This window comes from Mesorhizobium sp. DxT (genome assembly GCF_058448885.1).
In genome coordinates this window covers 279,268-321,972 of the sequence record NZ_JBZFLJ010000005.1, presented here as the reverse complement: position 1 = coordinate 321,972, position 42,705 = coordinate 279,268, and the positions used below count along the sequence as shown (strand labels likewise).

The 42,705-nt window shown below is 63.4% G+C and carries 55 protein-coding genes (1 of these 55 only partly in view); 44 read left to right on the top strand and 11 right to left on the bottom strand.

Annotated elements, in window-relative coordinates:
- The 35 genes from ACVJNE_RS12460 to ACVJNE_RS12290 form a co-directional block, all read left to right on the top strand.
- A partial coding sequence (locus ACVJNE_RS12460; RefSeq protein ID WP_499565968.1) for an EF-Tu C-terminal domain-related protein occupies positions 1 to 132 on the top strand: 132 nt, incomplete at its 5' end.
- A gap of 71 nt (positions 133 to 203) precedes the next feature.
- The gene (rpsJ, locus tag ACVJNE_RS12455) at positions 204 to 512 is read left to right on the top strand and encodes a 30S ribosomal protein S10 (RefSeq protein ID WP_007066362.1); all 309 of its coding nucleotides are present in this window, start codon (positions 204 to 206) and stop codon (positions 510 to 512) included.
- Between the two features lie 103 nt (positions 513 to 615).
- Positions 616 to 1,347: a 50S ribosomal protein L3 gene (gene rplC, locus ACVJNE_RS12450; RefSeq protein ID WP_173190974.1), complete on the top strand. Its 732-nt coding sequence runs from the start codon at positions 616 to 618 to the stop codon at positions 1,345 to 1,347.
- Complete coding sequence (gene rplD, locus ACVJNE_RS12445; RefSeq protein ID WP_173193493.1) at positions 1,347 to 1,967, top strand: 50S ribosomal protein L4; 621 nt, start codon at positions 1,347 to 1,349, stop codon at positions 1,965 to 1,967. Before rplC ends, rplD begins: the two co-directional genes overlap by 1 nt.
- Positions 1,964 to 2,257, top strand: a complete 294-nt coding sequence (locus ACVJNE_RS12440; protein WP_173190976.1) for a 50S ribosomal protein L23 — start codon at positions 1,964 to 1,966, stop codon at positions 2,255 to 2,257. The genes rplD and ACVJNE_RS12440 overlap by 4 nt, the downstream gene beginning before the upstream one ends.
- Positions 2,258 to 2,267: 10 nt before the next feature.
- On the top strand, positions 2,268 to 3,101 hold the full coding sequence (rplB, locus tag ACVJNE_RS12435) for a 50S ribosomal protein L2 (RefSeq protein WP_379015025.1): 834 nt from the start codon (positions 2,268 to 2,270) through the stop codon (positions 3,099 to 3,101).
- A 16-nt stretch (positions 3,102 to 3,117) separates the two neighbouring features.
- Positions 3,118 to 3,396 carry a 30S ribosomal protein S19 gene (rpsS, locus tag ACVJNE_RS12430; protein ID WP_173190978.1) on the top strand — a complete coding sequence of 93 codons (279 nt, stop codon included), beginning with the start codon at positions 3,118 to 3,120 and terminating at the stop codon, positions 3,394 to 3,396.
- Positions 3,397 to 3,398: 2 nt separating this feature from the next.
- Positions 3,399 to 3,788 (top strand): 50S ribosomal protein L22, encoded by a 390-nt coding sequence (rplV, locus tag ACVJNE_RS12425; protein WP_173190981.1) that lies wholly within the window; start codon positions 3,399 to 3,401, stop codon positions 3,786 to 3,788.
- On the top strand, positions 3,788 to 4,495 hold the full coding sequence (gene rpsC / locus ACVJNE_RS12420; RefSeq protein ID WP_173190983.1) for a 30S ribosomal protein S3: 708 nt from the start codon (positions 3,788 to 3,790) through the stop codon (positions 4,493 to 4,495). The genes rplV and rpsC overlap by 1 nt, the downstream gene beginning before the upstream one ends.
- Before the next feature lie 27 nt (positions 4,496 to 4,522).
- The gene (gene rplP, locus ACVJNE_RS12415) at positions 4,523 to 4,936 is read left to right on the top strand and encodes a 50S ribosomal protein L16 (protein ID WP_444725923.1); all 414 of its coding nucleotides are present in this window, start codon (positions 4,523 to 4,525) and stop codon (positions 4,934 to 4,936) included.
- Between the two features lie 13 nt (positions 4,937 to 4,949).
- On the top strand, positions 4,950 to 5,150 hold the full coding sequence (gene rpmC / locus ACVJNE_RS12410) for a 50S ribosomal protein L29 (protein ID WP_173190985.1): 201 nt from the start codon (positions 4,950 to 4,952) through the stop codon (positions 5,148 to 5,150).
- Positions 5,151 to 5,161: 11 nt separating this feature from the next.
- On the top strand, positions 5,162 to 5,422 hold the full coding sequence (gene rpsQ / locus ACVJNE_RS12405) for a 30S ribosomal protein S17 (protein ID WP_173190987.1): 261 nt from the start codon (positions 5,162 to 5,164) through the stop codon (positions 5,420 to 5,422).
- A 72-nt stretch (positions 5,423 to 5,494) separates the two neighbouring features.
- A complete protein-coding gene (gene rplN, locus ACVJNE_RS12400; protein ID WP_173190989.1) occupies positions 5,495 to 5,863 on the top strand; it encodes a 50S ribosomal protein L14 in 369 nt (122 codons plus the stop codon).
- A 13-nt stretch (positions 5,864 to 5,876) separates the two neighbouring features.
- The gene (gene rplX / locus ACVJNE_RS12395; protein WP_173190991.1) at positions 5,877 to 6,191 is read left to right on the top strand and encodes a 50S ribosomal protein L24; all 315 of its coding nucleotides are present in this window, start codon (positions 5,877 to 5,879) and stop codon (positions 6,189 to 6,191) included.
- Complete coding sequence (gene rplE, locus ACVJNE_RS12390; RefSeq protein ID WP_173190992.1) at positions 6,184 to 6,738, top strand: 50S ribosomal protein L5; 555 nt, start codon at positions 6,184 to 6,186, stop codon at positions 6,736 to 6,738. The genes rplX and rplE overlap by 8 nt, the downstream gene beginning before the upstream one ends.
- Before the next feature lie 24 nt (positions 6,739 to 6,762).
- Positions 6,763 to 7,068: a 30S ribosomal protein S14 gene (rpsN, locus tag ACVJNE_RS12385; protein WP_173191000.1), complete on the top strand. Its 306-nt coding sequence runs from the start codon at positions 6,763 to 6,765 to the stop codon at positions 7,066 to 7,068.
- A 12-nt stretch (positions 7,069 to 7,080) separates the two neighbouring features.
- Positions 7,081 to 7,479, top strand: coding sequence for a 30S ribosomal protein S8 (gene rpsH / locus ACVJNE_RS12380; protein ID WP_173191002.1), 399 nt, complete (start codon positions 7,081 to 7,083; stop codon positions 7,477 to 7,479).
- A gap of 43 nt (positions 7,480 to 7,522) precedes the next feature.
- Positions 7,523 to 8,056 (top strand): 50S ribosomal protein L6, encoded by a 534-nt coding sequence (gene rplF / locus ACVJNE_RS12375; RefSeq protein WP_173191004.1) that lies wholly within the window; start codon positions 7,523 to 7,525, stop codon positions 8,054 to 8,056.
- A gap of 86 nt (positions 8,057 to 8,142) precedes the next feature.
- The gene (gene rplR, locus ACVJNE_RS12370; RefSeq protein ID WP_173191006.1) at positions 8,143 to 8,502 is read left to right on the top strand and encodes a 50S ribosomal protein L18; all 360 of its coding nucleotides are present in this window, start codon (positions 8,143 to 8,145) and stop codon (positions 8,500 to 8,502) included.
- 79 nt (positions 8,503 to 8,581) lie between these two features.
- Positions 8,582 to 9,148: a 30S ribosomal protein S5 gene (gene rpsE / locus ACVJNE_RS12365; RefSeq protein WP_173191008.1), complete on the top strand. Its 567-nt coding sequence runs from the start codon at positions 8,582 to 8,584 to the stop codon at positions 9,146 to 9,148.
- A 17-nt stretch (positions 9,149 to 9,165) separates the two neighbouring features.
- On the top strand, positions 9,166 to 9,363 hold the full coding sequence (gene rpmD / locus ACVJNE_RS12360) for a 50S ribosomal protein L30 (RefSeq protein ID WP_499565930.1): 198 nt from the start codon (positions 9,166 to 9,168) through the stop codon (positions 9,361 to 9,363).
- A gap of 19 nt (positions 9,364 to 9,382) precedes the next feature.
- Complete coding sequence (rplO, locus tag ACVJNE_RS12355) at positions 9,383 to 9,856, top strand: 50S ribosomal protein L15 (RefSeq protein ID WP_499565928.1); 474 nt, start codon at positions 9,383 to 9,385, stop codon at positions 9,854 to 9,856.
- A gap of 178 nt (positions 9,857 to 10,034) precedes the next feature.
- On the top strand, positions 10,035 to 11,375 hold the full coding sequence (gene secY / locus ACVJNE_RS12350) for a preprotein translocase subunit SecY (protein ID WP_499565926.1): 1,341 nt from the start codon (positions 10,035 to 10,037) through the stop codon (positions 11,373 to 11,375).
- Entirely contained in the window at positions 11,372 to 11,971 is a 600-nt protein-coding gene (locus tag ACVJNE_RS12345) for an adenylate kinase (RefSeq protein ID WP_499565924.1), read from the top strand. Before secY ends, ACVJNE_RS12345 begins: the two co-directional genes overlap by 4 nt.
- Before the next feature lie 198 nt (positions 11,972 to 12,169).
- Complete coding sequence (rpsM, locus tag ACVJNE_RS12340; protein WP_173191018.1) at positions 12,170 to 12,538, top strand: 30S ribosomal protein S13; 369 nt, start codon at positions 12,170 to 12,172, stop codon at positions 12,536 to 12,538.
- A gap of 146 nt (positions 12,539 to 12,684) precedes the next feature.
- Positions 12,685 to 13,074: a 30S ribosomal protein S11 gene (gene rpsK, locus ACVJNE_RS12335; protein ID WP_173191020.1), complete on the top strand. Its 390-nt coding sequence runs from the start codon at positions 12,685 to 12,687 to the stop codon at positions 13,072 to 13,074.
- 105 nt (positions 13,075 to 13,179) lie between these two features.
- The gene (locus ACVJNE_RS12330; protein WP_173191022.1) at positions 13,180 to 14,190 is read left to right on the top strand and encodes a DNA-directed RNA polymerase subunit alpha; all 1,011 of its coding nucleotides are present in this window, start codon (positions 13,180 to 13,182) and stop codon (positions 14,188 to 14,190) included.
- A gap of 35 nt (positions 14,191 to 14,225) precedes the next feature.
- Positions 14,226 to 14,657 carry a 50S ribosomal protein L17 gene (gene rplQ / locus ACVJNE_RS12325; protein WP_173191024.1) on the top strand — a complete coding sequence of 144 codons (432 nt, stop codon included), beginning with the start codon at positions 14,226 to 14,228 and terminating at the stop codon, positions 14,655 to 14,657.
- A 167-nt stretch (positions 14,658 to 14,824) separates the two neighbouring features.
- Positions 14,825 to 15,397, top strand: a complete 573-nt coding sequence (locus ACVJNE_RS12320; protein WP_499565920.1) for an ankyrin repeat domain-containing protein — start codon at positions 14,825 to 14,827, stop codon at positions 15,395 to 15,397.
- Between the two features lie 76 nt (positions 15,398 to 15,473).
- A complete protein-coding gene (locus tag ACVJNE_RS12315) occupies positions 15,474 to 16,949 on the top strand; it encodes a DegQ family serine endoprotease (protein WP_368802869.1) in 1,476 nt (491 codons plus the stop codon).
- 6 nt (positions 16,950 to 16,955) lie between these two features.
- Positions 16,956 to 18,269 (top strand): replication-associated recombination protein A, encoded by a 1,314-nt coding sequence (locus ACVJNE_RS12310; protein WP_499565918.1) that lies wholly within the window; start codon positions 16,956 to 16,958, stop codon positions 18,267 to 18,269.
- A 14-nt stretch (positions 18,270 to 18,283) separates the two neighbouring features.
- Entirely contained in the window at positions 18,284 to 18,661 is a 378-nt protein-coding gene (gene crcB, locus ACVJNE_RS12305; protein ID WP_499565916.1) for a fluoride efflux transporter CrcB, read from the top strand.
- Positions 18,662 to 18,698: 37 nt separating this feature from the next.
- Positions 18,699 to 19,685: an RluA family pseudouridine synthase gene (locus tag ACVJNE_RS12300; protein ID WP_499565914.1), complete on the top strand. Its 987-nt coding sequence runs from the start codon at positions 18,699 to 18,701 to the stop codon at positions 19,683 to 19,685.
- Positions 19,686 to 19,744: 59 nt separating this feature from the next.
- Positions 19,745 to 20,602, top strand: coding sequence for a DMT family transporter (locus tag ACVJNE_RS12295; protein WP_499565966.1), 858 nt, complete (start codon positions 19,745 to 19,747; stop codon positions 20,600 to 20,602).
- A 28-nt stretch (positions 20,603 to 20,630) separates the two neighbouring features.
- Positions 20,631 to 21,422: an ATP12 family chaperone protein gene (locus ACVJNE_RS12290; RefSeq protein ID WP_499565912.1), complete on the top strand. Its 792-nt coding sequence runs from the start codon at positions 20,631 to 20,633 to the stop codon at positions 21,420 to 21,422.
- Positions 21,423 to 21,449: 27 nt separating this feature from the next.
- Here the strand turns inward: ACVJNE_RS12290 and ACVJNE_RS12285 are convergent, their stop codons facing one another.
- The 3 genes from ACVJNE_RS12285 to ACVJNE_RS12275 all read right to left on the bottom strand — a co-directional run bounded on the left by ACVJNE_RS12285 (position 21,450) and on the right by ACVJNE_RS12275 (position 23,959).
- Positions 21,450 to 21,809: a YggT family protein gene (locus tag ACVJNE_RS12285; protein WP_499565910.1), complete on the bottom strand. Its 360-nt coding sequence runs from the start codon at positions 21,807 to 21,809 to the stop codon at positions 21,450 to 21,452.
- A 62-nt stretch (positions 21,810 to 21,871) separates the two neighbouring features.
- On the bottom strand, positions 21,872 to 23,689 hold the full coding sequence (locus ACVJNE_RS12280) for a sodium:solute symporter family protein (protein WP_499565908.1): 1,818 nt from the start codon (positions 23,687 to 23,689) through the stop codon (positions 21,872 to 21,874).
- A 9-nt stretch (positions 23,690 to 23,698) separates the two neighbouring features.
- Positions 23,699 to 23,959: a DUF4212 domain-containing protein gene (locus ACVJNE_RS12275; RefSeq protein WP_499565906.1), complete on the bottom strand. Its 261-nt coding sequence runs from the start codon at positions 23,957 to 23,959 to the stop codon at positions 23,699 to 23,701.
- A 166-nt stretch (positions 23,960 to 24,125) separates the two neighbouring features.
- On the opposite strand from ACVJNE_RS12275, the gene ACVJNE_RS12270 reads away from it, so the two are divergent.
- On the top strand, positions 24,126 to 24,797 hold the full coding sequence (locus ACVJNE_RS12270) for a hypothetical protein (RefSeq protein WP_499565904.1): 672 nt from the start codon (positions 24,126 to 24,128) through the stop codon (positions 24,795 to 24,797).
- 90 nt (positions 24,798 to 24,887) lie between these two features.
- Here ACVJNE_RS12270 and glnA read toward each other — a convergent pair whose 3' ends face one another.
- On the bottom strand, positions 24,888 to 26,297 hold the full coding sequence (gene glnA / locus ACVJNE_RS12265) for a type I glutamate--ammonia ligase (RefSeq protein ID WP_173191047.1): 1,410 nt from the start codon (positions 26,295 to 26,297) through the stop codon (positions 24,888 to 24,890).
- Positions 26,298 to 26,346: 49 nt separating this feature from the next.
- Entirely contained in the window at positions 26,347 to 26,685 is a 339-nt protein-coding gene (locus tag ACVJNE_RS12260) for a P-II family nitrogen regulator (protein ID WP_499565902.1), read from the bottom strand.
- Positions 26,686 to 26,925: 240 nt separating this feature from the next.
- On the opposite strand from ACVJNE_RS12260, the gene ACVJNE_RS12255 reads away from it, so the two are divergent.
- Positions 26,926 to 28,413, top strand: a complete 1,488-nt coding sequence (locus ACVJNE_RS12255; RefSeq protein WP_499565900.1) for an NAD(P)H-hydrate dehydratase — start codon at positions 26,926 to 26,928, stop codon at positions 28,411 to 28,413.
- Here the strand turns inward: ACVJNE_RS12255 and ACVJNE_RS12250 are convergent.
- Positions 28,408 to 29,226: a DUF72 domain-containing protein gene (locus ACVJNE_RS12250; RefSeq protein ID WP_499565898.1), complete on the bottom strand. Its 819-nt coding sequence runs from the start codon at positions 29,224 to 29,226 to the stop codon at positions 28,408 to 28,410. The genes ACVJNE_RS12255 and ACVJNE_RS12250 overlap by 6 nt on opposite strands.
- A 231-nt stretch (positions 29,227 to 29,457) precedes the next feature.
- A complete protein-coding gene (locus tag ACVJNE_RS12245) occupies positions 29,458 to 30,408 on the bottom strand; it encodes a serine/threonine-protein kinase (protein ID WP_499565896.1) in 951 nt (316 codons plus the stop codon).
- A 394-nt stretch (positions 30,409 to 30,802) separates the two neighbouring features.
- Here ACVJNE_RS12245 and ACVJNE_RS12240 point away from each other — a divergent pair, with 394 nt between their 5' ends.
- The 3 genes from ACVJNE_RS12240 to ACVJNE_RS12230 all read left to right on the top strand — a co-directional run bounded on the left by ACVJNE_RS12240 (position 30,803) and on the right by ACVJNE_RS12230 (position 33,720).
- Complete coding sequence (locus ACVJNE_RS12240; RefSeq protein WP_499565895.1) at positions 30,803 to 31,096, top strand: type II toxin-antitoxin system Phd/YefM family antitoxin; 294 nt, start codon at positions 30,803 to 30,805, stop codon at positions 31,094 to 31,096.
- Positions 31,093 to 31,482, top strand: coding sequence for a type II toxin-antitoxin system VapC family toxin (locus ACVJNE_RS12235; protein WP_499565893.1), 390 nt, complete (start codon positions 31,093 to 31,095; stop codon positions 31,480 to 31,482). Before ACVJNE_RS12240 ends, ACVJNE_RS12235 begins: the two co-directional genes overlap by 4 nt.
- Positions 31,483 to 31,557: 75 nt before the next feature.
- Positions 31,558 to 33,720: a hypothetical protein gene (locus ACVJNE_RS12230; protein ID WP_499565891.1), complete on the top strand. Its 2,163-nt coding sequence runs from the start codon at positions 31,558 to 31,560 to the stop codon at positions 33,718 to 33,720.
- Positions 33,721 to 33,772: 52 nt separating this feature from the next.
- Here ACVJNE_RS12230 and uvrA read toward each other — a convergent pair whose 3' ends face one another.
- Complete coding sequence (uvrA, locus tag ACVJNE_RS12225; protein WP_499565889.1) at positions 33,773 to 36,697, bottom strand: excinuclease ABC subunit UvrA; 2,925 nt, start codon at positions 36,695 to 36,697, stop codon at positions 33,773 to 33,775.
- An 814-nt stretch (positions 36,698 to 37,511) separates the two neighbouring features.
- Here uvrA and ACVJNE_RS12220 point away from each other — a divergent pair.
- The 3 genes from ACVJNE_RS12220 to ACVJNE_RS12210 all read left to right on the top strand — a co-directional run bounded on the left by ACVJNE_RS12220 (position 37,512) and on the right by ACVJNE_RS12210 (position 39,321).
- Positions 37,512 to 38,024, top strand: a complete 513-nt coding sequence (locus tag ACVJNE_RS12220) for a single-stranded DNA-binding protein (protein ID WP_368802883.1) — start codon at positions 37,512 to 37,514, stop codon at positions 38,022 to 38,024.
- A gap of 9 nt (positions 38,025 to 38,033) precedes the next feature.
- Positions 38,034 to 38,534 carry a GyrI-like domain-containing protein gene (locus ACVJNE_RS12215; RefSeq protein ID WP_499565887.1) on the top strand — a complete coding sequence of 167 codons (501 nt, stop codon included), beginning with the start codon at positions 38,034 to 38,036 and terminating at the stop codon, positions 38,532 to 38,534.
- A 343-nt stretch (positions 38,535 to 38,877) separates the two neighbouring features.
- Positions 38,878 to 39,321, top strand: a complete 444-nt coding sequence (locus ACVJNE_RS12210) for a DUF4168 domain-containing protein (RefSeq protein ID WP_368802885.1) — start codon at positions 38,878 to 38,880, stop codon at positions 39,319 to 39,321.
- 75 nt (positions 39,322 to 39,396) lie between these two features.
- Here the strand turns inward: ACVJNE_RS12210 and ACVJNE_RS12205 are convergent, their stop codons facing one another.
- The 3 genes from ACVJNE_RS12205 to ACVJNE_RS12195 all read right to left on the bottom strand — a co-directional run bounded on the left by ACVJNE_RS12205 (position 39,397) and on the right by ACVJNE_RS12195 (position 41,688).
- A complete protein-coding gene (locus ACVJNE_RS12205) occupies positions 39,397 to 39,933 on the bottom strand; it encodes an AAA family ATPase (RefSeq protein WP_499565885.1) in 537 nt (178 codons plus the stop codon).
- Between the two features lie 113 nt (positions 39,934 to 40,046).
- A complete protein-coding gene (locus ACVJNE_RS12200; protein ID WP_421929831.1) occupies positions 40,047 to 40,676 on the bottom strand; it encodes a MarC family protein in 630 nt (209 codons plus the stop codon).
- Positions 40,677 to 40,737: 61 nt separating this feature from the next.
- Positions 40,738 to 41,688, bottom strand: a complete 951-nt coding sequence (locus ACVJNE_RS12195) for a CPBP family intramembrane glutamic endopeptidase (RefSeq protein ID WP_499565883.1) — start codon at positions 41,686 to 41,688, stop codon at positions 40,738 to 40,740.
- Between the two features lie 287 nt (positions 41,689 to 41,975).
- Between ACVJNE_RS12195 and gyrA the strand changes: the two genes are divergently transcribed.
- Positions 41,976 to 42,705, top strand: the 5' portion of a protein-coding gene (gene gyrA, locus ACVJNE_RS12190; RefSeq protein WP_499565881.1) for a DNA gyrase subunit A. 2,078 nt of this gene lie beyond the right edge of the window; 730 of the gene's 2,808 nt are visible here — the first part of the coding sequence; it begins with the start codon at positions 41,976 to 41,978; its stop codon lies beyond the right edge, outside the window.

Below are 42,705 nucleotides of genomic sequence, written 5' to 3'. Positions count from 1 at the left end.
ATGCCTGGCGACAACGTGACGGTCGACGTGACGCTGATCGTGCCGATCGCGATGGAAGAGAAGCTGCGCTTCGCCATCCGCGAAGGCGGCCGCACGGTTGGCGCCGGCATCGTCGCTGCGATCACGGAATAAGAAGATCAACAGGGTCTGTCGCGGGCGCGGTTGTTGCCCGCGCCCGCGGAAGACTTGAAGGAATTGACTAGATGAACGGGCAAAACATCCGCATCCGCCTCAAAGCGTTTGACCATCGCGTACTTGATGCGTCGACGCGTGAGATCGTATCGACGGCGAAACGCACCGGGGCCAACGTTCGCGGGCCCATCCCGCTGCCGACGCGGATCGAGAAATTCACGGTGAACCGCTCGCCGCACATCGACAAGAAGAGCCGCGAGCAGTTCGAGATGCGCACGCACAAGCGCCTCCTGGACATCGTAGACCCGACCCCGCAGACCGTCGACGCGCTGATGAAGCTCGACCTGGCCGCTGGCGTCGACGTCGAGATCAAGCTCTAGGGGCTTAAACATGAGCCGGCCGGGTTAGCCCGAAAGGCTCCTCTGAGAAACAAGAGGCTGGAGGGGCTGGTCCCCGACAGGGAACTCTGAAGGAAGACAACCGATGCGTTCAGGTGTTATCGCACAGAAAATCGGGATGACGCGCGTCTACAATGACGCTGGCGAGCATGTGCCGGTCACGGTTCTCCGCATGGAGAACTGCCAGGTCGTTGCTCAGCGTACCCAGGAAAAGAACGGCTATACGGCGCTGCAGCTCGGCGTCGGGCTTGCCAAGGTGAAGAACACGACGAAGGCGATGCGCGGCCATTTCGCGACTGCTTCCGTCGAGCCGAAGGCCAAGCTCGCGGAGTTCCGCGTGTCGCCGGATAACCTGATCGACGTTGGTTCGGAGATCACTGTCGAGCATTTCGTCGCCGGCCAGAAGGTCGACGTGACGGGCACCTCGATCGGTAAGGGTTTCCAGGGCGTCATGAAGCGCCACAACTTCGGTGGTGGCCGCGCGACCCACGGTAACTCGGTCTCGCACCGCTCGCACGGTTCGACCGGTCAGCGCCAGGACCCGGGCAAGGTGTTCAAAGGCAAGAAGATGGCCGGTCACATGGGTGCCACCCGCGTGACGACGCAGAACGTCGAGGTCGTTTCGACCGACGCCGATCGCGGCCTGATCCTGATCCGCGGCGCGGTTCCGGGTTCCAAGGGCGCCTGGATCATGGTTCGCGACGCCGTGAAGGCACCGCTTCCGGACAATGCTCCGAAGCCGGGCGCCGTCCGCGCCGCCAAGAAGGTAGATGCTCCGGCGGCGGAAGCTGCTCCGGCGGCTGAGGGAGCCGAATGATGGATATCAAGATCACCACTCTTTCCGGCAAGGCTGCCGGCGAGGTGAAGCTCTCCGACGAGATCTTCGGCCTCGATCCGCGTGAGGACATCCTCCAGCGCGTCATTCGCTGGCAGCTCGCCAAGAAGCAGCAGGGTACGCACAAGGCCAAGGGCCGCGCGGAAATCTCGCGCACCGGCGCCAAGATGTACAAGCAGAAGGGTACGGGCCGCGCCCGTCACCACTCCGCTCGTGCTCCGCAGTTCCGCGGCGGTGGCAAGGCGCACGGCCCGGTCGTTCGCAGCCACGAGCACGATCTGCCGAAGAAGGTCCGCGCACTTGGCCTGCGCCACGCGCTTTCGGCCAAGGCGAAGGCTTCGAACCTGATCGTCGTCGACGAGCTGGCGCTGAAGGATCCCAAGACGAAGGCTCTGGTGGCGGATTTCGCCAAGCTGGGGCTGACCAACGCGCTGGTGATCGGCGGTGCCGAGCTTGACCAGAACTTCAAGCGCGCTGCGTCGAACATTCCCAACATCGACGTGCTGCCGATCCAGGGCATCAACGTCTACGACATTCTGCGCCGCGGCACGCTCGTGCTGTCCAAGGCCGCAGTCGAGGCTCTGGAGGAGCGGTTCAAATGACTGATCTTCGCCACTACGACGTGATCGTCTCGCCGGCGATCACCGAGAAGTCGACCATGGCTTCCGAGTACAACCAGGTGGTCTTCAACGTTGCCCGCAAGGCGACGAAGCCGGAGATCAAGGCGGCTGTCGAGGCGCTGTTCGGCGTCAAGGTCACCGCTGTCAATACGCTCCTGCGCAAGGGCAAGGTGAAGCGGTTCCGCGGCACCATCGGGCGCCAGAGCGACGTCAAGAAAGCCGTCGTGACGCTGGCTGAAGGCCAGTCGATCGACGTCGCGACCGGACTGTAAGGACGGAACGATGGCACTGAAGAAATTCAATCCGATTACGCCGAGCACGCGCCAGCTCGTGATCGTCGACCGTTCGGGTCTTTACAAGGGCAAGCCGGTGAAGGGTCTGACCGAAGGTCTGACCAAGAACGGCGGTCGCAACAACACCGGTCGCGTCACCAGCCGCTTCATCGGCGGCGGTCACAAGCGCACCTACCGCATCATCGACTTCAAGCGTCGCAAGTTCGACGTCGGCGGCACGGTGGAGCGTCTTGAGTACGATCCGAACCGCACCGCCTTCATCGCGCTGATCAAGTACGATGACGGTGAGCTCGCCTACATCCTGGCGCCGCAGCGCCTGGCTGCCGGCGACCGCGTCGTGGCCGGTGAGAGCGTCGACGTGAAGCCGGGCAATGCGATGCCGCTGGGCTCGATGCCGGTCGGCACGATCGTCCACAACGTCGAGCTGAAGCCGGGCAAGGGTGGCCAGATCGCCCGTTCGGCCGGTGCTTACGTCCAGCTCGTCGGTCGCGACCAGGGCATGGCGATCCTTCGCCTCAACTCGGGCGAGCAGCGCATCGTGTCCGGCGCATGCCTGGCCACCGTCGGTGCCGTGTCCAACCCGGACCACGGCAACATCAACGACGGCAAGGCAGGTCGTACCCGTTGGCGCGGCAAGCGTCCGCACAATCGCGGCGTGACCATGAACCCGGTCGACCATCCGCACGGCGGTGGTGAAGGCCGCACATCCGGCGGCCGGCACCCGGTGACCCCGTGGGGCAAGCCGACCAAGGGCAAGAGAACGCGGTCCAACAAGGCGACCGACAAGTTCATCATGCGCTCGCGCCACCAGCGCAAGAGCTAAGGAAAGGTAGTCAGACGTGACCCGTTCAGTTTGGAAAGGCCCGTTCGTCGACGGCTATCTGCTCAAGAAGGCGGATAAGGTTCGCGAGGGTGGCCGTAACGAGGTGATCAAGATGTGGAGCCGTCGCTCCACCATCCTGCCGCAGTTCGTCGGCCTCACCTTCGGTGTTTACAACGGCCAGAAGCACGTCCCGGTCAATGTGACCGAGGAGATGGTTGGCCACAAGTTCGGTGAGTTCTCGCCTACCCGTACCTATTACGGCCACGGCGCGGACAAGAAGGCAAAGAGGAAGTAACGATGGGCAAGGCCAAAGCTCCGCGCAGGCTCGCCGACAACGAGGCGCGCGCCGTACTGCGCACGATCCGCGTCAGCCCGCAGAAGCTGAACCTCGTTGCCGCGCTGATCCGTGGCAAGAAGGTCGGCACTGCGCTCGCCGATCTCGAGTTCTCCCGCAAGCGCATCGCCGGCACCGTCAAGAAGACGCTGGAGTCCGCGATCGCGAATGCCGAGAACAATCACGATCTCGATGTCGACGCACTGGTCGTCGCCGAGGCCTATGTCGGCAAGTCGATCACCATGAAGCGCTTCCATGCCCGCGGGCGTGGCCGTGCGAGCCGGATCGAAAAGCCGTTCTCGCACCTCACCATCGTGGTGCGCGAAGTTGAAGAGAAAGTGGAGGCCGCCTGATGGGCCAGAAAATCAACCCGATCGGTCTGCGTCTCGGCATCAACCGCACCTGGGATTCGCGCTGGTACGCGAACACCGGCGAGTACGGCAAGCTGCTGCATGAGGATCTGAAGATCCGCGAGTACCTCGAGAAGGAACTCAAGCAGGCCGCGGTGTCGAAGATCGTGATCGAGCGCCCGCACAAAAAGTGCCGCGTGACCATTCATGCTGCGCGTCCGGGCCTCATCATCGGCAAGAAGGGCGCCGACATCGAGAAGCTGCGCCGCAAGCTGACCGAGATGACGAAGGCTGAAACGCACCTCAACATCGTCGAGGTCCGCAAGCCCGAGATCGATGCCAAGCTGGTCGCCCAGTCGATCGCCCAGCAGCTCGAGCGCCGCGTCGCGTTCCGCCGTGCCATGAAGCGCGCCGTTCAGTCGGCGATGCGCCTGGGCGCCGAAGGTATCCGCATCAACTGCGCGGGTCGGCTGGGCGGTGCGGAAATCGCACGCATGGAGTGGTACCGTGAAGGCCGCGTGCCGCTGCACACGCTGCGCGCCGACGTCGACTACGGCACCGCCGAAGCGCAGACGGCCTACGGCATCTGCGGCGTCAAGGTATGGGTGTTCAAGGGCGAGATCCTCGAGCACGACCCGATGGCGTCCGAGCGCAAGGCAATCGAGGCCGACAGCCACGGTGGTGGTCCGCGTCGCCGCGAAAACGCCTGAGAAGCATAGGAATTTTGGAGAAGAACGATGCTGCAGCCAAAGCGCACAAAGTTCCGCAAGCAGTTCAAGGGCCGTATTCACGGCGCTGCCAAGGGCGGCACCGACCTGAACTTCGGCGGCTTCGGCCTTAAGGCGCTCGAGCCCAACCGGGTCACCGCGCGTGAGATCGAGGCGGCCCGCCGCGCGATCACCCGCCAGATGAAGCGCCAGGGTCGCGTCTGGATCCGGGTGTTCCCGGATCTGCCGGTCACCTCGAAGCCCACCGAAGTCCGCATGGGTAAGGGCAAGGGCTCCGTCGATTATTGGGCGGCGCGCGTCAAGCCGGGCCGCATCATGTTCGAGATCGACGGCGTGTCCGAGGAGATTGCCCGCGAGGCGCTGCGTCTCGGCGCGGCCAAGCTTTCGGTGCGCACGCGCTTCGTGCAGCGCATCGCAGAATAGGAAGGGCCACGAGATGAAAGCCTCCGACGTGAGGGCCAAGACCCTCGACGAGCTGAACGACGAACTGGGGTCGCTGAAGAAGGAGCAGTTTAACCTGCGCTTCCAGAAGGCCACCGGTCAGCTCGAGAAAACCGCGCGCGTCAAGCAGGTCCGCAAGGACATCGCGCGCATCAAGACGATTGCGGCGGAAAAGTCCGCCGCCAAGAAGGCTTAAGGACGAAGAAAATGCCGAAGCGCATCATGCAGGGCACTGTCGTCAGCGACAAGAACGACAAGACCGTTGTCGTCAGGATCGAGCGCCGCTTCACCCATCCGGTGATGAAGAAGACGGTTCGTCAGACCAAGCGCTACAAGGCGCATGACGAGAGCAACGCCTGCAAGGTAGGCGACTTCGTCTTCATCCAGGAGGCGGCTCCGATCTCCAAGGACAAGCGCTGGGTCGTGATTCAGAACCAGACGCAGGAACAGGCGGCGAAAGCCGAGTAACAACGAATTTTGGACAAGCCGGGCAGGGCGCCGCGAGCGCACTGCCGGAAATGAAGAAGAAGGCGGCCAGTCATGATTCAGATGCAAACAAACCTCGACGTCGCGGATAATTCCGGCGCGCGTCGTGTCATGTGCATCAAGGTGCTGGGCGGCTCGAAGCGGAAGTATGCCTCGGTCGGCGACATCATCGTCGTTTCGGTCAAGGAAGCCATTCCGCGCGGCCGCGTTAAGAAGGGTGACGTGATGAAGGCGGTCGTGGTTCGCACGGCCAAGGACATCCGTCGTTCGGACGGCAGCGTGATCCGTTTCGACAAGAACGCGGCCGTTCTCGTCGACAACAAGAAAGAGCCGATCGGCACCCGTATCTTCGGACCGGTTCCGCGCGAACTCCGCGCCAAGAGCCACATGAAGATCATCTCGCTCGCGCCTGAAGTGCTCTAAGGAGGCCGGTGAAATGCAGAAGATTCGCAAGGGCGACAACGTCGTCGTACTCGCCGGCAAGGACAAGGGCCGCACCGGTGAGGTGCTGCGCGTCATGCCCAAGGACGACAAGGCGCTGGTGCGCGGCGTCAACATGATCGTGCGCCATCAGAGGCAGTCGCAGACCCAGGAAGGTGGGCTCATCCGCAAGGAAGCGCCGATTCACCTGTCCAACATCGCAGTTGCCGATCCCAAGGACGGCAAGACGCCGACACGCGTCGGCTTCGAGGTCCGCGACGGCAAGAAAGTGCGCGTCGCGAAGCGCTCGGGAGAAGTCATCAATGGCTAATCAGTACGAACCGCGGATGAAGGCGCTTTACCGCGACCAGATCCGCAAGGCTCTCCAGGAGCAGTTCAACTACGACAACGAGATGCAGATCCCGCGTCTCGACAAGATCGTCATCAACATGGGTGTCGGCGAAGCCACGGCGGATTCCAAGAAGCCGTCGGTCGCCGCCGAGGACCTTGCGCAGATCGCCGGCCAGAAGGCTGTCGTGACCAAGGCGCGCAACTCGATCGCCGGCTTCAAGGTTCGCGAGAACATGCCGATCGGCGCCAAGGTTACGCTCCGCAAGGACCGCATGTACGACTTCGTGGATCGCCTGGTCACGATCGCGCTGCCGCGCGTTCGCGACTTCCGCGGTCTGAACGCGAAGAGCTTCGATGGCCGCGGCAACTTCGCCATGGGCATCAAGGAACACATCGTGTTCCCCGAGATCAACTACGACAAGGTCGACCAGATCTGGGGAATGGACATCATCGTTTGTACGACTGCCAAGACGGACGACGAGGCCCGGGCTCTGCTCAAGGCCTTGAACTTCCCCTTCCGGCAGTAACGGCAGCGAACAAAGGAACCTGAAATGGCAAAGACCAGCTCAGTCGAGAAGAACGAGAAGCGCCGCAAGCTCGTCAAGCAGTACGCCGCGAAGCGCGCGGAGCTCAAGGCGATCATCATGGATCAGGACAAGCCGATCGAGGAGCGCTTCCGTGCGCAGCTCAAGCTTGCCGCCCTGCCGCGCAACTCGGCAAAGAACCGTATCCGCAATCGCTGCGAAGTGACCGGCCGTCCGCGCGCCTACTACCGCAAGCTCAAGATGAGCCGCGTTGCGCTGCGCGAACTCGGCAACAACGGCCTGGTTCCCGGCCTCGTCAAGTCCAGCTGGTAAGGAGGACATCAAATGTCCATGAGTGATCCTCTCGGCGATATGCTGACCCGCATTCGCAACGCCTATGGCCGTCGCAAGAACAAGGTGACGACGCCGGCTTCGAGCCTGCGCGCCCGTGTTCTCGAAGTGCTGAAGTCCGAAGGCTACATCCGCGACTACGCCAAGGTCGACTACGACAATGGCAAGTCGGAGCTGGAGATCGAGCTGAAGTACTACGAAGGCACCCCGGTGATCCGCGAGATCGCCCGTGTCTCCAAGCCCGGTCGTCGCGTCTACGTGTCGGTCAAGTCGATCCCGTCTGTGGCCAACGGCCTCGGCATCTCGATCTTGTCGACGCCCAAGGGCGTGATGGCAGACCATCAGGCGCGCGAGCAGAATGTCGGCGGCGAAGTGCTCTGCCAGATCTTCTGATCGGGCCGGCTGACTGAAGAACAAGAAGGACGAGGACAGCAACATGTCTCGTATTGGAAAGAAACCGGTCGCTGTTCCGCAGGGCGTCACCGCCAGCGTCGACGGCCAGACCGTTACCGCCAAGGGCCCCAAGGGCGAGCTCAAGTTCGTCGTCAACGACGAAGTTCTGGTGAAGCTGGACGACGGCGCGATCGCCGTCGAGCCGCGCGACCAGAGCAAGGACGCCCGCTCCAAGTGGGGCATGTCGCGCACGCAGATCGAGAACATCGTGACCGGCGTGAAGGAAGGTTTCGAGCGCAGGCTCGAGATCACCGGCGTCGGCTATCGTGCCGCGATGCAGGGCAAGAACCTGCAGCTTGCTCTTGGCTTCAGCCACGACGTGGTCTATGAGGCGCCCGAAGGCGTGACGATCTCCGTGCCGAAGCCGACCGAAATCGTGGTCAACGGCATCGACAAGCAGGTCGTCGGCCAGGTTGCTGCGGAAATCCGCAAGTATCGCGGTCCCGAGCCGTACAAGGGCAAGGGTGTCCGTTATGCCGGCGAGCGCATCGTTCGCAAGGAAGGCAAGAAGAAGTAAGAACTGCAACGCCACGGGGTGTGGTCGCGGGAAGCCCAGCTTACCGCAGATGGCCAGCCCCGTTTTACAAGGCAAGGAATCAGGCCATGGCCTCCAAGGAATCCATCCAGCGCCGCGCCCAGCGCGTGCGTCGTCAGTTGAAGAAGGTTGCCGGCGAGCGTCCGCGCCTGTCGGTCTACCGTTCTTCGAAGAACATCTACGCCCAGGTTATCGACGATTCGAAGGGCCACACGCTGGCTTCCGCGTCGACGCTGGAGAAGGACCTCAAGGGTTCGCTCAAGACGGGCGCGGACGCTGCCGCTGCTGCTGCAGTCGGCAAGCTGCTTGCCGAGCGCGCCGCCAAGGCCGGTGTAAAGGAAGTCGTGTTCGATCGCGGACCTTACATCTATCACGGCCGCGTCAAGGCACTCGCCGACGCTGCCCGCGAAGGCGGCCTCAGCTTCTAGATTCGCCGCCGCCCGCGCATGACGTCGTGGCGGCATTTCCCATCAACCGTGCTACCGGAAAAGAATAAGGATCAGGGCAATGGCACAGGAACGTAGGGACGGCGGTCGCGATCGCCGTGACCGTGAAGAGCGCGACAGCGAATTCGTCGACAAGCTCGTTCATATCAATCGCGTCGCCAAGGTGGTGAAGGGTGGTCGTCGCTTCGGCTTCGCCGCGCTCGTCGTCGTCGGCGACCAGAAGGGCCGCGTCGGCTTCGGCCACGGCAAGGCCCGTGAAGTGCCGGAGGCTATCCGCAAGGCTACCGAAAGCGCCAAGCGCGATATGATCTTCGTGCCGCTTCGCTCGGCCCGTACGCTGCATCACGACGTCGAGGGCCGCCACGGTGCGGGTCGCGTCCTGCTGCGTGCGGCCAAGGCCGGTACCGGCATCATCGCAGGCGGCCCGATGCGCGCTGTCTTCGAGACGCTGGGCGTGCATGACGTCGTCGCCAAGTCGATGGGTTCGTCGAACCCGTACAACATGGTGCGCGCCACCTTCGATGCGCTGAAGAGCCAGATGCATCCGAAGGACATCGCTGCGCAGCGCGGCATCAAGTATTCGGCCCTGCAGGCGCGCCGTGGCGCCGCCGCGACGGCTGAAGAATAGGGCAGGGATTTGCGATCATGGCCAAGAAACAGGGCAAGACGCTGACGGTCGAACAGACCGGCAGCCCAATCCGCCGCCCGGCCGAACAGCGCGCGACGCTGATCGGCCTGGGTCTCAACAAGATGCATCGTCGCTCGACGCTGGAGGACACTCCCTCCGTGCGCGGCATGATTGCGAAGGTGCAGCATCTCGTCCGTGTCGTGGACGAGGCATAGCACCGCAGGAGCGCTAACGATGAAACTCAACGAATTGCGTGATCGCGACGGCGCCACGAAGTCCCGCAAGCGCGTGGGCCGTGGCATCGGCTCTGGTTCCGGCAAGACCGGCGGCCGCGGCGTCAAGGGCCAGAGCTCGCGCTCGGGCGTCGCTCTCAACGGCTTCGAGGGCGGCCAGATGCCGCTCTACCGTCGCCTGCCCAAGCGTGGCTTCAAGAACATCTTCGGCAAGGACTATAACGAAGTCTCGCTCGGCCGCATTCAGGCGGCGATCGACGCCAAGAAGCTCGACGCCAAGGAGACTGTGACGGTCGAGGCGCTCGTCAAGGCCGGCGTCGTCCGCCGCGCCAAGGACGGCGTGCGCCTGCTGGGCGGCGGCGAGCTGAAGACGAAAGTTAACTTCGACATCGCCGGTGCTTCCAAGCCGGCGCTCGAACAGGTTGAGAAGGCCGGGGGATCGGTGAAGCTGCCAGAAGCAGCCGCAGCCGAGTAACGGGCTTCCACGAGGCGGCGGCCTGCCCATGCTACAGCCCGGTTGAAAACCATCAATCGGACGAAAGCATGAGCAGGCCGCCGCTTGCATCTTTGCCGGCCGGAGCCTATCTCGTGGCTTCGGCGACACGCGGTTCGCGCTGGCGAACACCCTCGCGTGACGAAGCGGAGAATTTTCCATGGCATCGGCAGCGGAACAGCTAGCTTCAAACCTCAACTTTGCGGCCTTCGCGAAGGCCGAGGACCTAAAGAAGCGCATCTGGTTTACGCTGGGCGCACTTCTGGTCTACCGACTCGGCACCTACATTCCGCTGCCCGGCATCAATCCTGATTCGTTCGCCCAGGCCTTCCAGCAGCAGTCGGGCGGCGTGCTCGGCATGTTCAACATGTTTGCCGGCGGCGCCGTCGAGCGCATGGCGATCTTCGCGCTGGGCATCATGCCCTACATCTCCGCATCCATCATCATGCAGCTCATGACGTCGGTCGTCCCGACGCTCGAGCAGCTGAAGAAGGAAGGCGAGCAGGGCCGTAAGATCATCAACCAGTATACTCGCTACGGCACGGTGCTGCTTGCCACCGTGCAGGCCTACGGCATTGCCGTGGGGCTGGAGAGTGGCGCCAACATCGTCACGGATCCGGGCTGGTTCTTCCGCGCATCCGCTGTCATCACGCTCGTGGGCGGCACCATGTTCCTGATGTGGCTCGGCGAGCAGATCACCGCGCGCGGCATCGGCAACGGTATTTCCCTCATCATCTTCGCCGGCATCGTCGCGGGCCTCCCGTCGGCGCTCAGCGGCACGCTCGAGCTCGGCCGCACCGGCGCGCTATCGACCGGCCTGATCCTGGCGATCCTGGTGCTCGCGCTTGTCCTGATCGCGGTGATCGTGTTCTTCGAGCGCGCACAGCGCCGCCTTCTGATCCAGTACCCGAAGCGCCAGGTCGGCAACCGCATGTTCCAGGGCGACACCTCGCACCTGCCGCTCAAGCTCAACACTGCCGGCGTTATCCCCGCGATCTTCGCGTCGTCGCTGCTTCTGCTGCCCGCGACGCTTGCAGGCTTCTCCGACACCAGTGCCTTGCCCGCATGGGCAAACTCGGTGCTGGCGACGCTTGGCCACGGTCAGCCGCTCTACATGTTCCTCTACGGGGCCATGATCGCGTTCTTCGCGTTCTTCTACACGGCTATCGTCTTCAATCCGAAGGACACGGCCGACCAGCTCAAGAAGCATTCCGGCTTCATTCCGGGCTACCGGCCAGGTGAACGCACAGCCGAATACATCGACTACGTCCTGACGCGCATCACCACCGTCGGTGCGATCTACCTCGTGGTCGTCTGCCTCATTCCCGAGTTCCTCATCTCGGCGACCGGCGTTCCGTTCTACCTGGGCGGCACCTCGCTGCTCATCGTGGTGAGCGTCACGCTCGACACTGTCGCGCAGGTTCAGGGCCATCTGATCGCGCATCAGTATGAGGGGCTGATCAAGAAGTCTAAGCTGCGTGGAGGAAAGAGGGGACGATGAGGCTTATTCTGCTTGGGCCGCCGGGAGCGGGGAAGGGGACGCAGGCTCTGAGGCTTGTCGAGAAACACGGCATACCGCAGCTTTCGACGGGGGACATGCTGCGCGCGGCCGTTGCCAACGGCACCGAGGTCGGCAAGCGCGCGAAAGCCGTGATGGATGCCGGTGAGCTTGTCTCCGACGACATCGTCAACGCGATCGTGGCCGAGCGTATCGACCAGCCCGACTGCGCCGATGGCTTCATACTGGACGGCTACCCGCGCACGCTTGCGCAGGCTGACGCCGTCGAGGCGATGCTGGCCAAGCGCGACCTGAAACTGGATGTCGCCATCGAGCTCGTGGTCGACGACAAGGCCCTTGTCGGCCGGATCGTCAAGCGTGCCGAGGACGCAAAGGCCGCTGGCCAGCCAGTGCGCAAGGACGACAACCCCGAGGTGTTCGACGAGCGTTTGCGCGAGTACTACAAGAAGACCGCGCCGCTCATCGGCTACTACTATGCCAAGGGGCTGCTCAAGGGTGTCGACGGCATGGCCGACATCGATGCGGTAACCCGCCAGATCGACGCGCTGCTGGACCGGAAGGCGGTGGCAGCGCAATAAGTCCCGCCAGGTGTTGACTGTTGCCGCTTTCTGGACTAAAGCGGCCCGTCTTCCATCCAGGCACGGTGCCGCCGGTCCTTCCGGACCGAGCGGTCGCTTTGATGAGAAATCCCCGCAAGGGCCGGCCTCCACCGGACGCGGGAAAACAAGAACGCGCCGGTTCGACGTGGACTTCGGCCGGCCTACATGGAGAAGAGAATGGCCCGTATAGCAGGCGTCAATATCCCGACCAACAAGCGCGTCGTCATCGCGCTGCAGTACATTCACGGCATCGGCGCGAAGTTCGCTTCGGAAATCGTCGAGAAGGTCGGCATCCCGGCCGATCGCCGCGTCAACCAGCTCACCGACGCTGAGGTGCTGCAGATCCGCGAAGCCATTGACCGCGACTACCAGGTCGAAGGTGACCTGCGCCGCGAAGTCTCGATGAACATCAAGCGCCTGATGGATCTCGGCTGCTACCGCGGCCTGCGCCATCGTCGTTCGCTGCCGGTTCGTGGCCAGCGCACGCACACCAATGCCCGCACCCGCAAGGGTCCGGCAAAGGCGATTGCTGGCAAGAAGAAGTAATTCGAGGGGTAGGCAAGCCGGCACGGCGTAGCGATTTCGGATAGCGGCCAGCCGCTTTCCTTATGCCACGCGCCGATTGCCCTACTGCCATCGAGGTGTAGCCGCTGGCACTACGGCGGCGTTGATATCAACTGGAAGGAAAATAAATGGCCAAGGAAGCCGGGCGTATTCGCCGTCGCGAACGCAAGAACATCTCGTCGGGCGTTGCGCACGTCAACTCGACGTTCAACAACACGATGATCACCATCACCGACGCGCAGGGCAACGCGATTGCCTGGTCGTCGGCCGGTGCGCAGGGCTTCAAGGGTTCGCGCAAGTCGACGCCGTTCGCCGCTCAGGTTGCTGCCGAGGACGTCGCCAAGAAGGCGCAGGACCACGGCATGCGCATGCTTGAGGTCGAGGTCTGCGGGCCGGGTTCCGGTCGCGAGTCGGCGCTGCGTGCGCTGCAGGCCGCCGGCTTCACCATCACTTCGATCCGCGACGTGACGCCGATCCCGCACAATGGCTGCCGCCCGCGCAAGAAGCGCCGCGTCTAGGCCGAAGCAACATACCCTGACGAGCTCCACCACGGCGCTCCTCTCTCGGTTTCCAGATTTGCCCGCCACGATTGGATGGTGGCGGGAAACGGAAGGAAAACCTGAATGATCCAGAAAAACTGGCAGGAACTGATCAAGCCCAACAAGATCGAGTTCTCCTCCAAGGGCAAGACGCTCACCACTCTGGTGGCAGAGCCGCTAGAGCGTGGCTATGGCCTGACGCTCGGCAACGCGCTGCGTCGCGTGCTTCTGTCCTCGCTGCGCGGCGCTGCCGTGACGGCGGTGCAGATCGACGGAGTGCTGCACGAATTCTCCTCGATCGCCGGCGTGCGCGAGGACGTGACCGACATCGTGCTCAACATCAAGGAAATCGCCATCCGCATGGAAGGCGATGGCCCCAAGCGCATGGTCGTGCGCAAGCAGGGCCCTGGCGTCGTCACGGCAGGCGACATCCAGACCGTCGGCGATGTCGAGATCCTGAACCCGGACCACGTGATCTGCACGCTCGACGAGGGCGCGGAAATCCGCATGGAGTTCACGGTCGATACCGGCAAGGGCTACGTGCCCGCCGATCGCAACCGCGCCGAGGATGCGCCGATCGGGCTCATCCCGGTCGACAGCCTCTATTCGCCGGTCAAGAAGGTCTCCTACAAGGTCGAGAACACCCGTGAGGGCCAGGTTCTCGACTATGACAAGCTGACGATGACCATCGAGACCAACGGTGCGGTCACCGGTGAGGACGCCGTGGCGTTCGCTGCGCGCATTCTGCAGGACCAGCTCGGCCTCTTCGTCAACTTCGACGAGCCGCAGAAGGAAGTTGCTTCGGAGCAGGTTACCGAGCTCGCCTTCAACCCGGCGCTGCTCAAGAAGGTCGACGAGCTGGAGCTTTCGGTCCGTTCGGCCAACTGCCTGAAGAACGACAACATCGTTTACATCGGCGACCTGATCCAGAAGACGGAAGCCGAGATGCTGCGCACGCCGAACTTCGGCCGCAAGTCGCTCAACGAGATCAAGGAAGTTCTGGCCGCCATGGGCCTTCACCTCGGAATGGAGGTGCAGGACTGGCCGCCGGAGAACATCGAAGACCTCGCAAAACGCTACGAAGATCAATACTGAGGCTCGGCCTCGGACCAAACTGAAGGAGAGGGCCAATGCGCCACGGAAAATCCGGCCGCCGGCTGAACCGTACCGTTAGCCACCGCAAGGCGCTGTTTTCGAACATGGCCGCCTCGCTGATCGAACACGAGCAGATCACCACCACGCTGCCCAAGGCCAAGGAGCTTCGCCCGATCGTGGAGAAGCTCGTCACCCTCGGCAAGCGCGGCGACCTGCACGCACGTCGTCAGGTGATCTCGGCGATCGGTTCGGACGTGCTTGCCAAGCGTCTGTTCGACACCATTGCGCCGCGCTACGCCACCCGCAACGGCGGCTACCTGCGCATCATGAAGGCGGGCTTCCGTCACGGTGACAACGCCGCGATGGCCGTGATCGAGTTCGTCGACCGCGACGTCTCGGCCAAGGGCGCCGCCGACCGCGCACGCGTCGAGGCTGAGGAAGCCAATGGCGAGGCCGAGGCCGCATAAGACCGGCCCCGATCTTGATTTCACGGGAAGGGGGCCTTGCGCCCCCTTTTTCGTTTATGGGGAGGTCTGGCGTAATGCACTGCCATAAAGGCTGGCGCGTGATGGCTGTTGCAGTCGGCATCTTGGCCGCCATGCTGGGCCTTGGATTCGCTGGAGGAGAGAGACCCATGCTGCGGGCCGTGGAACAGGGCGATCTCGCGCGCGTGAACGCGATGCTGGCCGCCGGTGAAGAGCTGGAGCAACGCGACCCGGCGCGTCGCACGCCGCTCCTGATTGCCACGAGGCTCGACCATGTCGACATCGCGCTGGCGCTGATTGCTGCCGGCGCAGACGTCAACGCCAGGGACAACATCCGCGATACTCCATTCCTGTACGCCGGGGCCGAGGGTCGTAATAAAATTCTCCGTGCGATTCTGGCCTCGGGCCGCGCGGATATGGCGAGCACCAACCGCTACGGCGGCACCGCGCTGATCCCGGCGGCTCATCACGGGCATCCGGAAACGGTGCGCATCCTGTTGGCTACCGACATCGACATAGACCACGTGAACCGTCTCGGCTGGACTGCGCTCATGGAGGCGGTGATACTCGGCGACGGCGGTGCCGTTTACCAAGAGATCGTCGGCGACTTGGTCCGCGCCGGCGCGCGCGACATTCCTGACAATGATGGCGTTTCGGCTCTGGAGCATGCGAGACGTCGCGGCTACACGGAAATAGCAGAGCTGATCGCGTCGGCTGGTTGACGCAACGCGCGGCCCGGCCTTCCAATTTGCACAATCATTCGCACAATGTGCGCGCCTGCCACTGAAGGGAGTCGTCATGCACCGAGCCTCACCGCTGTCCACCGTGTTCGCCGCAATTGCCATCTGCGTCTTGAGCGCTCCCGCCTTGGCGCAGGATGCCGGCGGCAAGGGTCTGGCGGATGCGTTGAGCGATCTTCTGCGCGGCGGCGAGACGCAGGTGCCCGCCCGTCGGGTGCCGTTTGGCCAGCAGGAGATGCAGCTTTCTTTTGCCCCGCTCGTCAAGGCGACCGCGCCCGCAGTCGTCAACGTCTATGCCTCGCAGCAGGTCTCTGTGCGCTCGCCATTCGCAGGCGATCCCTTCTTCGAGCAGTTTTTCGGGCGGCAGCAGATGCCGCCGCGCGTCCAGTCCTCGCTTGGGTCGGGGGTGCTGGTCGATCCGTCCGGCTACGTCGTGACCAACAACCACGTCATCAGCAACGCGGACGAGGTGCGCGTCGCGATGTCCGACGGGCGCGAATTCACCAGCAGCATCCTGCTCAAGGATGAATCGCTGGATCTTGCAATTCTCAAGATCGATGCGCCGGAGCCTTTCCCGATCGCGCCGCTCGGCGATTCCGACGCGCTGGAGGTCGGCGATCTGGTACTGGCCATCGGCAACCCCTTCGGGGTTGGCCAGACCACGACGAGCGGCATCGTCTCGGCGCTCGCGCGCACCCACATCGGCGTCAACGATTTCGGTTTCTTCATCCAGACGGATGCGGCCATCAATCCCGGCAATTCCGGCGGCGCGCTGGTCAACATGCGTGGCGAGGTGATCGGCATCAACACCGCCATCTACAGTCAGTCGGGCGGCTCGATCGGTATCGGCTTCGCCATCCCTGCCAACATCGTCCGTGCGGTCGTGGATGCAGCCAAAAACGGCCTCGACTATTTCGAGCGACCGTTTGTCGGCGCCACCTTCGAGAATGTTACGGCCCAGATGGCAGAGGCGCTTGGCATGGCCAGCCCGACCGGAGCCTTGGTCAAGTCGGTGGCACAGGGCGGACCGGCGGAAAACGCCGGCCTCAAACCCGGCGACGTGGTTCTGGCAATGAATGGTGCGTCCATCGAGCACCCCGACGCGCTTGGCTACAGGCTCGCAACGCAGGCCATCGGCAGCGTGGCAACGCTCGACGTGCTCAGCCAGGGAAGCGAGCGGGAAGTGGAAATCGAGCTGATCCGCGCGCCAGAAGGCCAATCGACGGCTGAGATCATCATCGACGGGCGCAGCCCGTTTGCCGGCGCGAAGGTGGCCGAGCTTTCGCCACGTCTCGTCCAGAGGCTCGGCATCCGCGGTCAGGCACGCGGCAAGGGTGTGGCCATTGTCGAAGTTGATCGCAATTCGCCTGCCGCAAGGTTCGGTTTCCGTCCGCGCGACATCGTGCGCGAGGTCAATGGCGAGGAAATCGATACGCCGGAGAAGCTGCGTGACGTCGCAATGAGCAATTCGCGCTGGTGGCGTTTCACCGTCGAGCGAGACGGCCGCGTCACCAACCAGATCCTGCGATACTGATACGCAATGGCAGACCTCTTTGAGCCCGACATTCCGCGCGCCGACCCGCCGGGCAGGCCGCTGGCCGATCGGCTGCGGCCGACTACGCTTGCGCTCGTCGTCGGACAAGAGCATCTGACGGGAACTGACGGTGCATTGACGCGCATGATCCGTTCGGGCTCGCTCGGATCGATGATCTTCTGGGGACCGCCCGGAACAGGCAAGACCACGGTCGCGCGCCTGCTGGCCGGGGAGACTGGTCTGGCCTTCGAGCAGATTTCGGCGATCTTCTCCGGCGTGGCCGATTTGAAGAAGGTGTTCGAGACGGCTCGCATGCGCCGGGCAGGTGGTCGCCAGACTCTCCTCTTCGTGGACGAGATCCATCGCTTCAACCGCGCCCAGCAGGATAGTTTCCTGCCTGTGATGGAAGACGGCACCGTCATTCTGGTCGGCGCGACCACCGAGAACCCGTCCTTCGAGCTGAACGCCGCGCTTCTGTCGCGCGCACGCGTGCTGACCTTTCGGTCGCTCGAGCCGGAGAGCATTGGCGCGCTGCTGGAACGTGCTGAGGCGGAGGAGGGCAGGCCGCTGCCGCTCGACGACGAAGCCCGCGCCGTCCTCATCCGCATGGCCGACGGCGACGGCCGTGCATCCCTGACATTGGCAGAGGAGGCCTGGCGTGCGGCAGGTGAGGGCGAAGTCTTCGACGCCGAGGGGCTGCAACGCATCGTCCAGCGCCGCGCACCGATCTACGACAAGAGCCAGGACGGCCACTACAATCTGATCTCCGCCCTGCACAAGGCCGTGCGCGGCTCCGATCCCGATGCGGCGCTCTACTATCTGGCGCGCATGTTCGACGCCGGCGAGGACCCGCTCTATCTCGGCCGTCGCATGGTTCGCATGGCCTCAGAGGACATCGGCATGGCCGACCCGCAGGCGCTCGTGATCGCCAACGCGGCCAAGGATGCCTACGATTATCTGGGCTCGCCGGAGGGTGAACTGGCGCTTGCGCAAGCCTGTGTCTATCTGGCGACGGCGCCGAAATCGAACGCGCTTTACACCGCTTTCAAGTCGGCCATGCGCACCGCCAAGGAGCATGGCTCGCTGGCGCCACCCAAGCATATTCTCAATGCGCCCACGAAGCTCATGAAGTCGGAGGGCTACGGCACCGGCTACCGCTACGACCACGACGAACCGGATGCGTTTTCCGGCCAGGACTATTTTCCCGAGGCGCTGGGCCGCCAGAAATTCTACGATCCCCCGGATAGAGGGTTCGAGCGCGAGGTCAGGAAGCGGCTTGACTGGTGGGAAAAGCTCCGCCGCGAGCACCAGGGCGACTAGAAGGGGAAGGCAATATGTACCATCTTGTCCTCGTTGCGGCAGGCGGCGCCGTTGGGGCGGGGCTACGCCACCTCGTCAACCTTGCCACGCTGCGCCTGTTCGGATCCGGTTTTCCCTGGGGTACCTTGACCGTCAACGTGGTTGGCAGCCTGGCCATGGGGCTGTTCATGGCCTGGCTGGTGCGCCGTACAGGCAGTTCGGCGGAACTCAGGTTGCTGGTGGCGACCGGATTGTTCGGCGGGTTCACGACGTTTTCGGCCTTTTCGCTCGATTTTGCCGTGCTTTACGAGCGCGGCGCGCTCATTCAGGCGTTTTCTTATGTGGCCGCCAGCGTGCTGCTCTCGATCGGCGCGCTGTTTGTCGGATTGTGGGTCGCGCGAAACCTCGCCTGATGCTATCTGGCGCACGCGACACAGAGATTGGCGAAGAATGGCAGGCGTAGAGCAGATAACGGTTGAAGCCGGCGAAGCGGGCATGCGGCTCGACCGCTGGTTCAAGACCCATTTCCCCGGCTTGGGCTTCGGTCATTTGCAGAAGCTGCTGCGCTCCGGCCAGGTGCGCGTCGACGGCGGCCGCGCCAAGGCCGATACGCGCGTCGAGCCGGGGCAGGTGATCCGCGTGCCGCCGCTCGGGGTGGATCGCAAGGGCAGCGAGCCGCTGACGGCGCGCACGATGCGCGGTCAGGACGATGGAGCCGTGCTGTCGAAGATGATGCTCTATGAGGACGCCGCCGTCTTCGTCTTTAACAAGCCGTCCGGCCTCGCCGTGCAGGGCGGATCGGGCGTCAATCGTCATGTCGACGACATGCTGGAAGCTTTCCGCAGCAAGAAGGGCGAGAAGCCGCGTCTCGTGCACCGTCTTGATCGCGACACCTCGGGTGTGCTGGTCGTTGCCCGCACGCGTCTCGCCGCGATGAAGCTGGCCGAAGCCTTCCGAGGCCGCGACGCCAAGAAGACCTACTGGGCGCTCGTCAAGGGTGTGCCGAAGAAGCGCGAGGACAAGATTTCGACCTGGCTGGTCAAGGAGCAGACGCTCGACGGCGACCGGATGCGCGTTGCCCGCCACGGCGAGCCGGATTCGGATCACGCCGTGTCCTACTACCGCGTGGTGGAGCAGGCTGGACAAACCATGTCCTGGCTTGAGATGGAGCCCTACACGGGTCGCACTCACCAGCTTCGCGTCCACGCCGCGCACATTGGCTGCCCGATCATCGGCGATCCGAAATATTTCGAGGCAGACCAGAACTGGGAATTCCCCGGCGGTTTGCAGAACCGCTTGCACCTGCATGCCCGCCGCATCGTGATACCGCACCCCAATGGCGGGATGATCGATGTCACCGCGCCGATCCCGCCGCACATGCGTCAGAGCTGGAACCTTCTCGGCTTTGACGAGCAGAGCGCCGGGGAAAACGGGTGAGCAACGCGCCGGCCGCAACGTTTGCGAGACCCGCGATCGACAGTTTCGCCGCTGCCCTGATGATCGGCCTCACCTTCTCGTGGGGCCTGAACCAGGTAGCGGTGAAGTTTGCCAACACGGGCTACAACCCGATATTCGCCGCACTGCTGCGCTCGGCAATCGCCTGCGCGCTGGTATGGCTTTGGTGCCGCTATCGCCGCATTCCGCTCTTCGAGCGCGACGGCACGCTCTGGGCCGGCATCGCGGTGGGGGTGCTCTTTGGAGCCGAGTTCGCGCTGATCTTCCTCGGTCTCGACTATACGAGTGCTGCCCGGGCCACGCTGATGGTCAACACCATGCCTTTCTGGGTGCTGATCGGCGGCCATTTCCTGCTCGGCGAACGCATCACGATGCAGAAGTTCTGGGGGCTGGCGCTGGCCTTCGGCGGGGTCGCGCTGGTGTTTTCAGACAAGCTCAGCCTGCCTGGTCCCGAGGCGTTTCGCGGCGATCTTATGTGCTTGGCGGGCGGCGTGCTGTGGGCCGCAACCACGCTGGTCATAAAGGGCTCGAAACTTTCCGTCGCGAGCGCCGAGAAGACCCTGCTTTATCAGCTCGTCGTTTCGGCGGTCTTCCTCGTGCCCTTCGTGCCTTTGGCGGGGCCGCTGCTGCGCGAGGTCACGTCGCTGGCGACCGGCGCGCTGCTGTTTCAGGCTATCTATGTCGTGGCCTTCACCTATCTGCTGTGGTTCTGGCTGATGCGGCGTTATCCCGCGTCCGGTTTGTCCAGCTTCGCCTTCCTGACGCCTGCTTTTGGCGTTCTTTGCGCGGGTCTGGTGTTGAACGAGCCGCTGTCGATGCGCATCTTTGCGGCACTGATCCTGATTGCGGTCGGCCTGCTGCTCGTCAACCGGCCGCTACGGCGCACACTGCCGGGCTGAACCCGGCCTGAAACTCAAAGGATTTACGATGCGCGATCTGCTCGGCGATCTCGATGGTGGCAATCACCTGTCCGATCCGGACCCGGTGCGCCGCGCCCAGATACAGATGCGGCAGCCTCTGCCGAAACGTTTTTACAAGCTGGCCGAGGTGGCCGAAGTGTCCGAGGGCTTTGCGGTGCGCCTCGACGGCAAGCCGGTCCGCACCCCTGGCAAGGCGGTTCTGGCCTTGTCGACCGCTGCCGTTGCTGAGCTGGTCGCCGGCGAGTTTTCCGCCCAGGGCGAAACCATCGACCCCGTCTCGATGCCGATCCTGCGGCTGGCAAACACGGCCATCGATGGCGTGGCAAACGAAATGCAGGCGGTTCTGGAAGACGTGATGCGTTTTTCCTCGTCCGACCTGCTCTGCTACCGCGCGGATGCGCCGGAGCGGCTGGTCGAAAGGCAGGCCGAGCTTTGGGACCCGGTACTCGACTGGGCGCAGGCCACGCTCGGTGCGCGCTTCTTCCTGGCCGAAGGCGTCATGCATGTCGAGCAGCCGCGTGAATCGGTTGCCGCCGTCGGGCTCTGGCTGCGCCAGCGCGAGGAGCCGTTCCGGTTGTCCTCGATCCATCTGATGACGACACTCACCGGCTCCGCACTTCTGGCGCTTGCGGTCGAGGCCCGCATGCTTGAACCGGATGCCGCCTGGGCCGCGGCCCACGTGGACGAGGACTGGAACATCGCCCAGTGGGGCGAGGATGCGGAGGCAGCCGAGCGCCGCAAGGCGCGCCGGCGCGACTTCGACGCCGCTGTGGCACTCCTGCGCGCTCTCGACGTCTGATCGTTCGCCTCGGCCGTCAGATAACGATCACCACTGGCCGAAGATCTCGTAGAGCCCCTGCGCGACGCTGCTTTCCAGCGGGAACGACAGCATGCCCATGACGGAATAGCCGAGCAGCCAGGGCATCAGGTAGAAGCGGACCATAAAGAAGAACCAGGCGACGAAGAGTGGCACCAGCGGCTCGATGAGGAAGCCGGGGATGATCGGCCGGAATACCGCGATGATCGGGTTTGTCGCTCGAACGAAGAAGCGCATGAAGAAGAAGTCGGAATCCTCGGGCAGGAAGATGTTCATCGCCGCACGACCGATCAGCGTCCACATCACCAGGCCGAGCAGATAGTCGAGCACGATCACCCAGAGCGGGTGGACGAAAATCAGATCTTCCACGTATTGCCTCCCACGAGAAAGGGGCGGGCCGGAGCCCGCCCCCCTGTCTGCATTAGTCCCAATCAGTGATGGGAAGCAAGGATCGCCTTGCCGCTCGGGATACGGACTTCGTCGACCATATCCTGTATTTCCTTGCTGGGCGCCGGTGTGAGCAGGCTCACGACGACCATGCAAACCAGGCTGACCGGCATGCCGATAATGCCGAAGCGGATGTGGTCGATACCCCACCAGGGCTCCATCAGGCCGTTATAGACCATGTAGAGATACCAGGAGCCGGCAACGAAACCGCCGATCATGCCTGCGATCGCGCCTGCCGTGTTGGCGCGTTTCCACCACACGCCGAGCACCAGCGGGAAGAACAGGCCGGAACAGGCGAAGTCGAACGCCCATGCCACTGCGCCTAGAATGCCCGTCAACTTCAGCGATGCCACGACCGCACCTGCAGCACCGATGAAGATCAGCAGGATACGGGCAACGATGAGGCGCCGCGCGGTATCCGCCTTCGGGTCGATGATCTTGTAGTAGAGATCGTGCGACAGCGCGTTGGCGATGGCGAGCAGCAGGCCGTCCGCCGTCGACATGGCGGCGGCAAGACCGCCCGCAGCCACGAGACCGGAGATCACATAGGGCAGGCCCGCGATTTCCGGCGTTGCGAGCACGACGATGTCGGGCCGCATGAAGAACTCGTTGAGCTGCAATATGCCGTCACCGTTCTGGTCGGCCACCGCCAGCATTCCCACCGAACTCCAGTGCTTGATCCACTCGAGATTGGCGACATCCTCGAACGACTTGCCGATGATCGACGTCGCCAGGTTCGGATCGAGGAGCTGCAGCTTCGTCAGCGTGGCAAGCGCCGGCGCCGAGAAATAGAGCAGGAAGATGAAGGTGAGCGACCAGCCGACCGAACGGCGAGCCGAACGGACGGAAGGCGTCGTGAAGTAGCGCATCAGGATGTGCGGCAGCGATGCCGTGCCGGCCATCATGCAGATGGCGAGCGAGACCATAGCCCAGCCCTGTCCCGTCGGTGCGTTCTGCGGCGTCGTCAGAACCGATACGCCGGGAATGGCTTCGGCCGCCGGCGCAAGGCCATACATGGCCTCGAGTTCGGCGATCCGTCCCACCGCGTCACCATAGGAGAAGTGCGGTATGATGCCGAAGCCCTGCTTGTTGGACATCCAGATGATCGGCACGAGATAGGCGATGATGAGCACGATGTACTGTGCCACCTGCGTCCACGTCACGCCGCGCATGCCACCCAGCATCGAGCAGATGAAGATGCCTGCCAGACCGAGCCACACGCCGAGTTCGAACGGAATGCCCAGTGTCTGGGCCGCGATCGTACCTGTCGCGTTGATCTGCGCCGTCACGTAGGTGAAGGACGCCACCACCAGCACGACGACAGCGCACAGACGCGCCGTGTTGCCGCCGTAACGTGTGCCGATGAAGTCCGGTACGGTGTAGCACCCGAATTTGCGCAAGTAGGGCGCAAGCAGCGAGTTCACCAGCACATAGCCGCCCGTCCAACCGACGATGAAGCCGAGATAGGGGTAGCCACCGAAGTAGACGCCGCCCGCCAGCGCAACGAACGATGCGCCGGACATCCAGTCCGCCGCCGTCGCCATGCCGTTGTAGAGCGCCGGCACTTCGCGGCCCGCCACATAATATGCGTCGACTTCCGCGGTGCGCGAGAGCCAGCCGATGATGGCGTAGATGCTGATGGTGAAGATGAGAAAGCCGATGCCGATAGCCTGGGCACCCATGCCCATGCGTTCGAGGATCGCCATGAACGCGAAGAACGCCAGGAAACCCAGCGTGTAGAGCGCATAGACCTTTCCGAGATTGTCTATGAAACGCCCGCTTTTTGCTTGTTCGACTGCCATCGCGCCCTCCTATTCGTCGACGCCGAATTCGTCGTCGATCTGGTCCTGACGGAAGTTCTGGATCCAGATGATGGCGACGAAGGCGATGAGCGAACCCTGGACACACATGTAGTAGCCAAGCGGGAAGCCCAGGAAGGTAATGGAGTTCAATGGGCCGGCCATCCAGGGAATGATGATGGCGAAGATCACCCAGAGAATCATGACCAGCGTATTGAGATTTCTGGTCTTCTCCCAGTGACGTTCCCTGGCGCCAGCGTCTGTGCTGGACATGGAAATTCCTCCCCTCGATTGTATGCGGGCAGGATGCCCGCAATCCTCCACGCCGGGTCTCCATGGATGGAATCGGCGCTGAACGATGATTACAGACAGTCATCAAACGCGAAAATACTGCTATGGTAGCATTCAGAAGAGCGCCCGGATCGGTCATCTGGTTCTCATGAACGACTTTGCAAAGCAGATTTCCGAGGCGGTTGGCTGGCTGCGCGATGTGGCCTCCAAGCTCACCTTCCGCCGCGACCGCGCACCGATTGCCACGGTCGCGCGGGTCGATCACTTCGCGCGGACACGCGCCGCGCTGATCACGCAGAAGAAGCTCTACGGTTATCTCAAGGAGCGCATCGGCACGCGTTACCCTAAGATGTTCGATGACGAGCTGTTCGCGCAGTCCATCAACGTCGCGAAGATGCATGTCTTCGCCGCGTCGCTGTCCGATATGACGATCTACGCGGTTGCCCAGGTGAGCGCCAATGGACGGATCGAGGGTGCGGACCGTCGCGAATGGGCGCTGGCCTGCTATCGCGCCGGACTGGCCGACAATGCCGACCAGATGACGGACGCCCATGATGCGGAAAGCTGGGTCGGCGCGTTTATCCAGCGTATCGAGGCGACGCTGTGGGAGAATGTAGCCGTTGGCGGGCGTGCATTTACGGAAAGCCCGAAGGCGCTCATCAAATGGGCGCCCATCGCCGATGAGCTGAAGATGCGCGACCGGGAGATCGTGGAAAATTCCATCCGGTTCGCATGGAACGAGGTGATCCGGGATTTTCGCGCGCGGCTCGATGCCGATGCCGCGGCGGTCGACTGGCGCAACCTGCATCCCCGAAACTGAGTTTGCGCCAAAGCCGCTGGCCGCCGACAATCAAAGATCGAAAGAAAAACCCCCGGCCGGAGCCGGGGGTTCTTGTATCATGGGTCCGTATCAGACCGAGTAGTACATGTCGTACTCGACCGGGTGCGGCGTCATCTCGAAGCGCATCACCTCAGCCATCTTCAGTTCGATATAGGCATCGATCTGATCGTCGTCGAAGACGCCACCGGCCTTGAGGAAGCCGCGATCCTTGTCGAGCGACTGAAGCGCTTCGCGCAGGCTGCCGCAGACGGTCGGGATCTTCTTCAGTTCCTTCGGCGGCAGGTCGTAGAGGTCCTTGTCCATGGCCTGACCGGGATGGATCTTGTTCTTGATGCCGTCGAGGCCGGCCATCAGCATCGCCGCGAAGGCGAGGTAAGGGTTGGCCGTCGGGTCGGGGAAGCGAACCTCGACGCGCTTGGCCTTCGGGTTGGAGCCGAACGGGATGCGGCACGATGCGGAACGGTTGCGCGCCGAATAGGCGAGCAGCACCGGAGCCTCATAGCCCGGAACCAGACGCTTGTAGGAGTTGGTCGACGGGTTGGTGAAGGCGTTCAGCGCCTTGGCGTGCTTGATGATGCCGCCGATGTAGAACAGGCACGACTCCGAAAGACCCGCATATTCGTTGCCCGCAAAAGTCGGCTTGCCGCCCTTCCAGATCGACTGGTGGACATGCATGCCCGAACCGTTGTCGCCGAAGATCGGCTTCGGCATGAAGGTAGCGGTCTTGCCGTATGCGTTGGCGACCTGATGCACGGCATACTTGTAGATCTGCATCTTGTCGGCATTGCGGATCAGCGTGTCGAACTTGATGCCGAGCTCGTGCTGGGCTGCAGCCACCTCATGGTGATGCTTCTCGACGACGACGCCCATCTCGGAGAGGACCGTCAGCATCTCGGAGCGCATGTCCTGGAGGGAATCCACCGGCGGGACCGGGAAGTAGCCGCCCTTGACGCGCGGACGGTGGCCGAGGTTGCCGGTCTCGTAATCGGTGTCGTCGTTGGACGGCAGTTCCGAGGAATCGAGCTTGAACCCGGTGTTGTAGGGGTCAGCCTTGTACTTGACGTCGTCGAAGACGAAGAACTCGGCTTCCGGACCCACAAAGACGGTGTCGCCTATGCCTTCGGACTTCATGTAGGCTTCCGCTTTCTTGGCGGTGCCGCGCGGGTCGCGGTTGTAGGCTTCGCCGGAAACCGGGTCGAGAATGTCGCAGACGATAACCATGGTGGACTGAGCGAAGAACGGATCCATGTGAGCCGTCTCGGTGTCGGGCATCAGCACCATGTCGGATTCGTTGATGGCCTTCCAGCCGGCGATCGAGGAGCCATCGAACATGACGCCATCGGCGAACATGTCTTCATCGACTGCCACGACGTCCATCGTCACGTGCTGGAGTTTGCCTTTCGGATCCGTGAAGCGGAGGTCGACGAACTTAACGTCGTTGTCCTTGATCTGCTTCATGATGTCGTTTGCTGTCGTCATTTCATATTTCCCTGTGATGACATTGCGAAATTGAGTGGCGGCGTGGCGGTCAGATCGCGTCGACGCCGGTTTCACCGGTGCGGATGCGCACGACCTCCTCGACGCTGGATACGAAAATCTTGCCGTCGCCGATGCGACCGGTCTGTGCGGCCTTGCGAATGGCCTCGATGGCGGGCTCGACATGATCGTCGGCGAGAACAACCTCGATCTTCACCTTAGGCAGAAAGTCAACGACATATTCTGCACCGCGATAAAGTTCGGTATGGCCTTTCTGGCGTCCGAAACCCTTGGCCTCGGTGACGGTTATGCCCTGGAGACCGACCTCCTGAAGGGCTTCCTTCACCTCGTCCAGCTTGAAGGGTTTGATGATCGCCTCGATCTTTTTCATGCGATAATGGCCTCCGGTAAGATAGGACGGGGTGATATGAGCCGCTTCGGCATTAACGAAAGCATGAACCATGCCAGATGCGGCTGCTGGATCGCCGAAAGCGTAAATTGGGAGATGACGCAGGGCAATTCGGTGGTTGGAGAGCTCCTCCCGCGATTCCGTGCCGTCGCCGCCCGCGCAACGTGCAGCGGCGATACTGAGGGCTGATGAAAAATTATGCAATCTGCATATGAAACGGGCATGTCCCCTGAGCTTCTGACGCCGCAGGAAATGGCAGAAGCCGACAGGCTCACCATCGCATCAGGCCCGCACGACGGCTACGCACTCATGCGCAACGCGGGTGCTGCCGTTGCCGCGGAAGTGCTGCGGCGTTTTCCGGATTTTGCGCGCATCGCGGTCCTGTGCGGCCCCGGCAACAATGGCGGCGACGGCTACGTGGTCGCGCGATTGCTGCGTGAGGCGGGCGTTGCCGTCCGCGTTTTCGCGCAGGTCAAACCGCGCGATGGCTCGGACGCAGCGCTGGCGGCGAAGGAGTGTCCCGTCGCGGCCGAGCCGCTGGAAGCGTTTGAGCCGGCGGTGGACACGCTGGTGGTTGATGCGCTGTACGGCGCCGGCCTTGCCCGGCCGCTCGATGGGCCAGCTCTGGCTGCTGCCCGACGCTGCAGCGATGCTGGCGCGACCGTCGTCGCCATCGACCTGCCATCGGGTGTCGCCGGAGCGAGCGGCAAGACTTGGGAGCGCTCGTTTGAAGCTGCGCTGACCGTCACCTTCTTCCGGCTCAAGCCCGGTCACCTGCTGGAGCCCGGCCGCTCGGCGTGTGGCGAGACGGTGGTGGCCGATATCGGCATGCCGGCCTTGGTGCTCGACGAGATCGTCCCGAAGACATTCGCCAACGCGCCCGCCCTCTGGCGCAAAGCCTTCCCCCAACCGGCGCGCGCCCAGCACAAATATTCGCGCGGCCATGCGGCGGTGTTCTCCGGTGGGCCGGCCTCCACGGGCGCGGCGCGGCTGGCAGCGCTCGCGGCTGCGCGGGTGGGAGCAGGGGCGGTGACCGTGCTGGCGCCGGGCAACGCGCTGGCGGCCAACGCGGCGCATCTGACATCGGTCATGCTGAAGCGTGTTGACGATGGTGACGGCCTTGAAGCGGTGATGGGCGGGCATGCGCCGGATGCGCTGGTGCTCGGCCCCGGCTACGGGCTGGAGCGGCCGGTGCGTGGGCGGGTGCTGGCGCTGCTGGCGAGGATGGAGCGCGGGGCGCTGGTGCTCGACGCCGACGGCATCACCGCCTTCCGCGATGCGCCCGAACGTCTGTTCGATGTCGCGAAGGAGGCCAGGGCCGCGATGGTGCTGACGCCGCATGAAGGCGAGTTCGGCCGGCTGTTCCCCGACCTCGCCGGCGACGACGCGCTGTCCAAGCTCGAGAGGGCGCGCGCGGCGGCGGAGCGGGCGGGGGCGGTGGTGGTGCTGAAGGGCCCCGACACGGTGATCGCCGCGCCCGACGGCCGGGCGGCGATCAACTGCAACGGCAGCCCGTGGCTTGCGACGGCGGGGTCGGGCGACGTGCTCGCCGGCCTGATCGCCGGGCTGGCTGCTCAGAGGATGCCGGCCTTCGAGGCGGCGTGCGCGGCTGTCTGGCTGCACGCCGAGGCCGCGACCCGCTTCGGCCCCGGCCTCATCGCGGAGGACCTGCCGGGCCTGGTGCCGCCGCTGCTGCGCGAACTCCTATGAATTCACCCTTTTCTGCAACGCCATCGCGCCAAACGGCGCGCGCACCTTGCCCTCGGTGATGAAGTAGACGAACACGTCGCGCGGCGTCTTCTCAGCCTTGATGCCAGCGTCGACATAGGGCAGGTCGTCCGGCTGGCCGCCCTCGGCCCAGACCTTTGCGCGCTTCGCCCAGCCGTCCAGTTGCTTCTCCGTGTAGCAATTCTCGTTGTCGTCGCTGCCGCGCTGCAGCCGCGCATAGACGAAGTCGCCGGTGACGTCGGCGATCTCGGGATATTTTTCGTGGTGCGCATAGACGATGGCCGCGCCGTATTTGCGGGCGAGTGCTGCGAATTCGGGGACGGCGAAGCTGTCGTTGCGCACCTCGAGCGCATGGCGCAGCCTCACGCCGTCCTGTTTCTCCGGCAGCAGCTTCAAAAAGCCCTCGAAATCGTCGGGATCGTATTTCTTCGTCGGCGCGAACTGCCAGACGATCGGGCCGAGCTTGTCGCCGAGCTCGGAGACGCCCGACTCCAGAAAACGCTGCACCGACTCGCCGGCCTCCGCCAGCACGCGGCGGTTGGTCGAGAAGCGGATCGCCTTGAGCGCGAAGATGCAATTGTCGTCGGACTCCTTCGCCCATTTGGCGAAGGTCGGCGGCTTGAAGGTCGAATAATAGGTGCCGTTGACCTCGATGGTCCTGACCTGCTGCGAGGCATAGGCAAGCTGCTTCGCCTTGGCGAGCTTGTCGGGATAGAAGGTGCCTTCCCACGGCTCGAACGTCCAGCCGCCCATGCCCGCCCGAACCTGGCCGGCGCCGCTTTTTCCGGATTGCATCGTGTCGTTTCCTCGTTTGCTCCGGGAAAATGCGTCCGCCCGACGGCTTTGTCCACCCGATCCCTGCGGGCTCCTGACAGGTTTGCCCGTCGCCATGACTGCGGGCACCGGTCGCGCGAAAGGCCCGTTCGGGGCTCGCCATGGCTTTCGACCAGCAGGGATCGTCGCCACGCTGCGCGAATCCGCCCTGGCCATTGACGATTGCCGCGTAAGCCGGAGACTGCGGCGCGGTCATGAGGTGTCGGCGGGCTCCAGCACCCACAGCGCGAGGCCGTGGACGTCGTCCAGGACGGTGTGGACCGGATGGGCGGGCGCGCGGCTGCGCGGGGCGCGCTGGCCGTGCGGCCGGCCGGGGCGCAGCGGCCAGATGCGGCGCATGCGGGTGGGAGCCTTCGCCTGCCTGCCTGCGGCATCGCCCCTGTTGCGCGGCGGAGCGGGCGCGGCGATGCGGGCCTGCCAGAGCGCGAAGCGCCGGGCAGCAACCGGCAGGTCGTCCAGCGTGCGCGCGAGTGCCGCGAGCCGCAGGGCAAGGCGCGTCGCATCGAGCGGGTCGCGCGGCGAGGGCGGGGCCGGAACGGGAAACGGCGCGGCGATGCCGGGCACCGAAATGCGCGGCACGCCGCCCGCCACCGGCCGCCGCGCGCGCCAGCGTGGCAGCGGATCGAACAGCGGCAGGATGAGCTGCCGGGCAGGCCGGCAATGGGATGCGGGCGAGTTTTCGACCCCCACTCCGCCTCGCTTTGCTCGGCACCTCTCCCCCGCTCGACGGGGGAGAGGAAACCCAGGCTGCGCTGCCCGGCGTTCTTCCTCCACCCCGTCGAGCGGGGGAGAGGTGGTTTGCGAAGCAAATCGGAGTGGGGGTCGATATGCCCCTGGAATCTCATCTGTCGAATGACCCGGTTCCAGGACCAGCCCGCGCGCGACGACGATCACCAGCCGCCGCACCGCCGCCTCGGCCGGACGCAGCAGGCGCAGCACGGCGCGGTGGAGATGGCGGGGCAGGGTGGGGCGGTCGGCAATTGGCGATGGGCAATCGGTCGGACCATCGGGGGCCTGTACGGGTTCCGGCTGCTGGCCGGTGATTGCCGTCTGCTCGTTCCCCAGTCCGGCCATGGCAACAAGCATCGCCAGAATGCGCGTCAGCGCCGTGCGGTGATGCTCGATTGCAGCATTCCAGTCCATTGCCGCCTCCGTCCGGTCAGGGCGGCGGGATTGTGGGGGAAGGATTGGAGGGGGTGGATAGATGAGGGAAAGACAGTCAGCAGATGTTAGCCTGGCAGTCGCAGCGGCGAGGAAATTGCCCCTCACCCTTACCCTCTCCCCGCACGCGGGGAGAGGGGGGCGTCTACGTCGGCGCATGCCCTTGCTGGGCGCCGGGCTCCCGCTCTGTTCGTGTGCGGAGAGATGTCCTCACCGATGGCACCCATGGAGGGTGAGCGCTGCGCTGGTGTCTCCCTCTCCTCGCGAGCGGGGAGAGGGTAAGGGTGAGGGGCAGCGCCCCCGGCCGATCTTTCTCCACCACGAACAAAGGAACGGCGCCGTTGAATCTAGCTAGATTTCTAGCTATATTGACCACATGACAACGATCAACATGCATGACGCCAAGACGCAGCTTTCCGACCTTGTCGCGCGCGCCGAGGCCGGCGAGGAGATCGTCATCGCGCGACGCAACAAACCGGCTGTGAGGCTGGTTCCGGTGGAGGGGGCAGGCACAGCCAGCATTCGCGAAGCGCGTAAGCGGGCGCCCGGCCGCTTTGCCCGTCTGCGCTCGACGATGCAGGAAAGCGACTGGTTTGCACCGCTGCCCGAGGACGAGTTGCAGGCATGGGAAGGCAAGCATTCGCTCGACCCGGACAAATCTGACAGGTGAGCCTCCTCCTCGATACCCATACTTTCGCGTGGTTCTACCTGGGCGAAGGACTGCCGCGTCGTGCGCGCGAACTCATCGAAGACTACCAGGCGGAGATCTTCGTCAGCGCCATTTCAGCCTACGAGATGGCGCTGAAATACCGCCTCGGGCTCTGGCCGGATGCCGGCCCGCTTGTCGCCGACTTCGAGGCCCTGATCGAGCAGGCACATTTCAAGACGCTGAACGTCTCGGCACACCACGCCATCCGCGCAGGGCTGCTTGCGACCGTCCACCGCGATCCGTTCGACCGGATTATCGCCGCGCAGGCGGCAGCAGAGGGATTGCGGGTGGTGTCGAAGGACCGGCAGCTCGAAGCGCTGGGGGCCGAGGTGGTGTGGCAATCTTAGATTATCTATGCCACTGCAATAGATGGTAGCCTTGAATCATTTCGGCCCTTAATCTGCCGCCGGGGCAACGGTGTAATGGGCGTCATGGTTAAACAACTTACGCGATCAGCGGTTCGTATTTACGGCGCATTGTCTGCACTCGGAAACGACAGCGGAAACGTGCTGGAGGGTTTGCTCCCATTTTTTGATCCGATCTTACGACGTCATAATGGCAGCAAACTCGACCCAAATTTTATCGCTGCAGAAATTCGCGATACATACAAATGGAATTTCAATGCCGATCTAGTAGAGACTTTTGTTCCCTACTTAGAGCGTCATGGATGGATTGTTGCTGATATCGCAGGGACCACTGATACCACCTATACTATACAGATGGATGGCAGCGGCGATCTGGGTGCTTCTGCTCAGACCGTCGAGGCCGATCTGCGCCGCATCGCGACCCAATTCAAGGAATTCTCCGAAGCGCTTTCACCACTCACTGCGATTCCTCGAGAGGTCGAGGAGTTCGAGGATATCCTCGTTGAATGGCTCCTTTACGTAGAAGCTTTCAGCGAGAAGAACATCGAGTTCAAAACGGGGTTCAAACCCGATGCATCGGGCAAGTTGCGGCAAATCGTAGATATTCCCAACACCACCTCCCTGCGCGACGAAGAGAGGTTCCTGTGCGCGCGCTTTGTCAAATATACGATTGAAGAGAACCAAGGTAGTGCTGAGATACTTGCCCGGATAGCTGCCATCGGGCTTCTGACCGAGGTCGTCCAAGATTTTGTAAAGCCGGTGACCTCGGTCGAAAGCTCCGATCTCATTGTCTATTTGGACGCGCCCGTTGCGATGGAACTTCTCGGTGTTTCCGGGAAATTGGCGCGCGAGAATACTGCTCCGATTGTAGCTGAACTTATCAGGATTGGGGCCGCGGTCCGAATTTTCGGGCAAAGCCTGGACGAGATAAAGAATAGTCTCAAGGCCGTTCTAAAAAATCCCCGCCCCACAGGACCAACTGCGCAGGCCCTACTAAGGCGCGAGGTGTTGCGGGAGTATGTGGGCGAGGTGTCTCGGAACCCTGCAGTGCTGTTGGAAGCAATGGGTGTAAGGGCTACATATCGGAGTCGAGAGCAGACTCCTTCCGAGCACCAGTTCTTTACCAAGGAAAACTGGCAGGACCTTTACAGCAGGCTTAGCTACGCGGAGAACCCGCTCGCGCGGGAGCACGACGCTGATATTACAGCTTTTGTTGTCAGGCAGCGACGGGGCAGAACTAACCGGGACATATTCAAGTCGCATGCAGTGGCTCTCACTCGGAATGGTCTTCTCGCCCAAGTTGTCCGCCGAGCGTCTGTGCAAGTAGGTGGGCTGCCGGAAGAAGCCGTACCCCCGGTCGTTCACCGCCGAGTACTTGCCACCGCCATCTGGCTCCGCACTGGTATGGGGGCGGGTGATCTCAATGTTCCGAGGCGAATGCTACTAGCAAGCTGCGAACATGTACTCGCCATCCGCCCGGGGGTCGTAGAGGCGGTGAAGCGACTCACCGACGCGCTGGGTGATGACGACAAAAGCCGCCAACTTGACCTACTGATTTCGCAGGATCGCAGTGCTCAGGCTCTGATGGACAAAACGCTCGGCGTATCCAATGTCGTGACTGAGGAAAGCCTCCCGCTTTTGTGGCAGGAAATGTTACACCCGCACCTAGAAGAAGAACGTCAGAAAGGATTGGAGGCTGTCAAGAAGGCAAAAACAGAAGGAAAGAACCGGTTAGACAAGGCTAACGAGAAAATCGAAGCGATAAAGAAGAAGAGAGCGGAAGATGCTGCGTCTTTGAGCGCAAAGTTGGAAGCCAAGCGCCGTGAGGACCGTGATGTAATTGAGGCCCTTTGTTTTGATGTCGAAGGGCGGCTTCGCCGGCTTAGGCGGGTGAGAGTGGGTATTGGTGTGGCCTTGGGCTTAACGCTCTCAGTTCCGCTCCTGTTGGACACAACGCCAATGGTTCGAGGAGCTTCTTTCCTTGGAGGCTGGCTTCTGGCCTACCTTACTGCTACGGGCGGAAAGTTGTTCGGAATCGCTACCGATGAAACGCGGGCGACCAAAGCGCTGCATTCCGCCGCAGAACGTAGAAAGCTGGCCAGTAAGCTCGACCAATTCGACATTAGCTGGAACAAGACCGCTTTTGCCGTTGCAGACCGACAGGAGTATCCCTCGCCTGATGGCGACGACTTGTTCGGCTTGAACCGCGGAGCCAAGTAGAATTGCTGACAACGACTGGTGATGGTGCTCCTCATTGGCCGTTCGCCTTCAACTACTCCGCCGCCTCGCGCTTCCTCCCCGCCGGCCTTCTCTCCAGCAGCTCCTTCAAGAACTGCCCCGTATAACTCCGCTCCTCGGCCACGATGTCTTCCGGCGTACCGCTGGCGACCAGTTCGCCGCCGCCGTCGCCGCCGTCGGGGCCGAGGTCCAGGATCCAGTCGGCGGTCTTGATGACTTCGAGATTGTGCTCGATGACGACGACGGTGTTGCCCTGCTCGACCAGCTCGTGCAGGACCTCGAGCAGTTTTGCCACGTCGTGGAAGTGGAGGCCGGTGGTGGGCTCATCGAGGATGTAGAGCGTCTTGCCGGTGGCTTTTCGCGAGAGCTCCTTGGCGAGCTTGATGCGCTGCGCTTCGCCGCCCGAGAGCGTGGTCGCCTGCTGGCCGACATGGATGTAGCCGAGGCCGACCTTCTTGAGCGTTTCCAGCTTGTCGCGCACGCCGGGCACGGCGGCGAAGAAGTCGACGCCTTCCTCCACCGTCATGTCGAGCACGTCGGCGATGGACTTGCCCTTGAACAGGACTTCGAGCGTCTCGCGGTTGTAGCGCTTGCCGTGGCAGACGTCGCAGGTGACGTAGACGTCGGGCAGGAAGTGCATCTCGATCTTGATGACGCCGTCGCCCTGGCAGGCCTCGCAGCGCCCGCCCTTGACGTTGAAGGAGAAGCGGCCTGGCTGGTAGCCGCGCGCCTTGGCTTCGGGAAGGCCGGCGAACCAGTCGCGGATCGGCGTGAAGGCGCCGGTATAGGTGGCCGGGTTCGAGCGCGGGGTGCGGCCGATGGGCGACTGGTCGATGTCGATCACCTTGTCGAGGAATTCGAGGCCCTCGATGCGGTCGTGCTCGGCCGGGTGCTCTCTTGAGCCCATGATGCGGCGCGAGGCGGCCTTATAGAGCGTCTCGATCAGGAAGGTCGACTTGCCGCCGCCCGACACGCCGGTGACGCAGGCGAACGTGCCCAGCGGGATTTCGGCGGTGACGTCCTTCAAATTGTTGCCGCGCGCGCCGACGACCTTGATGCGCTTGCCCTTCTTGCCCGGGCGGCGCTCGGCCGGCACGGCGATGCCCATCTCGCCCGACAGATACTGGCCGGTGAGCGAGTTGGTATTGGCCATGATCTCGGCCGGCGTGCCGCGCGCGACAACCTTGCCGCCGTGGATGCCGGCGGCGGGGCCGATGTCGACGACATAGTCGGCCGTCAGCACCGCATCCTCGTCATGCTCGACGACGATGACGGTGTTGCCGATATCACGCAGGTGCTTAAGCGTCTCGAGCAGGCGGGCATTGTCGCGCTGGTGCAGGCCGATGGAGGGCTCGTCCAGCACATAAAGCACGCCGGTGAGGCCGGAGCCGATCTGGCTTGCGAGCCGGATGCGCTGGCTCTCGCCGCCCGAAAGCGTGCCCGACTTGCGCGACAGGGTCAGGTAGTCGAGCCCGACATCGTTGAGGAAACGCAGCCGCTCGCGGATCTCCTTGAGGATGCGCACGGCGATCTCGTTCTGCTTGTCGTTCATCGCGGCCGGCAGGTCCTCGAACCAGCCATTGGCGTTGCGGATCGACATCTCGGTGACCTGGCCGATGTGGAGGCCGCCGATCTTGACGGCGAGCGCCTCGGGCTTCAGCCGGTAGCCGTTGCAGGCGGGGCAGGGGGTGGACGACATGAAGCGCTCGATCTCCTCGCGCATCCAGGCCGATTCCGTCTCCTTCCAGCGGCGTTCGAGGTTGGGGATGACGCCCTCGAAGGTCTTGGTCGTCTTGTAGGAGCGCAGGCCGTCGTCGTAGCCGAACTCGATCTTGCGATCGCCGGTGCCGCGCAGGATGGCGTCCTTCGCGTCCTCCGGCAGGTCGCGCCAGCGGTCGCCGATCTTGAAGCCGTACGCCTTGCCGAGCGCTTCGAGCGTCTGCGTGTAGTAGGGCGAGGTCGACTTCGCCCACGGGGCCACCGCGCCCTCGCGCAGCGAGACGTGCTCTTCCGGCACCACCAGCATCGGGTCGATGGCGCGCTGGGTGCCGAGCCCGTCGCAGGTGGGGCAGGCGCCGAAGGGGTTGTTGAACGAGAACAGCCGCGGCTCGATCTCGGGGATCGTGAAGCCGGAGACCGGGCAGGCGAATTTCTCCGAGAACAGGATGCGTTCGTGGGTCTCGTTCTTGGACTTGTTGACCGCGTCCTGGCCGGTCTGGCTGGCATCGAGCGGCTTGTCGGCGAACTCGGCGACCGCAATGCCCTCGGCGAGCTTGAGCGCGGTTTCGAGCGAGTCGGCCAGCCGCGCGGCGAGGTCGGAGCGCACCACCACGCGGTCCACCACCACGTCGATGTCGTGCTTGTACTTCTTGTCGAGCGCCGGCACCTCGCCGATCTCGTAGAAGGTGCCGTCGACCTTGACGCGCTGGAAGCCCTTCTTCTGGAGCTCGGCCAGTTCCTTGCGGTATTCGCCCTTGCGGCCGCGCACGATGGGCGCGGTGATGTAGAGGCGCGTGCCCTCGTCGAGCGCCAGCACGCGGTCGACCATCTGGCTGACCGTCTGGCTCTCGATCGGCAGGCCGGTCGCCGGCGAATAGGGCACGCCGACGCGCGCGAAGAGCAGGCGCATATAGTCGTAAATCTCGGTGACGGTGCCGACCGTCGAGCGCGGGTTCTTCGACGTCGTCTTCTGCTCGATCGAGATGGCCGGCGACAGGCCGTCGATCTGGTCGACGTCCGGCTTCTGCATCATCTCGAGGAACTGCCGGGCATAGGCCGACAGGCTCTCCACATAGCGCCGCTGCCCCTCTGCGTAGATGGTGTCGAAGGCGAGCGACGACTTGCCCGAGCCGGACAGGCCGGTCATGACGATCAACTGGTCGCGCGGCAGGTCGAGATCGACATTCTTGAGATTGTGCTCGCGCGCGCCGCGAATGGAGATGAATTTCTGGTCCGCCATGGTCCCGTGTGCCGCCTTACATCAGAACGGCCGGCATCGTAGCCGGCCAGACCCCGGATATGGTGTTGTTGGTGCCGTCCGTCGAGGCCGGCGGCCTCCGGAAAACCGCCTCTGGCTTTTCACGCGTTTTCGCGCACAGGGCAAGCAGAAAGAACAGAGAGCGAACAGCTCCTGACAATCCGTTGGCAGGAGGACGCGGCCACTGGCGATCACGAATTGTTGCCGTGCCGGCGTCGACGGTTGACGTTGGGGCAGGGCGGAGTCATGCTCTCCCGGTCAGATGAAGCTCGCCTCGGCGGTCGTCCTCGTACGCCCAAGGGGTGTCGGAAACACGGCAAGGCTTGAGCGCGTCTGCGAAAGGAGAAACTGCAAAGGGAGACGAGGCATGACCCCGCCGGACAGTCCCAGCAGGCTCCACCACGGTGTGGAGCCACGATAGCCTGAAGGCCAGCGCACGTCGCGGCCCCGTTATCGATCAACCTACAATTTGACAGATAGTCGGATCATCGGGCGACGACCCGAGACGCATCCGAAGAACGTGCCGGTAATCCACTCCCGGCGACAGAGCAAAGGCTCTCAACGGCCCCGACCACGTCGCGAACGTGGCGGGGCTTTCTTCGTCGCCGGCAGCGACCGAACCGCGGAGGCCGCCGGGATTGTCAGGAGCCCCATTCTCTTGTAAAGAACAAATGAAGAACAACGAAAACTGTGGAGATGTCGCCGAGCGGGCGGCCGGCGGGGCGAATCCGCGAGGGCGTTCGGATAGTGTGCCGCGACATCGATTTCAGGTTTAGGACGAGCGCAGGAGAGCGTCATGGCGGGTAGCGTCAACAAGGTCATTCTGGTGGGTAATCTGGGCGCCGATCCGGAAATCCGCCGGCTCAATTCCGGCGACCCGGTCGTCAACCTTCGCATCGCCACCTCCGAGACATGGCGCGACAAGCAGTCCGGCGAGCGGCGCGAGAAGACCGAGTGGCACAACGTCGTCATCTTCAACGACAACCTTGCCAAGGTCGCCGAGCAGTACCTGAAGAAGGGCGCTAAGGTCTATCTCGAAGGCCAGCTCCAGACCCGCAAATGGCAGGACCAGCAGGGACAGGACCGCTACACGACCGAGGTTGTGCTGCAGAAGTTCCGCGGCGAGCTGCAGATGCTCGATACACGCGGCGAGGGCGGCGGCGGCCAGGTCGGCTACGATCGCGGCGGCTCCCAGGGCGGCGGGCGCGGCTCCGATTTCGGCCAGTCCGGACCAGGCGATCAGGGTCGCGGCGGCGGTGGCGGTGGCGGCGGATACTCGCGCGACCTGGACGACGAGATCCCTTTCTAAGGCTCTCCCATGTGCCTTCTGTGCAGCGAGGCCGCAGCGGCGGATCAGGGCATTGCCCTGACCGAGCGGCCCGCGCACCGGCTTTGCGGCCTTCATTGGCAGGGCACCTACGGGGAAGCGGCGCGAGGGGCGATCCATTCCGTCATACGGGATGTACAGGCCTTCGCCGCGCGACGTGAAAGCGGGTGGCGCAGCCCGATCGTCGGGCTGTCGTGGAACGACCGGCCGGACGGTTTCCGCTACTTCGTCGGCATTGCGATGGATGATGCAGGCGAACTGCCTGAGGGTTTCGGATCGCTTGTTCTGCCTGAAATGACGCTGGCGAGTTCCTGGCATGGAGTCGGCGACGGCGAGGTGGTTGCGCATTATGTGCGGATGATCGACTGGCTGCAGGCCGGGAGTCTTTCCTGGGACAAGCGTCACTTTCACCACCGGGAAGAATACCCGCACGATGTGGACCTGACGAAACCGCCAGCGCTGCGGCTGCTCATTCCGGTCTCGCCTGCCTGAACCGGCACGGCTTAACCCGCTTTCCAGCCAAATAGGTTCGTTGGGCGCTGCGAGATTGCGGCCGGGAAAACCTGGGGCGAAACGGCCGGGCTGCGTTCGGTGACAGAGCCGCAGCACGTGCCCAGCCGGGACGCTGATTGCAGCGTCCGCCGGCAGGCTCAGTAAAGAAATGTCTCTTCCGTTCGGACAAAGTGACCGTGCTGCCGCGTCATTCGGCTGAGCTTGCCACAGTCTTGGCAGCTTCGCGCGCTTCGTTCCGCGGCGGGGTTCCGTAACCCGACCGGAGAGTCGGTGCTGCGAGGGTCTTTTCCCGTCCGCACGGACCAAGAAGAGGAATTGAAACATGAGTTTGAACAGGATCTTGCTGTCGGGCCTTTCCGCGCTCGCTATCGTCACCGGCACTGTGCTTGGCGCTGCCAACGCCCAGGATGCCGCGCCGCAAACACCACCGCCGGCGGAAGCCGCGCCGCAGCCAGAAGCGCCTGCCGCCGCCGCACCTGCGATGGACGAGACGAAGCTGAAATCCTTCGCCGTCGCCTTTCTCGAAGTGACCAAGGTCACCGAGAGCTACAAGCCGCAGATCGAGGCTGCCGGCACCACAGAAGATCAGCAGCGCCTTCAGCAGGAGGCGGGTGAAAAGATGGTCGAGGCGGTCAACAACGCCGACGGCATTTCGGTCGAGGAGTACAACACGATCATCCAGGCGGCACAGACCAATCCCGACCTGGCGCAGCAGATCAACGGCCACATCACCGAAGCGGCCGGAGCCCAGCAGCCGGCCCAATAAACGCCGGGGCAGAGTCGTCCCGGCTGTTCTCCTTGCGGCCGGGACGGCGACTTCGGGCCTTTCGCCCGACTTTCGTCAGGACAGTCGATACGTTCCACTTTGCAGGGCGACTGTCACGCTCCGAAGCAGCGCTTCCCTATCGAGGTCTCTCGTGTCGAGCACGTGTTTCTCAAGGGCATCGAGCGTGGACAACTGGCGATGCAGAGCCGTGATGGGTTCTGGATCGGCCAGGGTGTTACCTCCGCGCTCCCGGCAGCGCGCGATCGCGGTTTCAAGCGGTGGACGAAGAACGACATAGTGTGTGGGAAGCCCGGCCGTTCTGAAGGCATCAAGAAACCACGGGCCGATAATACCGTCTACGATGACGAAAAAGCCTCCCCTGGCGTAGCCGGCTGCGGCGTTCGCCAGCACATCAAGCACGACCCGGTTTTGGCGCTCGGCTTCGGCGAGATAGGGCTGGATCATGCCGTGCCTTATGAAATGCCAGAAATCGTCGGAATGCAGATGTACCTTTGCCGATCCACCCAAAGCGGCCAAGGCTGCGGCTGTTGTGGTTTTCCCTGCGCCAGGCGTGCCGGTCAGTATCAGAATTTCACCGCTGTGATCGACCATTCGCGATCGTCTCCCGTGTCATGCGAATTGGCCGTTGTCCGTATGGCCGCGTGACAACCCGAACTGTGTGCCTCGCCAACCACCGATGGGGCGCATGGCGGCGGCAGCGGGCGCTAGGCTGCTATCAACGCCTTGATGCCGTCGGCGACGAACTGGACGGCCAGCGCCGCGAGGATGACGCCCAGAAGTCGTGTCAGGATCGAGCGGCCGGTCTCGCCCAGGAAGCCGTCGACCCGCTCTGCCGCGACAAATGTCAGCCAGGTCAGCGCGATACAGGCGGCGATGATCGCTACCAGCATCATGTGCCCTGCGGCGCCTGCGAAAGTTCCCGACAACAGAACGGTTGCCGAGATGGCGCCGGGGCCGGCGATCAGCGGGATTGCCAGCGGGAAGGCAGCGATGTTGCGGATGTGGTCCTTCGTGACTGCCGTATCGGCGCTCTTTTCCTTCCGCTCCTGCCTGCGCTCGAAGATCATCTCGAAGGCGATGTAGAACAGCAGCAGGCCGCCTGCGACGCGGAAGGCGGGCAGCGTGATGCCGAAGACCGACAGGATCGCGGCACCCGCAAGCGCGAACAGCGCCAGGACCCCGAAGCCGATGACCGACGAGCGGATCGCCACCTGCTGGCGCTCTGAGCGATTCATACCGCCTGTCAGCGCCAGGAACAGCGGCGCAAGCCCCGGCGGGTCGATCGTCACCAGGATCGTGACGAAGGCGTTGAAGATGTGGTCGAGGCTCGGCATCGGTGAAATCCCCCGGCGTCGTCGGTGACCTTGCCCGTTGTCGGGCAGGGTGTGCCGGAGGCTATACGGTTGAAGGATTGTCCGCCAGCAGCGGCGTTTCGGGGCGAACCACCGAAACCGGTGAGCGCGGATGCAGAAGCAGCGCGAGCTGCAATATCGAAACCGGAATCGTCGCGACCACCATCACGCCAATGGCGGTTGGCGTCCATGCAGGGTCGGTCAACGGGGGGAGGTGAAACAGAGCCACCGGCCCCCAATCGTCATCGATGCCGACGAACTGAAGCGCCACCATGTTGTTGCCCCAATGTGCGCCGCTGGCCGCTGCGATCCGGCCCGTGCGGATCACGAGGATCATCATGGCGATCGCGAAGATGGCAATGGAAGCCACGATGCTCGCATTCTTCCAGAGCGGAAGGTCGTGTCGCCAGTGAATTACGGCGAAGAGCAGGGTTGGCAGGCCGAACCAGATCCAGCTTGCCAAGCCTCGTGACGCCAGTATCTGCGGGAAATAGCCGCGAAAAACGGCTTCCTCCGCCGAGGCCTGAATCAGGATGATGGCGGCGAAGGGCAGGAAAAACAGGAGCCAGCTCTCCAGGGCGATTTCCGCCCGCACGGGTATCGGCCCTATCGGCAAGGTGGCAAAACCCGCGGCAAGTGGGATGAAGAGGCCGACCAGAAGGCCGCACGTCAGGTCTCGCCGTCCGGCCCAGCCATCGTGCCCTACGACCGTGGCAAGGCGCCGACGATGGAAAAGTCTTAGGACGATCCACAGGCTGATCCACATCCAGCCGACTGAAAGGAGCGTTGCAGCAAGCCCCAGAGGCGTGGCCAACGCAGCGTCGAAGGCTTCCGGTGTCCGCCACACCTCGGACGGGGCTATCGCGACGAAGAATACGGCGCCAGCCAGCACGTACATCACCGCCAGTGTCACGAACGCCAGGAAAAACCGCAGCCAGCTATTCGCGCCGTGGCGGGCAAGATCAACGTATCTTTCGAAGAAAACGGTTCGCATCCCGATGCCTTTCCGAGGAATGTTGGCAACGCTAGCAGGGCGTACGCGCTGCATCCAGCGGTTGTGTTTGTGCCACGAATCGGCCGGCGGCGGGACTGTCTTCAAGGTCGATTTTTGCGGCGATGCGGCTAATTACGCGATGCGGGATGGCGCGGCAATTCGCTTCACCTCGCATCTAGTTGAAAATGCTTGATAAAACGGCGTTGGAAAACGGCGCTCCGCGTTGGAATCGCCGGCACGCTTCCTATATAAGGGGACAGTGATTCCCAACATGATCGTGACTGCAATTGACTGACCAGACCACGCCGCGCGGCCCGGGCGAACTGCCCGAAGGTATCGAACCCATCTCCATCATCGAGGAGATGCAGCGCTCCTATCTCGATTATGCGATGAGCGTGATCGTGAGCCGCGCGTTGCCCGACGTGCGGGACGGCCTGAAGCCCGTGCATCGGCGCATTCTCTACGCCTCGCATGAGAGCGGCTATCACTGGAACCGCAAATATGTGAAGTCGGCGCGCCCCGTTGCCGACGTGATGGGTAAATACCACCCGCACGGCGATGCCTCGATCTATGACGCCCTGGTGCGCATGGCGCAGGAATGGTCGATGCGCGTGCGGCTCATCGACGGGCAGGGCAATTTCGGCTCGATCGACGGCGACCCGCCGGCTGCGATGCGTTACACCGAGGCGCGCCTGACCAAGGTGGCCGAGGAACTGCTGGAGGACATCGACAAGGAAACCGTCGATTTCCAGGACACCTACGATTCATCCGGCAGCGAGCCGAAGGTCCTGCCGGCGCGGTTCCCGAACCTGCTGGTCAACGGCTCCGGCGGCATCGCCGTCGGCATGGCGACCAACATTCCGCCCCACAACCTTTCCGAGCTTGTCGACGGTTGCGTCGCCCTGATCGAGAACCCGGCCATCGAGCTGCCAGAGCTGATGGAGATCATTCCCGGCCCCGATTTCCCGACCGGCGGCATCGTTTTGGGACGCGCGGGCATCTACAACGCCTATTCGA

Coding starts and splice junctions, on each gene's coding strand:
- rpsM (WP_173191018.1), top strand. CDS start 12,170: ATGGCCCGTATAGCAGGCGTCAATATCCCGACCAACAAGCGCGTCGTC.
- ACVJNE_RS12320 (WP_499565920.1), top strand. CDS start 14,825: ATGCTGCGGGCCGTGGAACAGGGCGATCTCGCGCGCGTGAACGCGATG.
- ACVJNE_RS12240 (WP_499565895.1), top strand. CDS start 30,803: ATGACAACGATCAACATGCATGACGCCAAGACGCAGCTTTCCGACCTT.
- ACVJNE_RS12210 (WP_368802885.1), top strand. CDS start 38,878: ATGAGTTTGAACAGGATCTTGCTGTCGGGCCTTTCCGCGCTCGCTATC.
- ACVJNE_RS12280 (WP_499565908.1), bottom strand. CDS start 23,689: ATGGCAGTCGAACAAGCAAAAAGCGGGCGTTTCATAGACAATCTCGGA.
- ACVJNE_RS12230 (WP_499565891.1), top strand. CDS start 31,558: ATGGGCGTCATGGTTAAACAACTTACGCGATCAGCGGTTCGTATTTAC.
- rpmD (WP_499565930.1), top strand. CDS start 9,166: ATGGCCAAGAAACAGGGCAAGACGCTGACGGTCGAACAGACCGGCAGC.
- ACVJNE_RS12440 (WP_173190976.1), top strand. CDS start 1,964: ATGACTGATCTTCGCCACTACGACGTGATCGTCTCGCCGGCGATCACC.
- ACVJNE_RS12310 (WP_499565918.1), top strand. CDS start 16,956: ATGGCAGACCTCTTTGAGCCCGACATTCCGCGCGCCGACCCGCCGGGC.
- ACVJNE_RS12260 (WP_499565902.1), bottom strand. CDS start 26,685: ATGAAAAAGATCGAGGCGATCATCAAACCCTTCAAGCTGGACGAGGTG.
- ACVJNE_RS12345 (WP_499565924.1), top strand. CDS start 11,372: ATGAGGCTTATTCTGCTTGGGCCGCCGGGAGCGGGGAAGGGGACGCAG.
- rpsN (WP_173191000.1), top strand. CDS start 6,763: ATGGCAAAGACCAGCTCAGTCGAGAAGAACGAGAAGCGCCGCAAGCTC.
- rplP (WP_444725923.1), top strand. CDS start 4,523: ATGCTGCAGCCAAAGCGCACAAAGTTCCGCAAGCAGTTCAAGGGCCGT.
- rpsE (WP_173191008.1), top strand. CDS start 8,582: ATGGCACAGGAACGTAGGGACGGCGGTCGCGATCGCCGTGACCGTGAA.
- rpsJ (WP_007066362.1), top strand. CDS start 204: ATGAACGGGCAAAACATCCGCATCCGCCTCAAAGCGTTTGACCATCGC.
- ACVJNE_RS12195 (WP_499565883.1), bottom strand. CDS start 41,688: ATGCGAACCGTTTTCTTCGAAAGATACGTTGATCTTGCCCGCCACGGC.
- rplQ (WP_173191024.1), top strand. CDS start 14,226: ATGCGCCACGGAAAATCCGGCCGCCGGCTGAACCGTACCGTTAGCCAC.
- rplB (WP_379015025.1), top strand. CDS start 2,268: ATGGCACTGAAGAAATTCAATCCGATTACGCCGAGCACGCGCCAGCTC.
- ACVJNE_RS12215 (WP_499565887.1), top strand. CDS start 38,034: ATGTGCCTTCTGTGCAGCGAGGCCGCAGCGGCGGATCAGGGCATTGCC.
- uvrA (WP_499565889.1), bottom strand. CDS start 36,697: ATGGCGGACCAGAAATTCATCTCCATTCGCGGCGCGCGCGAGCACAAT.
- crcB (WP_499565916.1), top strand. CDS start 18,284: ATGTACCATCTTGTCCTCGTTGCGGCAGGCGGCGCCGTTGGGGCGGGG.
- rpsK (WP_173191020.1), top strand. CDS start 12,685: ATGGCCAAGGAAGCCGGGCGTATTCGCCGTCGCGAACGCAAGAACATC.
- rplC (WP_173190974.1), top strand. CDS start 616: ATGCGTTCAGGTGTTATCGCACAGAAAATCGGGATGACGCGCGTCTAC.
- rpsC (WP_173190983.1), top strand. CDS start 3,788: ATGGGCCAGAAAATCAACCCGATCGGTCTGCGTCTCGGCATCAACCGC.
- glnA (WP_173191047.1), bottom strand. CDS start 26,297: ATGACGACAGCAAACGACATCATGAAGCAGATCAAGGACAACGACGTT.
- ACVJNE_RS12290 (WP_499565912.1), top strand. CDS start 20,631: ATGCGCGATCTGCTCGGCGATCTCGATGGTGGCAATCACCTGTCCGAT.
- ACVJNE_RS12250 (WP_499565898.1), bottom strand. CDS start 29,226: ATGCAATCCGGAAAAAGCGGCGCCGGCCAGGTTCGGGCGGGCATGGGC.
- rplR (WP_173191006.1), top strand. CDS start 8,143: ATGGCCTCCAAGGAATCCATCCAGCGCCGCGCCCAGCGCGTGCGTCGT.
- ACVJNE_RS12255 (WP_499565900.1), top strand. CDS start 26,926: ATGTCCCCTGAGCTTCTGACGCCGCAGGAAATGGCAGAAGCCGACAGG.
- rplV (WP_173190981.1), top strand. CDS start 3,399: ATGGGCAAGGCCAAAGCTCCGCGCAGGCTCGCCGACAACGAGGCGCGC.
- rplN (WP_173190989.1), top strand. CDS start 5,495: ATGATTCAGATGCAAACAAACCTCGACGTCGCGGATAATTCCGGCGCG.
- ACVJNE_RS12300 (WP_499565914.1), top strand. CDS start 18,699: ATGGCAGGCGTAGAGCAGATAACGGTTGAAGCCGGCGAAGCGGGCATG.
- ACVJNE_RS12270 (WP_499565904.1), top strand. CDS start 24,126: ATGAACGACTTTGCAAAGCAGATTTCCGAGGCGGTTGGCTGGCTGCGC.
- ACVJNE_RS12330 (WP_173191022.1), top strand. CDS start 13,180: ATGATCCAGAAAAACTGGCAGGAACTGATCAAGCCCAACAAGATCGAG.
- secY (WP_499565926.1), top strand. CDS start 10,035: ATGGCATCGGCAGCGGAACAGCTAGCTTCAAACCTCAACTTTGCGGCC.
- ACVJNE_RS12205 (WP_499565885.1), bottom strand. CDS start 39,933: ATGGTCGATCACAGCGGTGAAATTCTGATACTGACCGGCACGCCTGGC.
- rplD (WP_173193493.1), top strand. CDS start 1,347: ATGGATATCAAGATCACCACTCTTTCCGGCAAGGCTGCCGGCGAGGTG.
- rpsH (WP_173191002.1), top strand. CDS start 7,081: ATGTCCATGAGTGATCCTCTCGGCGATATGCTGACCCGCATTCGCAAC.
- ACVJNE_RS12220 (WP_368802883.1), top strand. CDS start 37,512: ATGGCGGGTAGCGTCAACAAGGTCATTCTGGTGGGTAATCTGGGCGCC.
- rplO (WP_499565928.1), top strand. CDS start 9,383: ATGAAACTCAACGAATTGCGTGATCGCGACGGCGCCACGAAGTCCCGC.
- rpsQ (WP_173190987.1), top strand. CDS start 5,162: ATGCCGAAGCGCATCATGCAGGGCACTGTCGTCAGCGACAAGAACGAC.
- rplX (WP_173190991.1), top strand. CDS start 5,877: ATGCAGAAGATTCGCAAGGGCGACAACGTCGTCGTACTCGCCGGCAAG.
- ACVJNE_RS12245 (WP_499565896.1), bottom strand. CDS start 30,408: ATGGACTGGAATGCTGCAATCGAGCATCACCGCACGGCGCTGACGCGC.
- rplF (WP_173191004.1), top strand. CDS start 7,523: ATGTCTCGTATTGGAAAGAAACCGGTCGCTGTTCCGCAGGGCGTCACC.
- rplE (WP_173190992.1), top strand. CDS start 6,184: ATGGCTAATCAGTACGAACCGCGGATGAAGGCGCTTTACCGCGACCAG.
- ACVJNE_RS12200 (WP_421929831.1), bottom strand. CDS start 40,676: ATGCCGAGCCTCGACCACATCTTCAACGCCTTCGTCACGATCCTGGTG.
- ACVJNE_RS12275 (WP_499565906.1), bottom strand. CDS start 23,959: ATGTCCAGCACAGACGCTGGCGCCAGGGAACGTCACTGGGAGAAGACC.
- rpmC (WP_173190985.1), top strand. CDS start 4,950: ATGAAAGCCTCCGACGTGAGGGCCAAGACCCTCGACGAGCTGAACGAC.
- ACVJNE_RS12315 (WP_368802869.1), top strand. CDS start 15,474: ATGCACCGAGCCTCACCGCTGTCCACCGTGTTCGCCGCAATTGCCATC.
- ACVJNE_RS12295 (WP_499565966.1), top strand. CDS start 19,745: ATGATCGGCCTCACCTTCTCGTGGGGCCTGAACCAGGTAGCGGTGAAG.